The following is a 57671-nucleotide window of genomic DNA, read 5'->3' on the forward strand; positions in this document are numbered from 1 at the left end:
TGTTCGACATTCTCGGCGATTCGGTCTATCAGACCGGTACCGAGATCGAATACACGAAGATCATGTTCCTGTCGTCGCTCGGACTGCTGGCGCTGGAAATCGCTGCGGCGTGGATCTTTCCGCCGACAGCGCCCGCGGTGGAGGCGGCCGCGATCGCGGCGACCCGGGTCGTGGCGCGCACCATCTTCGGCCGGGTGCTGGCCGCGATCCTGCGCCACGGCGCGAAGGCCGTGATCACCCGGGTGCTGAAGTTCGCCGCCCAGCACGTGGCGATCGACACCGCGCTCGGTACCCTGCAGGAACTCGGTGTCCAGCAGTGGCAGGTGGATCAGGGCCACCGCAAGGAGATCGACTGGAACCAGGTGAAGGCCGCGGCGGTCAGCTCCGCCGCGGGTGGCCTGGCGGCCGGTCCGTTCGGCAACTTCCTCGGCAAGCGGCTCGGCGACGGAATGTCGCCGTGGCTCAAGGGCGCGATCACCGGTACCGGCGCCGGTCTGGTCGGCGCGGGCGGCGGTATGCTCGGCCAGTTCGCCTACGACGGCTTCACCCAGGGCTGGGACAAGGCCTGGGACAACCTCAAGACCGCGGCCGCCGATCCGCTCATGTGGAGCGCGGGCGCGACCAACGGCGGTATCTCCGGCCTGAACAAGGCAGGCGCCAACGCCGCGTGGTCCAAGATGAACCCCGGCCTGTTCGAGCGCCCGAGCTTCAGTTCCCGGATCCGCGAGGCCATGGGGCCCGGCTACGACCTCGGGACCTTCGGGCAGGACAGCAACACCGCCGGTGGTGACGGTTCGACCAACCGCCCCGGTGCAGACGGTGAGAATCGGGCGGGCGCCGACGACGGTGCGACCGGTGTGGGCGGCGACGACGGCGTGCGCGCCGGTGCGGGCGACGACACCATGGGCAACGAAGGCTCGGGTGAGGCGCGGGCAGGCGCGGGCGACGACAGCCAGTCGATGCGCCCCGCCGGCGGGACCACGCCGGAAGCCGAGGGTGACGGCCCTACGAATACCGGTGCGGGACAGGCGAATCAGGATTCCGGAGACGACGGGCAGACGGCGTCCGATGGCGGCGGTGCCGGGAGCGGACGCCAGGAGTCCAAGCCGGAGGTGCAGACCGGGGACACGCAGGTCGGCGACGGTGGGCGTCAGGACGGTGGCAGTCAGGACAGCGGCGCCCGTGCCGAGGGTGAAGGCCCTGTGGCACAGTCCGATTCGGGGCCCGATACCTCGCGCGCCGGGGAAGCCGAGGCGGACGCCGGCGGTGTGGGCGTCAACGACGGGACCCGCACCGACGCGCAGTCCGGCGGTCAGCCGGTCACCCAGGCCAACGACACCCAGATGGCCAACCGGGACGCCACCGCCCAGGTCGGTGCGGCGCCGGCGACCGGGATGGTCGGTGCAGGCCCGGTGGCCACCGGCGGGCCGACCCCGGGGGCGACCGGCCAGGCGCCCGTCACGGGCCAAGCGGCGACCCCCGCTGCTGGTCAGCCTGCGGCCACCCCGGCGCAAACACCTTCCAGCCCAGCTCAATCCACACCGGGGCAGCAGGCGACGCCCGGTCAGCAGACCTCGCAGGGGCAGGGCGGACAGCCGTCGACCCGCCCCGGCGCGCCGGAGGTTCGGACCGGACTGCCCGAAGGAACCCCGTCGGCTCCGGAAAGTCGTTCCGCCACACCGGAAGTCCTCGGAGACGGCGGCACCGGCGAGTCGCGAGCCGACACCGACGGTGCGGGCGACACCCGCGCCGACGGCGAAAGCCGGGCGGGCGCCGCCGAACCGCGCGGCGGGGCGGGTCTCGCGGACACGCCGCTGCAGGGCCTGCACGCCGCGCCCGGTGAAGCGCCGCCGGTTCGATCGGACGCGGAGGTCACCGCCGACCCGGTCCGCGCCGGGGAATCCGAGGTACGGGCGGATCCGCTCGCCGATGTCGCGCCGGTCGTGCCGATTGTCGGCACCGACGCGGGAGCGAGCCCGGCCCGGCCGGGTACGGACGCGGGCCGCCCCGGACGCGCGGGCTCCGACGACACCACCGCGCGCGATCGGGCCGACAGCGGCGACGACCGCAGGCAGCCGCAGCCGGACGACAACGACAGCGGACCCGTCTACGACGCCAGGCTGCCCAATGGGCAGGGCGTCGTCCACCACCCCGATGGGACCGCGATCGGCGAGGACGCGCGCACGCACCGCGTGAGCCACAACGTCCGCAACGACGGCGCCCACGACGTGGTGGTGCACGGACGCCGCGACGGCTCGGTCACCCCGAGCAACGGCGACGCGGTCCACCCGCAGGACATCGTCGACGCGATCCGCGCCAACCCGAACTACGTGCCGGGCACCCCCATTCGACTGCTGTCCTGCCACGCGGGCAACGGCAACGGCTGGGCCCAGTACATCGCCGACCAGCTCGGCGTCGATGTCACCGCGCCCACCGATCGGGTCGGTGTGCGGAACGAGCCCGACTCCGTTCCGGCGATCGATCGCGGCGGCAAGTGGCGCACCTTCAGCCCGGATTCGGCCACCGCGCCCGACGACATCTCCTCGCTGCGCCCGGATTCAGACCCGAGCGATCCGAGCGACCTCGACACGTTCGACGGTGACGGGCCACCGCTGGATCGCGACCTGGTCGACTTCATGAGCGACGATGACCCGTCGACCCGTCCCTCCGCCATGTCGTTCCTGACTCCCGACGTCGGGACCGTCAACGCGCCGTTCAGCCGGACACCCGGCGTGGACGCGCATCTGCTCGGTGTGCTGGACATATCCGACCCGATGGTGCAGACTGCGGGCGATCCGCCCCGGATCACCCATGTCGATGGGGAACCGATCGACGAGTTCTCCCACCGGCTCAGCGCCGAGCGGGGCCAGGCGTTCGTCGACGCGTCCACGCCGGACGCGGGCCTGGTCGCCGACTACGAGCAGCACAAGGCCCAGCAGAAGGCGCTGGAGACCGCGAAGTCCGAGAAGGGCCGGGCGGTGCGTGACGCCGCGATCGCACTCAGGGAGGCCCAGGCGGCGCACACCCGTGCCGTCGAGGACGCCACAGCGGCCCGAAACCGCGGCGCCGAGGACGCCGACGCGCTCGACCGCGCCGCCCGGGACGCGGCGGACGGGGTGCAGCGTGCGGCCGACGGTGTCGCGGACGCCAAGCGGGAGGCCGCGGCGGCCAAGGATGCCCTCGAGAACTTCCTCGCCGCCGACGCGGCCGAAGCCGAGGCGGGCAATTCGCCTGCCAAACGGCTGGAGAAGGCCGAAGCGGAGCGGCTGCCGGCGAAGCGGCGTGGCCACGTCACCTCGATCACCATCGACCGTCTCACCGGTCGCGTCTACGAGGCGGCCAACGGCACCTCCGACCAGCGCATCCACCCCTCCGAACTGCACCAGACGCTGCACGACAACGTCGCCAGGTACCAGGACCCCATCGACGCCTACACCAACGGACGCGACCCGGCCCACTTCCCACACGCGGACAACCCGCTCGGCCACGCCGAGGTGCGCGGCACCAACGCCGCCCTGCACGACCGGGAACTGCTCAACCGGGATCGCGGGCCGAACGACCAGCTGCCGACCGATTTCGACGGCCTGGCCTCCATCCTCAATTCGCCCTATGTCCCCAGTCGCGGCGTCGAAGCTCCCTGCTGTGCCAACTGCACCAGGGTCGTCCAGGGCACCGAGAGCACCGCGGGCCACATCATCGACGAAGGCAGACCCCGGGTCGACCCGCTGCGCCACGCCGACCTCGAGCAGGCCGCCCGCGACGGCAACCCCGCCGAACCGCGGCTGGTCTCCCCGGAATATCCCGACACCGATTTCATGGGCGACGACGATGCCGCGAGCCCGACTCCCGGCGCTGGTGACCCGGTGCCCCCCGGGATGGTCCGCGGGGATGACGGGCTGCTGCACCGGCCGGGGGACCGGACGGACAGCTACCGCGAACCGGACGGCACCTGGCACCACGTCGATGATCCAGCAGATACCTTCCGGGACAAGCGCTTCCGGCTACAGAACGACACCGGTGGCTTCTACCGAGGCGACGACGACCCGCTCGCCGGAGCCGACTACGAGTACAAGGTGCAGAAGGGCGACACCGATTCGCACACCATGCAGGATCCCGGCCGCGCCGACGAGCTGAAGGAGGCCTCGGACAAGCGGCTCGAGCTGCAGACGCGGCGCGACAAGCAGCGGGTGAAGCTCGACCGTCTCATGGCCGAATTCGGCGTCACCGCCCGTAACGATCTGGCGCCGGACAAGGTGGCGAGCAAGATCGCCGAGCTGTCCGACGCGGTCGACAACGATGCGACGCTGTCCCAGGCCGAGAAGGAGGCCAAGGCGGCGAAGCTGATGGCCCTGGAGTCGACGGCGAACAAGTACTTCACGATGGGCGTGAAGATGGTCGCCCTGTCCAAGCTGCTCGGCGAGACCGCCGGACTCGACTACGCGCTGAGCAGGCCGGGCGCGATCCTGCTCACTCCGTTCGTCGGCGCCTTCGACGGGGCAGGCGTCGTCGACATCGCCTCGATCGTGCCGCCGACCCGTCCCGGTGATCCGCCAACTCTGCTCGTGGTGGAGGCCAAGGGTGTCGGCGCCACCCTCGGGGGCTCGAAACTGGCTCGGGCGGAACAGGGTTCGCCGGAGTACCTGCGGCGAACGCTCGAGATGGATCAGAATCTGCAGCGGATTCTCAACGAGACGCCCGAACAGATGCGCGCGCGGGGGATCGACCCCGACACCGCCGAGGGCCGGGCATTCCGCCGAGCCGTGGCGGAGCTGCTCGCGGCCCGCGAGAACGGCACCCTGAAGGTCGAGTACAAACTGGTGCACGCCTCGGCGAAGGGCGAGGTGAGCGTCACCGACCTACGGCTCGTCCGGGACGGTACCGATGTGCTGGCTGACGTGCCGTTGCCCGTCGACCCGGATACCCTCGACCGCCTGGCCGACGACGACTCGATCGACTACATGGGCGACGAGGACGGCGAGACACGCAACCGCAGACCCGATTTCGCCGAACCCGAACCGCCGCGGCGGGAGGTGCGCGTCGAGCTCGGGGACAACGGGGAAGTCGTCGCGCTGCACGTCCAGCTGGACGACGGGCAGTGGGTGGTCGCGCGCACCGACGGCGACGAGAGTACGCAGCACCCCCCGGCGCGACGCGACGACATTCCGGCCGTGGATACCCGGAATACGCTGCGGCGCTTGGTCGATCAGCTCAATGCGGGGTACGACGGGCTGAACCTGAAGTACCCGTCGGGGTCGGGGCTCGACGGCCGGGGCCAGACCGCTGTTCGAGACGGTGTGGCCGGTGGCGTACACATGGTGACCGATCCGCCCGCGCCGACCCCGGCCCCCGCGCCGCCGCCGGTCGACGGTCCGGTTGTCAGCGCGCCGCCGCCGGGAGCGGGTGATCCGGCGCTGAATGTGGCGCGGATCGGCCGGGAGGGGCTCACCTGGTACCACAACCGCGAGCACATCCCGATCTTCGGTCCGGTGCTGGGCAGGCAGGCGGATGTGGCGGGCGACTACCGGCCCGTGTACTTCCCCGACGGCACCGAGTACCGGCCGTGGATCAGCGACGCCGACCCCGACGCCGTGCGCGAGACCGTCGTCAGCGAGCTGCGCGCGAACCGGATGGAGCCCGACGAGGTCCGCGATGTCCTGAAGGAACTCTTCGATGCCGCGCGGGACCCGCGGCTGCGCCAGGACCTGATCGACGATCTGGAGTTCAACGGCCTCATCGATGCCGACGAAGCCCGCGTCATGGAGGAGACGCCGCCGAACCCGCCCGATCCGGCGCCGGAACAGCAGGGCCCGCCGCCCGAGGGCGAGACGCTCGCGGAGATGGCCGCGCGGCTCGGCATCGAACTCGATGGCGAGGGGCCGGAGGATGTGCGCCGGGCGATCGACCGGCAGAGCCATCGGCTGCTGCGCGAGATCGGTGCGATCGAGGGACTGGCCGACGCGGCCCGGCGGGCCGACGAGGAGCAGAGCCGCCCGTATCGGCGGGCCGATCATCCTGCCGACCCGGCGCCCGCGCCCGACGGCCGTTCGGTCTCCGGTCCGGATCGGCTGCGCGAGGTGGAATCGGACGGATCCCGCGACGACACCGCGGACTACGACGACACCGCCGACTTCGACGACGCGCCGGCACCGGAGCGCAACCACTGGGGCGACACCAGCGCCCCGCGTCCGGTCCCGTTCTCCCGGGAGGTCAGCTTCCTCGACAAGGATCCGCTCGGCCGGTTCTTGCGCGACCTGATCGTCGCCTTCGAAGGTGTCACCGCGCTGCGTGACTACGACCGGGTCGGCAACGGCGCGGACAGGCTGCCCGAATGGGCCAGCTTCTCCGACGACCGGGAGCCGGGCCGCGACGAGGCGCGGGCTCGCGAGTTCTTCGAGCACGCGCTGCGCCGCGACCAGCTGCGCGACGAATTGTCCAGCTGGGCAGCGATGTTCGGCCGCGACCTGAGCGAGCTGTCCGGCGACCGGATGGATTCGACGCTCAACGAGCTGCGCGACTCCGCGCGTGAACGGGCGCGCAACCTCGCGGACTTCATCGCCGCCGCACAGCCGATCCTGCAGGGTGACGGCGCGGAACCGGTCGGCAGGTCGTACGGCGACCAGGTCGCCCGGGTGCCCGACGCCGACGGTGGACCCGACCGGCTGCTCGTGGTCGACGGTGCGCTCGACCGCGAGGAGGCGCTGGCCCGAGCACTGCGGGACAACCCGGAGCTGGCCGCCGACATCGACAACGGGCGGCTGAAGCCGGACTTCCGGGCGGTGCACGCCGACGGGGCGGGCAGGCAGATCCTCGACCCGGTGGCCACCCCCGAGGTGCAGCACATCCGGCGCACCGTGGACGGCGCCGAACTGCAGGTGACGATGATGCGCGGGGAGGACGGGCAGTGGCGGCCGGTGCAGCCCGCGCCCGAACCGCCGCCCGCCCCGCAAGACCGCGCGGACATGGTGCGCGAGATCGTCGACCTGGCCAGGCAACTGAACCTCGGCCCGGCCGCGCTGCACCCGGACAACATCGACGCCACCATCCGCGCGTTGCATCTGGACAACGCCGTGCGGGCCGGGCAAACCGAGGCGCTGGCCGACTACGCCCGCACGATGGCCGATATCGAGACGTTCCACCTGATCGGTGACGCGCGCGGCCAGCTGGCCACCCGACTCGGGATCCCGGAGGGCGAGCTCACGCCGCGCCGGATCGCCGAAGCGCTGACCAATCCGAAGCAGCGCCGCGGTCTCCGTCAGCAGCGGTTCGAGGACCTGCTCGACGGGCAGCAGCGCGACCCGAGCAAGACCGCCGGCTACTCCCAGCAGCTGCGCAATGTCGACGCGGCCGCGGTGAAGGCGGCGCAGGACGCGCTGATCCGGGCGCTGAGCCCGGACAACCCGGACCGGTTGCGGCCGGTTGTCGCCACGATCGACCGCTTCGGCAGGCCGACGTACGGGCCCGCCGACAGCGGGATCGATCCGGCCAAGCTCCGCAAGCTCGTCACGCGACTGAACCGGCTGGGGGCGGGTGACTTCGCGCGGGACGCGCTCGCCGCGTACGCCGACGCGCTGCTGCGAGTCGATCCGTACACCGACCATCCGGCGGGCACCCTGGCCCGCGATCCGCGCACCACCGGTGACCCGCACATCTACGATCTCGACGCGATCCATGGCCTGCGCGCGGCCGCCGACGCTGCCGAACCCGGCGGTGGCCCGGTCGATTTCGCCGCACAGGTCGCCGACAATGTCGCGCGCTCCTATGGCGCCGACGAGCCGGTCGGCCCGAACGATCCACGCCCGCAGCCGAATCGGGATTGGGCCCGATTGGTCGGCGTGGATGTGTCCACTGCCGACGACGCGAAGTTCGTCGAGATCTACGAGGCCTATCGCGACGGCAAGATCGAGAAGCACGAGGGTCTCAGCCCGGAGAAGCTGGCTGCCGAGATCGCCGCTATCCGCGAGGAGATCCGCCTCCGGACCGAGCAGCTCGAGCGGCTGAAGGCCCTGACCGACGAGTTCTACCGGCCGGTCGCCGATCTGCCGGCCGCCGATTCCACCTCGGCCAGGCCGCACGGCGGCGCCGACCCCGACGCGCTGCCGGGTCGGCCGCGTGAGCTGCCCACCGGCCAACCGCCCGCCGATGGTTCGCAGCCGCCTGGGCGGCAACCGGATTCGAGCACCGATCCCGAGGCCGGATTGCCGCCGGAGCGTGGCACCGACCTCGACGACCGGGCCGACGCGAAGCTCGACCAGACCCTGCGCAAGCTCGACGAGGTCGCCGACGAACTGGCCGAACCGATCGCCTCGCTGGACGATCTGGTCGGGCCCGGCCGACCCGTCGACCCGCTGGCACGCATCGACGAGGCCGTCGAGCGTCAGAACCGGCTCGCCGACCAGGCCGATCAGCGTCGGGCCGACCAGGCCGACGCCGCGCTGGACGACTCGCTGCGCGAGCTCGACGCCGTCGACGCCGACCTGGCCGCGCTGCAGTCGTATTTGCGCGCCCAGCGGGAGTTCGATGCCGCGCAGGCCGAGATCGCGGCCCGGTTCGAGGAACTGGCGGCGCAGGACGCCCGGGTCGCCGCGCGGCGTGGCGCCGACACCGACCCCGACTTCGCGGTGCGTGCCGCCGATCTGGCCGCGCTGGAGTCCTACCTCGCGGCCCAGCAGAAGTTCGACGCGTTGCGTGCCGAACTCGCCGAGGCGGCGCAGGTCCGGCCGGAGGACCTCGACGCCGAAGTCCTGGCCGATCGGCAGGCGCTGGAGTCGTATCTGCGGGCGCAGCAGGAATTCGACGCCGCCCGTGCGGAAATGGCGGCCAGGTTCGCGGCCGCGGTGGAGCGGCAGGGTGCGCCGGAGCCGGTCGGGGACGGATCGGTCGGCGACGACGGCGCGCGCCGGGGGACTTCCGACGACGACACCGGCTCGCGTGACGACGACGGTGACGGCGATCCGCCCGCACCGCCGACCGCGCCCGCCGGTCCGCCGTCCAAACCGCCGTCGCGTCCGCCGACGGCCCCGAGCCCGGAACCCGAGGAGCCGTCGCGTCCGCCGATGGCACCGGAAACCCCAGAGCCGTCGAGGAGTTCGTCGCGATTCGACTTCGGCGTCCCGAAACCGCCGGCCGAACTGGCCGTGCCCGGCGAGTCCGCGCCCGTCCGGGCCGACGCCGACCCGGCCGCTCCCGGCGACCAGGCGAACCGCGTCCAGCAGCGCAGCGACTTCCTCGACGATGTGCATCAGTTCCTGCAGGAGCTGAGCGATCTGCCGCCGTCGGCGCACGCGGACGCGCCGCCGCTGACTGCGGAGCGGGTCGAGCAGGTGCGTCGGCTTGCCGAGGCGCTCGGCCTGGGTGAGGCGCTGACCGGTCAGCGTGATCCGCTCGGGGCGTTGGCCGAGATCGCCGATATGGCCAGGGCGCGTGGATTCCTCGACAGTGCGTTGGATCCCGATGCCGAACTCGGGCGTCCCATGCGCTACCCCGACGACTACGAGCCGCTCGACACCGACGAGCTCCAGGACGGTATCGACCAGTCACGGGTCGAGGGCGATCCCGCCGACCGCGCCGCGATCGCGGACGACCTGCGCCGGGCCGGGCTGGCCGACGACTCCCGGCCCTCGCTGGGCACCGAGCCGGAGCCGGACGCGCCGGCGCAACCGCTGCGCCCGTCCGCGATCCTGCCGCCCGAGGACGGCGCGCAACGACCCGGTGGCCCGCGGCTCGAGCCCGCCCAGCAGGCGTTGGACCGGCTGGCGGCCAGGTTCGGGGTCGACCCCACCGATTCCGGTTCCCTCGACGCCGCGCGGTACCGGCAGCTGCTGCGCGCGGGCGCGGTCGAGGCGTTCGCCTCGGCGGTGCGCCACGCCGAAGCGGCGACCGATCCGCAGCAGCGGGCACAGCGGGAGGCCGTCGCCCGACGCTGGGCCGCCCGTCTCGGGCTGCCCGCCGATCCGGGGTTCGCCCGGGCAGCCGACGACATCAACCGGCTGCGCGCCGGGGTGACCCGCGATGCGGGCGATCTCGCCCATCTGGACCACCTGTTGCAGGCCGAACTCGGCGACCGGGTGCTCTCGCTCGACATCGACGGCGAGAAGACACTGGTGCGGCTCGTGGTCGACGGACCGGACAGCTGGCATCTGGAACCCATCGCGCATCCCGAGCCCGCACCGCGCACCCGGACCACCGAGCAGGCGGTCGAGGTGCCGCCGAAGAAGAACTGGCTGCGCAAGCTGTGGGATCGGCTGGTCAATCGTGGCTACTACGGCGAGAATCCGAAGTACCCGTCCGGCTCCAGCCAGGACAGCGCGGGCCAGTCGCTGCTGGGCCACGATGCCGGCCTGCCGCTGACCACGGTGAAGGACGCGACGCCGGACGCGCCCGGTGGCGAGTACGACCAGCTCCAGATCAAATTCAACCCCGTACGCATTCTCAAAGAGGGCGTGTACATGTGGCAGAACCGTGAGCTGGTGCCGATTCTCAAGCACCTGTCCTCGCGGATCGCCGACCAGGCGGGCGAGTTCCTGCCGTTGCGCAATCTCGACGGCACCGAGTACAAGCCGTGGATCTCCGACGCCGATCCGGAGCTGCGCCGTCAGATCGAACAGGATCTGCGCGATGCCGGGCTCGAGCATCTGCTGGAACCGGAAAGCCTGACGCCCGCCGAACTGGCCGCGCGGGAGACCAAGGTGCTGCCGGAATCCGATGAGCCGGTCCAGATCTCGCGGGACGGCGAGGAAGTGCCCGCGGTCGCCGAGCCGCTGCCGCCGTGGTTGCGCGAGGTGGTCGACGCCGTCAACGGCCGTATCTCCGACGCGACCGTCCTGGAGGCGCTGGCGCACGAACTCGGTGTGCGGATCACCGATTTCAGCGAGGAAGGTCTGCGCAAGGCGCTCGCCGAGGCCGAGTACCGGCTGTTGCGCCGCGACGGTGTGATCCAGGCGCTGGAAGCGGCCGCCCGGTTCTTCAACCAGGAGAACACGGATATTCCGTTCCGGCCCGCCAACTTCCACAGCAAGGACCCGCTGGGCGCCTATCTGAAGGAAGTCGTCGCGGCCAGGGGCGACCAGTTCGATTTCACCATGCTGAACTGGCGCGGGGTGAACAACGGCGGCGAGTGGGTCAACCCGTGGGGTGACCTCAGCGACGACGGCGACGGACCGACCGTCCACGCCGAGGACGCGCGCAAGATCTTCGACGACGCGCTGCGCAGGGCCGGGTTGCGAGACGAGCGGTCGACATGGGCGCATCTGGCCGGTGCCGATCTGGACGCGCTGGTGCGCGACCTCGACGGCGAGATCGCGAAGCTGCGCGGGCACCTCGACGACAACATCGCACGGCTGGGTGAATTCACCCGGCGGGTAGCCGATTTCACCGCCGCGGACGCCGGCGACCGACTGGTCGTCGACGCCGAGAACGGCAAGATCGCCATCGTCGATACCGGCGCCGGGCACGAGGCGGCGCTGGCCCGGGCCTTGGCCGAGGCCGACGGGGACTTCATCGACCGGCTCAACCGCGGCGAGGTCGAGATCGAGATCCGCGCGGTCGGGATCGACGAGCACGGCCGCGTGCACCTGCTCGAGATCGACGCACCCGAAGTGCGGCACCTGCGCACCGAGGTGGACGGGCACACCGTCGACGCGACCATGCTGCGCGACGGGGCCGGCCCGTGGCGGATGGTCGATGCCGCGCCACGCGGTGTCGAGGCCGAAGCGAACCTGGCGGTCGTGCCGGAGGAACCGAATCTGCCGGTCCGGGAACCGCGTTCGCAGGCCGAGGTGCGAGCCGACATCGCCGAGGTCGCCGGACGGCTCGGGATCGACGACCCGTCGAACTTGCCGGGGGAGCGGCTGAACAGCCTGCTCGCCGAGCTGGACCGGGCCAATCAGGTGCGGGCCAGGCAGGTGGAGGGCCTGGTCGACTACGCGCGCAGCGCCGACGCGATCGACAACTTCAACGCTCTGCACAACGCGCGTAGCGCGCTCGCACTGCGCTTCGGCGTGCCACCCGAGGCGCTCACGCCGGAGGTGATCGCCGACGGGCTCGCCGATCCCGGCACCCGGGTGGAACTGCACCGTCAGCGCGCCAAGGACCTCACCGAGTACGCGAAACTGCTGCGCGCGTTCGACCCGGCCGCGGTCGATGCCGTGCAGGACGCGCTCGCTCCGCATCTCGGGCTGGCTCGCGGTGGTCTGCCGTTGGACGCGACCGCGCTCGCCGAGGCGCTGTCCAACCGCGCCGCGCGCGGCGACCTCGACGATCTGACCGGCCCGCTCGCCGACTACGTGCGCGCGCTGGCGAAGATCGATCCGTACGCCGACGACCTGGTCTACAACCCGGAGACCGATCCGCGTGCCGTCGGCGACGATCCGCCGGTGCACGACCGCGACGCCCTGGACTTCCTGCGGGAAGTCGGCGCCGATGTTCTCACCGACCGGTCGCCGCTGCCGCCCGCCCCCGAGGACGCGGTTCCCGGTCCCAGCCGCGATCACGCCCGGCTGCTCGGTGTCGATCTGACCGGCGCCGACGACGACCGTGTGGCGCAGGTCTACGAGTGGTTCCGCGACGGTCGCATCGACAAGCACGAACGGCTCACCCTCGAACAGCTCGCGCAGGTACACGCGGAGATCCGCGACGAGATCCGGCAGCGGGCGGCCGATATCGCCCGGTTGCGGGAGCTGCTCACCGAGCCGTTCGTCACCGATCCCGAGCTCGGTGGCGCGGACAAGCCCGCGCTGGACGGGCCCTCCGAGGCGCGCCCGGCGGGGCCACCGACGCCCGGCCTGCCTGCTCCCGCCACCCCGGCCGTGCCCGGATCGTCCGTGCGACCAGGACTGCCCACAGGCTCGGAAGCCGACGGTCACAGTGGCATTCCGCCTGCGGACGACGGTGGCCGGGATTCGCGGGGTGACGACGATCCGGGCGAGCCGCCCGCGCCGCGGCCCGCGCCCGGCGGCCCGCCGTCGAAGCCGCCCGCGCATCCGCCGACCGCGCCGAGCCCGGAACCCGAGGAGCCGGCGAAGAATTCGTCGCCGTTCGACCGGGGCATCCCGACCGCACCCGCGGAACTCGCGGTGCCCGATGCCGCCGGGCTGGATCAGCCGGGTGCCGAAGCACCGGCCGATCCGTCGAGCCGTGCCGAGCAGCGCGACGTCCGGATCGACGATGTGCGCCAGTTCCTGCGCGACCTCGGTGATCTGCCGCCGTCGACCCACGCGGACGCGCCGCCGCTGACTCCGGAGCGGGTCGAGCAGGTGCGTCGGCTTGCCGAGGCGCTCGGCCTGGGTGAGGCGCTGACCGGTCAGCGTGATCCGCTCGGGGCGTTGGCCGAGATCGCCGATATGGCCAGGGCGCGTAGATTCCTCGACCGTGCGTTGGATCCCGATGCCGAGCTCGGTGCGCCGATGCGCTACCCGGACGACTACGCGCCACTGAACCTGGATCAGCTCCAGGACGGTATCGACCAGTGGCGGGTCGAGGGCGATCCCGAGGTCCGCGCCGAGGTCGCCGACGACCTGCGCCGGGCCGGGCTCGACGATGGCTCCCGGCCGTCGCTCGGTACCGAACCGGAACCGAACCCGCAGGCTCAGCCGCTGCATCCCACCGCGATCCTGCCGCCCGCCGACGGCACCCAGCAGCCGGGCGGACCCCGGATGGAGCCCGCGCAGCAGGCACTGGACCGGCTGGCCGCGAGGTTCGGGGTCGACCTCACCGACCCCGGTTCGCTCGACGGGGCTCGATATCGGCAGCTGCTGCGCGCGGGCGCGGTCGAGGCGTTCGCCTCGGCGGTGCGCCACGCCGAGACGGCGACCGATCCGCAGCAGCGGGCGGCTCGCGAGGCCGTCGCGCGTCGCTGGGCGGCCCGGCTCGGGCTGGCGGCCGATCCCGGTCTCGTCCGCGCCGCCGACGACATCACCCGATTGCGCGCCGGCGTCACCCGGGACGCCGCCGATCTCGCGCATCTGGATCGGCTGGCGCGTACCACACTCGACGACCGGATGCTGTCCGTCGATGTCGACGGCGACCAGACACTGGTCCGGCGGGTCGAGGACGGACCGGACGCCTGGCACCTCGAACCCGTCGCGCGGCCCGAGCCGACGCCGCAGGTGCGGCCCGCCGAGACAGCTGTCGAGACACCCAAGAAGCGCTGGCTGCGCAGGCTGTGGGACAGGATCGTCAACCGTGGGTTCTACGGCGAGAACCCGAAGTACCCGTCCGGGTCGACCCAGGACAGCGCCGCCCTGTCGATGCTGGGCCACAGTGCCGGGCTGCCGCTGACCACGGTGAAGGACGCGACCCCGGACGCGCCTGGCGGCGAATACGACCAGCTCCAGCTCAAGTTCAATCCGGTGCGCATCCTCAAAGAGAGCATCGAGATGTGGCGCAAGCGCGAGCTGGTGCCGATCCTCAAGCATCTGTCCGCGCGCATCGCGAACCAGGCGGGTGAATTCCTGCCGTTGCGCAATCTCGACGGCACCGAGTACAAGCCGTGGATCTCCGACGCCGATCCGGAGCTGCGCCGTCGGATCGAACAGGAACTGCGCGATGCCGGGCTCGAGCATCTGCTGGAACCGGAAAGCCTGACACCGGTGGAACAGGCCGCCCGGGAAGCGCCGGAGCGCACCGAAACCGCTGAGCCGCGGCAGTCGACGGGCGAACCCGAGCAGTCGCCCGCGGTCGCCGAGCCGTTGCCGCCGTGGTTGCGGGACGTGGTCGACGCGGTCGACCAGCGCATCGCCGACGCCACCGTGCTCGATGCGCTCGCCCGCGAACTCGGCGTGCGGATCACCGATTTCAGCGAGGAAGGTCTGCGTAAGGCGCTCGCCGAGGCCGAGTACCGGTTGTTGCGTCGCGACGGTGTGATCCAGGCGCTGGAGGCCGCCGCGCGGTTGTTCAACCAGGAGCATGCCGACATCCCGTTCCGGCCCGCCAACTTCTTCAGCAAGGACCCGCTGGGCGCCTATCTGAAGGAAGTCGTGGCGGCCAGGGGTGACCGCTTCGGCTTCGACATGCTGAACTGGCGCGGGGTGAACAACGGCGGCGAATGGGTCGACATCTGGCCCGATCTGAGCGACGACGGTGGTTCGGGGACCGTGCACGCCGAGGACGCGCGCAAGATCTTCGACGACGCGCTGCGCCGTGCGGGCCTGCGGGACGAGCGGTCGACGTGGGCCCATCTGGCGGGCGCCGACTTGGAAGCGCTGGTCCGCAACCTCGACGCCGAGGTCGCCAGGCTGCGTGGGCAACTCGACGACAATGTCGGTGTGCTGGGCGAATTCACCCAGCGGGTGGCCGATTTCGCTGCCGGGGATACCGGTGACCGGTTGGTCGTCGATGCCGAGAACGGCACGATCGCGATCGTCGATACCGGCGCCGGACACGAACGTGCGCTGGCTCGGGCCTTGGCCGAGGCCGACGGGGATTTCCTCGATCGGCTCAATCGCGGCGAGGTCGAGATCCAGGTCAGGATCGTCGGGGTCGACGACCAGGGGCGCGTGCGCGTCCTGGAGGTCGACGCGCCGGAGGTCCGGCACCTGCGGGGCGAAGTCGACGGCCGCACCGTCGACGCGACCATGGTGCGGGACGGGTCGGGTCCGTGGCGGATGATCGAGACACCGCCGCGGCACACCGCGCCGGAGACGAACCTGCCGGTCGTCGCCGATGAGGTGAATCAGCCGGTCCGGGAACCACGTTCGCTGGCCCAGGTGCGCGCGGAGCTCGCCGAGGTGGCGGGCAGGCTGGGCATCGACGATCCCTCGAACCTGTCGCGTGAGCGACTGACCGATCTGCTCACCGAGCTGGAACGGGCCAATCAGGTGCGGGCCAGGCAGCTCGAGGCGGCCGTCGACTACGCGATCAGCGTCGACGCGGTCGACAACTTCAACGCGCTGCACAACGCGCGCAGCGCGCTGGCACTGCGGTTCGGCGTCGACGCGGGCGATCTCGGACCGGAACTGGTCGCCCAACGGCTCGCCGATCCCGGCACCCGGGTGGAACTGCACCGCCAGCGCGCCAAGGACCTCACCGAGTACGCGAAACTGCTGCGCGCGTTCGACCCGGCCGCGGTCGATGCCGCGCGGGACGCGCTCGCTCCGCATCTCGGGTTGCCGCGCGGTGGTCTGCCGCTGGACGCCGCCGCGTTGGCCGAGGCAGTGTCGAACCGCGCGGCCCGGGGTGCGACGGACGATCTCACCGGTCCGCTCGCCGACTACGTCCGGGCGCTGGCGAAGATCGATCCGTACGCCGACGACCTGGTCTACAACCCGGAGACCGATCCGCGTGCCGTCGGCGACGATCCGCCGGTGCACGAGCGCGACGCCCTGGACTTCTTGCGGGAGGTGGGCGCCGCCGATCTCGGCAACCGGTCGCCACTGCCACCCGTGCCCGGCGACGCCGTCCCCGGCCCGAGCCGCGACCACGCCCGCCTGCTCGGCGCCGACCTCACCGACGCCGACGACGCGAAGGTGGCGAAGGTCTACGAGTGGTTCCGGGACGGTCGCATCGACAAGCACGAGCGACTGACCCTGGACAAGCTCGCCGAGGTGCACGAGCAGATCCGCGACGAGATCCGCAGGGCCGCAGCCGATATCGCCCGGTTGCGGGAGCTGCTCACCGAACCGTTCGTCACCGACCCCGAACTCGGCGGGGCGGACCGGCCCGGGCTGCCCGCGCCCGCCGAGGACGCCGCCGGGCCGACTCCCGCTGGATCGCCTGCGCCCGGCCTCACCGCCTCTGGTCCGGCCGTCAACGGCGCGCCGGTGCGTCCAGGACTGTCCGCGGGCCCGGAGAGCGGGCCGCCCGCGGAGAACGCCGATACCGGGCTGCCGGGCGACGCCGGCCCGCGCGAGCCCCGTCGGTCCACCGATCCGGATGATCTCGTGGCCGAGAATGATCCGGCCCGGCCGCCGGTGTCGCGGCCGGTGACCGATCCGGGTGATCCGGGCATCGCGACGGATCACCCTGCGGCTGAGGGTGTTCGCCGTCCGGCGGGCGCTGATTCCGATGAGCCCGGTGCGGATGCCGATCGCGGCGCCGCCGTGCCGGAGCCTGGTGACGGTTCGCGCCGTCGGTCGCCCATCGATCCGGAAGGTGTCGTGGGCGAGGCTGATACCTCTCGGCCGCCGGTGTCGCGGCCGGTGACCGATCCGGGTGATCCTGGCCTTCCGGCTGATCATCAGGCGAGTCAGGGTGTTCGTCGGCCTGCGGTCGGTGAGGCGGACGAATCCGCGGTGGACGCAGGCCGTGGGCCTTCCGCGCCCGGTGACGGTTCGCGTCCTCGGCCGGTGGGCGGTGATCCGGACGCCGATGGTGGCGGTCGGAACAGGTCCGATGATCCGGATGCCGATCGGGACGGTGGGCAGGAGCCGGACAAGGGTTTCGATCCGGGTGGGCAGGCGCCGCCGCGCACTCCGGACGGGGATCGACCGGGGATGGGGCGGCAGCTGCCGGGGTCGGCCTATCGGTCGCACATTCCGCATCCGCCGCACGAGTACGAGGTAGAGCTCGAGGTGCCGCGGTTCGACGCAGTCGCTTGGCCGGTACCCCCACTGGCATCGACACCGGAGCCGCCACGTACGCCGGAGCCGCCGCGTTCGCCGGAGCCGCCGAGTCCGCCCGAGCCGCCGCGTTCGCCGGTGCCGCCGAGTCCACCAGGTCAGGTGGATCCGCCGTGCCCGCCGGAGATTCCCGAGCCGCCGTGCCCGCCGGTGCCGCCGCAGCAGCAGGAACCGGCTCCGCACGAACCGACGGTCCCGTCCTTCCCGATTCCGCCGACCCCGCCGGTCGGTGGTCCCACCATGCCGCCGTTGCCGCCGTGGGGTACCCAACCGCCAGGGCCGGTTCAGCCGTACCCGCCTGGGAGCGGTGAGCCGTATCCGCCGGGTGGCGGTCCGTCGTATCCGCCGGGTGGCGGTCAGCCGTATCCGCCGGGTGGCGGTCTGTCGTACCCGCCCGGTGGCGGTCAGCCGTATCCGCCCGGTGGCGGTCCGTCGTACCCGCCCGGTGGCGGTCAGCCGTATCCGCCCGGTGGCGGTCAGCCGTATCCGCCCGGTGGCGGTCAGCCATACCCGCCCGGTGGCGGTCCGTCGTATCCGCCGGGCAATGGGCAGCTGTATCCGCCGGGCAATGACCAGCCGTCCGCACCGGGAAATGGTCGCGGCAACGGGCAATCCGGTGGGCAGCAGCCGGGCTCCGGCTATCCCTCGGGTGGTGCTCCCGGGTATCCGCCGCCGGCGATGCCGCCGAGCGCAGGGCAGAGCGGTCAGCGCAGGCCGTATCGGCCGGAGTACCAGGCTCCGGTCGAACGGGTCAGGCTGGTCGTGCGCCCGTACGCCAGCGGTGTGCTCGCCGAGTTCGATCCGCAGTCGGGGGCATTGCGGCCCGCCGCGCCGGGGCAGATCGGCGCGGACGGCCTGTACGCCGACCTCGGTGGGGTGACGGTGATCTTCTACCGGCTCGCCGACCGGCTGATGGTGCAGGTCGGCACCCAGGCGATCGATCTCAGCGGCGCCGCGCAGGTGGGCTGGGAACGGTCGGCGCAGCGGATGACGCGATTCACCGTCGCGGTGGGTGGCAGGCCGATGGGTGAGCTGATCTACCGGGCACTCCCACCGGAACTGGACCTCGGACTGCTGATCCGTAACGTAGTTGCCGATCCCGCCAGCCGGATGACAATGTTCAGCGACAGAGCCTGACCGATCGGAGAGGTTTCCCCAGGTGAGTGACGATCCGATCGAATGGAACGATCCGGACGTGGAGATCGATGCGGCGACCGGCAGGTTGTCGTATCGCGGTGAGCCGTACACCGGCGCGGTGACCCACACCCGCCCCGACGGCACCTGGCGCGAGTACTGGAGCTACGACCATGGCGAGCGCGACGGCGACTGGTCGGGCTGGTACCCCGACGGCACGATGCGCTACAACGGCGAGTTCTACCGCAATCGGCCGGTCGGCACCTGGCAGGAGTGGTACCCCGGCGGCGCCCGCCGCCTCGAAGACGTCTACGACATCGAAGGCGTCCTGCAGACCCACTCGGTCTGGGACGAGGCGGGCGCGCTCATCGAATTCGCCGACGAGCGCACCCGCAAGGGCATCGCCGCCGACGCGGTGTCGTCCGACGACCCCGAATTGCGCTGGGACGAGACGGAAAACCGGATGTACTACGGCGGCGTGCCGTTCACCGGCCAGGAATTCCGCCGCCCGGCGCCGAGCGCCCCCATCACCGATCTGGCCACCTACGCCGACGGCTACCGCGACGGGCCGACTCGCGGCTGGTACCTCGACGGCACCCCCCGCTACACCAGCGAATACGCCGATCGGCACGAGGTGGGCCACTGGGTCGAATGGTTCCCCACCGGAGACCGCAAGGAAGAGACCGTCTTCGACGACGACGGCGCGCTGCTCACCCGCACCCGTTGGGACGAGGCGGGTGCGGTGATCGCGCGGTACGGCGAAGACCGGGACTAGACGAAGGAGTGCGCAGTGGCTGACGAGCTGGCCGGTGATCCCGATGTCGGATTCACCCTCACCACGGTGGTGACCGATGACGGCGGGATTCCGGAGCGCGCCGCCGCACTGAGTCATCGGATCGCGAAAACCGTGGCGGCGCTGGGACCGCCGGGCTGGACCACGGTCGAGGCGTCGTTCGCGATGACGGCGGCGGCCGAGGTGTCGATGATCGTCTTCCACGACGAGCAGGGGCGCTTCGCCCGGGTCTTCCCGAGTCCGGAACTGCTGGAGTCGTTGCGCGAGCACCGGCACATCTCCGCCTCGATGGGCGACGGTCCGTGGTGGCGCTACCTGCTCACCCTCACCAACGCCGGCCGGATGGAGGTCGACTACGACTACGGCGACGAGCCGTTCCCGGACGATCAGCTGTTCCCGCCGACGGTGTACCGCACCGACATCGAGATCTATCCGCGCGATCGCCTGCCGATCTGGCTGGCCGCCTACATCCGCCATGGCAATCGGCAGGTGCGCGGCCCGGTGGCCGCGGCCGAGCAGGCGCGCGCGGATATCGCGGCGGGCCGGGGCGCGGCAGGCTCGGCGCCGGACGTGGAGTTCCCCGCGCTCGAGCCGATGGCACGCCGATGGGCGCTGATCGCCGCGGCTTTCGTCGCGGTCGGCTCCAAGTGGGGGCCGCGGGTGACACCGGCGTTCCATGTCTTCGAGGGTTCCAAGTTCAGCGGTTCCACCCTGTGCCTGCTGCCCGGCGACCGCGCCGTGCTCTCCGGCGGGGTGTGGAACGCACCGGAACTCGACGCCGTCTACAACAAAGACCTGCCGATGCCGGACTTCTACCTGGGTGCCCCCGACTGGGTCGCGGCGCCGGTGATCAACCGGCGGGCCGAGAACGGTCTGCTCACCTTCTGCTACTGGTGGGAGGGGGGCCGCTGGTACCGGGGTGCCTCCGCGGGGGCCGACGCGCTCGCCGCCGCGGTGCCGGGGATGTGGGATACCAGAACCGTTGTCGAGGTGCTGACCGGACTGCTCGGCGAGAAGGCGTCGCAGGCGCAGAAGGATGCCGTGCTCGGTCTGGTCGAGTCCGCCGAGCGGGCGGCCGTGGCCAGGGAGTCCTTCACACGGGTCTTTCCCGCCGACGCCTATCACGTCGACGCCGCCTGGTTCGAGCTGAATCTCGCCGGTTTGCTCGGCACGCATTCCGTGGGCCTGGCGCGGTGAGCTGAGCGCTGGTGCTGTTGCGCGGGCGTGGTGGGTGTGGTGTGCTCGCTCACCGAAGAGCCGCTCGGGACGGCTCGGAAGTCGGAGGGAATCGAGTATGACCAACGAACACGCCAAGGCGCAGATGGCGGACATCCTCGAGACGGTGCAGAAGCAGATGCAGGCGATCGCGCAGGTGCAGCAGGACCGCGCGAAGATCATCGCCAGCGCCACCGTGCGCAAGCGGGTGACCGTCACGGTCAACGCCGACTACAAGGTGATCGAAACGAAGTTCACCCCCGACATCGACGATCTCACCTACACCGAGATCGCCAAGGCCGTCACCGAGGCCGCCCAGCAGGCCGCGACCGAGGTCGCGCGCAAGACCCAGGAGATGATGGCGCCGATTCAGCGGGAACGCGCTCGGCTCCCGAAGATCACCGAATTGGTCGACGACATGGATGGATTCGCCATCCCGCAGCCCGTGGAGGCGTCGCTGGAACCGCCCAACTCGCCTGAGCGGGAACGGCTCTCAGCCGACGAGCCGGACGGCGCGCGGGATCGCTCGCGGACCGCCACCGACGCGAGCTGGTGAGATCGGCGGCGGCGGATGGTCGAGCCATCGCCACCAGCGGGATCGGCGCTGTACATGCGGAATTCATCTGTCGGACCGTAGAATCGTTAGCAAGCCGTGCGAATCGGCGGTGTCGTGGTAGCGGTGCCAGGCGGGGCGCGAGGCGGCACCGGTACGGACAGGGAGGGTCGACTTCATGACGGGACCATCGGCGCAGGATCAGTGGGCGGGGCTGCGTTCGGCAGCCTCGGACGGATCGCTGATGCTCGAGCCGTCGGCGCTGCCGAACCTGGTCGAAGCCGCCAACAACGCGCGGTACTGGGTCAATTCCGTCAAATCCGCCGCGGACGGTGTCGCGAACCTGCCCGATTTCTCCTCGCTGGAGTCGGGTAAGCAACTGTCGAAGCAGTTCGAGGGCAAGGCCGGTCAGCTGAAGACCGTGCTCGGCAAACACGAGACCGTTCTCGACAATGTCGCCAACACCTTCCTCGACGCGGCCCGGCATTACAAGGGCGCCGAGGACGGAAGCAAAGTCGATCTGGAATCGCTGCGCACCAAGATCGAACAGGGCCGCAGCGCCAGTACGAAATTGGTGCTGCCGCCCACCGTCGTCCAATATCCGGCGGTCGCGACGGCGGTGAACCTGCCGAAGATCCTGGCCGACGGCAAGACGTTCGATCCGGCGGGCATGAAGGCCGAGACCCCCAACTACAACTACAACGAACTGCAGGCGATCATGTCGTCGCTGTCGACGGTGCCCGGCAGTCTGGCCCACACCGCGTTGTTCTGGGGTGATCTGGCGGATCTGCTCAAAACAGGTTTCGACGATCTGAACGCCAAAGTCGAAGCGAGCAAGAAGAGCTGGACCAGCCCGGGCGGCGCCACCCGCGCCATGGCGGCGATGTCGGCCTATCACGAGGCCAACGGCTTGTTGGTCGAGCAGACCAAACAGGTGGCCGCGGCGCTCGACTACACCGTCGGCTGGATCAACGCCACCTCCAAGGGGCTGGCGACGGCGCTCATGCTGCCCCGCTGCTACTCCGACCCCAACGGTACCCAGGCCCAGGCGGACAAGGAGACCTGCGCCAAGAACGGCCGTCAGGTCATGTGGAACACCTATGTCCCCGGGCTCAACAGCACGACCAGCCATATCCCCACGCTGCCCGAGCCGACCGCGCCGACCACGGGCGACGGGACCGGGAACGGCAATGGGAACGGCAACGGCAACGGCAGTGGAAGTGGAAGTGGAAGTGGAAGCGGGTCCGGCTCGGGTTCGGGCTCCGGCTCGGGTTCCAGCTCGAAATCCGGGGAATCCCTGGCGGCCTTCGATCGGGCGCTCGCCGAGTTGCAGGGACAGAAGTCGGGCAGCGACACCGGTGGCAAGGACAGCACGGGGAGTCAGAACGGGTCCGGCGGCCAGAACGGTGGCAGCGGATCGAGTGGTTCGTCCGGTGCCGATCAGCTGACCTCGGCGCTGCAGTCCGGTCTCGAGCAAGCGAGCTCGGCCGCGCAATCCGCGCTGGAGCAGGCGTCCTCGGCCGCCGAACAGAGTTCCCTGGCGGGGATTCCGGGCTCCGCGGCGCTCAGTTCGCTACAGGATCAGGCCAAGAAGGCGCTCAGCGCCGCGAGCAAAGGCGGGGGCGGCGGCGGTGGTTCGGGCGCCGGCGGCGGTGGCGCGGGAGCCGCACCGCTGTCGCCGAGCTTGGACAGCGCGTCCAAGCTGTTCCCACGCGCCTCGGCCGTCACGGGGGCCGAGGGCTTCCGCGCGGGCGTGGCGTCCTCGGCCGCCGGTTCACCGATGGGCGGCATGCCCATGGCGCCGATGGGTGGCGCCGGCGCGGGCGGCCAGGGCCAGCAGAAGGAACACAAGCGGGCCGACTACCTCGACTCGACCGACCACTTGGACGAGGCCATCGGTGACGCGCCGATCGTGGCGAGGCCGGTGGTGGAACAGTGACGCCCACCTGGGAATTCACCGGTGACGAGTTCGACGCGCTGTGGACGGGCATCGAAGAGGAGTACATGCCCGACCCGTTCATCCACACCGGCGCACCGGGCGACGCGGACGAGGCCGAATTCGTGCGCAAGGACGCGTGGGCGCGAATCAGGCGGCGGTGGGGACACGAGCTCGACGAGATCATCGATGTGCTCACGCACCCCGACATCCGGATCGCGGTGCGTGGCTACGGCGGTGGCGAGAAGCTGATCGATCCCGCCTATTCGGTGCGCATGCTCGCGGTGCGCAAGGGCGAACTGGGCTACCTGGTACGGCAGCGGCCCGGCGAAACCCTCTACCACGCCGAGGGATTCGTCGTCACGCGGCACAGCGCCCTGTCGCTGGGCGAGGTGATCGCCGATCACCTGCCCGAGGCCGAGGCGGGCCGTGGCCGCGACATCCGCCTCGACGAACCGGGCGATGATCAATTCGACCGCACCTATGGTCGCTCGCTGGTGCAGCACTACGACGACGACTCCGCGGTGCAGACACAGACCTTTCAGCAGGCGCCGCTGGATCGTGACGGCTTCATCGACATCGAGCAGGGCTGGTCGCGATTCGGTCCGCGCGGGATACTCCGATTGCGGCTGGGCTGGCGCGATCTGACCGACGACGGTCGCTATGTGATCGTCCCCGGCACGCCGCCGGTGGCCGTCGGTGCCGATCGCCGACGGGTGGTATCGCTGATCAACAGCCAGATCGCCGAAGTTGTCAGAGCCATCAGGGATGATCGGGCCTAGTGCGGATGGGAGGGGCATCGATGGACGAGTTTCCGACCGAGTTCAGCGCGTCGTCGCTGACGGGGGCGATCACGGTACGGACCACCGAGCAGGGGCTGCCGGTGGGAATCACCGTCGACGCGGATCAGCTGCGCCGCGATCCCGCCGACCTGGCGGCCGAGATCCTGCGGTTGTGCCAGAAGTCGGCCAAGCGGGCCGGACTGGCACGGCGTAATCAGCTGGCGGAGGCCGGGTTCGATCCGGTGCTGCTGGCCGCGACGGGATTGCCGACCGAGGCCGAGGTCGCGGCGGCGGAGATCGTCGAGGAACAGGAGTACGACACCGAGCCGGACAGCTGGCTACGGTCGGTCTAGCGAGCGAGAGGGGAGGACACGGCGATGGTCGAAACCATGGATGAGCTGATCGCGAAGGTGCAGGGCCAGCTCTATCGGCTGCAGGACCTGACCGAGGCGACCAATGGCATCAGGGCGCAGGAAACCTCGCCCGACGGGGCGGTGACGGTGACCGTCGACGGCAGCGGCGCGCTGGTCGGGCTGGAACTCTCCGCGGCGGTCGGCCGATTGTCACCGGCCGATTTCGAGCAGGTCCTGGTGCGGACCGCGCAGGCCGCCGCACACCGTGCGTTCGGTGAGCGCGCCGAGCTGGTGACCGCGTACAACCAAACGGGCATGTGAGATTCAACTGGCTTTAACCGCCGATTTGTGTGGCGCGGGTTTCCGACGGGTAGATAAGGTAACGAAACACCATGGGCTGTTTCGAGATTGGACGATAGCCATGAATCACGTTGCGGTAGTTCCCGACGCAGTTCGTGCGTACGCGGGTGCCTCGGCCACCATGGCGGCGGGGGTCGCCCAGGCGGGCGCGGTCGACCAGGCCGCCACGATGGCCGCCGCGGTGCCCGTGTTCGGCCTGATCGGCCAGGAATTCCTGCTGTCCTTCGCCTACGCGCAGGCCAACCATCTGACCTCGGTGGCGCAGCTCGCCGCGGTGCACGCGGGTACCGCGCTGACCGCCGCGCAGGCTGCTGCGACCTATGAGGGCGCCGACGGTGCGGCCAAGCTGGGCATCGCAGCGGTCGATCAGTAGCCATGACCTATCCCGGGGGAAGCACGGCCGATGCGGCGGCATCGGTCGACCCGACCGTGCTCGAGCTGCTGCGCGGTAGTTCCCTGGCCCCGATGCTGGACCAGCCGGTGAGCCAGGTGCTCAGCTCGATGGGTCTGCCGCAGTTGCCGCAGTTGCCGGAGTTCATCCAGCTGCCGGAAATGCCCGCGCTGCCGACGATCGACCTGTCCGCGCTGATGCGGCCGCTCACCGATCTGGCCTCCGCTTTCGGCACCGGCGCGCTCGGCGGCACGAACTCCACGTCCGGCACGTCGTCGAATCCCACCGACGCGCTGTCGAATATCACCTCGGTGCTCGAGACAGCGATGTCACTGGGGTCGACCGCGTTGCAGACGGTGATGCAGCTGTGGCAGAGCGCCGCGGCGACCGAGGCGACGAACAAGGCGACCGCGGCGCAGTCCGACGGTGCCAACCTCGCGACGCAGAGCGTGCAGGAGAAGGCGGTGCTCACCCACGCGGCGGGCAACGTCGCCGTGGGTGGTGCCAAGCTGGCCGCGGTGATCGCACGCTATTCGGCCACTGTGGCCCTCGCCCCGCTCTACGCGGCGACGCCGGGCGGGCAGGCGGTGCTGATCGCGGCCACCATGGAGGCCATGGCCGAGGGTCTGGCCATCACGGCCGAGACCAAGGCCGAGATGGTGGCGCGGAGCGGCGAGATGGCGCAGGCGGGCGAGAAGGTCCCGGTGACCAATGCGCCGTCCGGTGTCGACGCGAGCAGCGAGTCGCTGAGTCAGCTGATGAGCCTGATCAGCCCGTTGATCAGCACGGCGAGCACCGCGGTGTCGTCGCTGGGTTCGCTGGCCGAGCAGGTGAGTTCGCTGTCGACGAGCACCACCGGCACGACCGAAGACGCGGCGACCACCGGCGCCGAGATCGCCGATGCCGACACCGAGACGGCCGAGGGCCTGTCCGGCGCCGGCGGCGGAGGCGGCGCGATCGGTGGCATCGGCGCGGTCGGAGGCGCGGCGGCGGCATCGTCGCCGTTGAGTCCCTGGCAGGGCGGTCGCGGTGGCGGGCTGTCCACTGTGGGCGCCACCGGTGCGATCGGCGGCACGGGCGCGGGCTCCGGTGGCGCGAGCACGACCACCGCATCGGCGAGCGGCTCGGCACCGGGCTATATGCCGATGGGCGCCGGCGCGGGCGCGGGCATGCCGATGGCACGCGCGATCGATGGTGGCGGCAACGAGGCCGTGCACTCGCAGTTGGTGACCGGCAATCACGGCGACGAAGTCGTCGGCCAGATCGCGGGGGTGGCGACCCCGGTGGTCGGTGCCGCCGAACCGGTGACCACCGAAGCGCCGCCGGACAAAGAACTCTCACTGTGACGCGGCACGACCACGACAGGAGTGGCAGATGAGTAACACCTTCGAATTCGATTCGGCCGCGGCGAGCAAGGCCGCGGCAGCACTGGACGGCATCGCCGACCGGCTCACCACCGAGCTGTCCGCGGTCGCCCCGACCCTGCGGGTGGTGCCCGCGGGCGCGGACGAGGTGTCCACGCGCGCCGCGACCACCGCCAGCGGTGTCGCCGACGACTACCTGACCGGTGCCGAGGCCGGCGCGCACGAGATGAACAAGCTCGCCGCCACCCTGCGGGCCCAGGTCTCCGAGTTCGATCAGATGGAAACCGACAACACCACCGGCTTCAACGGGCCTGCGGCGTAAAGGCATCCATCACCGATGATCGAACCACCGCAGCCCGGCTTCACCGGAGTGGTGTGGGAGGCGCGTGAGCCGCACAAGCTCGCCACCGACCTCACCACCGGTGCCGGACCGATGCCGATGGCCGACGCGGCCGCCGCCTGGACGCGGCTGGCCGCGGCCTTCGGCGCGGCCGTGCTCGACTACGAGCAGGTGCTGCAGACCCTGCGTGGCTCCTGGAAGTCGGGGAGCAGCGAGCAGGTGTGGGAACGGATCTCGACTCTGCGGGAGTGGCTGATCGACACCGCGGCCGCCGCGACCGCCAATGCCGCACGGCTGCAAGCTCAGGTCCTCGCCTACGAGGTGGCCGCGCTGGCGATGCCGAACACCGCCGACATCGCGGCCATCACCGCGATGCAGCAGGCGCTGGAACAGGTCGGCACCGCGCTGGGCGCGCCGATCAAGGCCATCGCGGCCCAGACCGACACCGAGGCGGACGTGGCGAAAGCCGTCGCCTCCCGGGTGATGCGCAGCTACGAGGCGGCCAGCGAACCGCTGGCGACGCCCTGGTTGCACGCGCCGCCGCCGCCGATCGCACCGGAATCCGCACTGGCGGGCGAACAGTCGGCGAAGGCGGGAACTCCCGGGGCGCCGGGCGCCGCGGCGGTGCCGGGGCTCGGCGCACTCGGCCTCGGTGCCTTGCCGCCGATGCCCGCTCCGGTGCAAACCGCGTATCGCGCACCAGTTTTCGTGCAGTCCGCCGCGGCGGCTACCACCACCCCCCAGCCGACGCCGGTCGCCACTCCGACCGGACAGGCCGCGCCGGTTGTGCCCGGCGCGATGGGCGCGGGCGCGGGTGGACAGGACTCGGCGTCCCGCTTCCCGCGCGCCGGCCTCGCGTACGAGGAATCGGACCAGCTGGTCGCCGAAGGCGAAATCCAGGCTGCCCCCGCTGTGCTCGGCGTCGCCGAACGCCCCGCGCCCCCGACCGGGAGCGCGTCCACGGCGACCACGGAGGGTCGGCCATGACCACCCTCACCAATGATTCGTTGCTGGCCGTCGCCGATCGGCTCGGTGTCCAGACCCTGCCTCTCGTCCTGGCGGTCGGTCCGCAGCAGGACAGCTTCGACGCCTGGCGCGCCGCCAGGGACGCCGCGGTCGCCGAGCTCACGGCTACCGGTGTCTTCGACGGCTACGGTGACGTCGAGCCCGACCTGGCGGACGCGCTGCACACCCTCGCCCAGCCCGATGCCGAACTCGTGGCCCGCAGCTACGGCGACGGCGACCGGCGCCGAATCTGCTTGGCCCGCCGTGGCGCGAGCCACGCCAGCGCGGTCCGGGTCGGCGCCGGTTTCGAGATCGGCACCTGTGCGATCGACGGTTCCGACCGCGAACTGGCCCGCCTGCTGCTCGCCGCGCTACCGCAGTGCGCGCCCGCGGAGGTGGCAGGCGTGAGCGTCGCGGCCGATGATCTGGCGGCGCGCTTGGACGCCGCGGAGACAACTTCCCAGTACGTGGACGCGATGTACGCGCTCGGCATCGACGCGCACCAGGCGACCGTCCTCGGCGCGGCCTTCGGCACCTGCCATGGCTACACCGAGATCGTCGCCGCCGTCCACCATGACGGGCTGACCACCCGAGCCCCTGGCGCGGTCGCGGTGTACGACACCGCGCGCGGCCGGATCGTCGTCGCGCCGATGACGGCGCCCGACGGGCAGGTGTGGTCGACCATAACGCCGGGCACCGACCATCGCCTCACCCAGGCCGTCGGTGCGCTCCTCGAGGGGCTTCCCGGTGGGGGGTGGCGGCCCGACTAAGCCATCTCTCGTTTCAACCATCAAGTAGGAAAGGTTCGGCACATGCCCCCTCAGGGACCAGTAGGTGTAGAAGCCGGCGGCGTAGACGGCGTCGTCTCCAAGCTCGAAGGCACGATCAACAACCTGCGTACGTCGGTCGGTCAGATCGACGACGCGGCCCAGGCCGTGCTCCGCGGCTGGAAGGGTGACGCCTCCGACGAGTTCGTGAAGGTCGCCCAGGCCTGGCACGACGAGGCCGATGCTCTGAACAAGAAGTTCGACCGGCTCACCGAGGCCGTCAACACCGGTAAGTCCACCCTCGTGAACATGGACGGCGCAGGCCTGTCCGGCGGTGGTTCCACCAGCGGTGGCGGCAGCTACACCAACCTCTGACCGCGAATCAGAAACGAACAGGAACTGAGCTCATGACCATTCTTTACGATCCCGCGGCGATGAACGAGCTGTTCAGCGACCTGCAGACCTACGGCGGGAAGATGAAGGGCGAGATCGACGAACTCGAGGGCGCCGCGACGGACTTCCGGGCGAACCTGCAGGGTGACAACGCGATCTCGAACTTCGATACCGCGCACAAGAACGTCACCACCGAGCTGACCGACACCCTCGACAAGCTCGACAAGCTCGCCGCCCAGGTCGAGTCCGCGCTCAACCGCGCGCTCGAGGCCGACGGCAAGGTCGGCGACGGTTTCGCCGACTTCTGAGCTGGTGGAGCGCTTGCGCGCTCCGGCGCGGTCCCCTGAGGACCCGACGACAAACGGGGCGTGACTCTGCCCGAAGGCACGAGTCACGCCCCGTTCTGCCGATTCAGCGGGCTGCCAGGGATTCTCCGATGTAGTGCATCTCGTCGGGGGTGGTGACCATCGAGACCGTGGCGCTTCCGGTGCTTGTCCGCACGGTGATCCGGTTCGGAGCGTAGGGATCCTGGACGAGAGTGACGTCGGGGGCGATCGCCTCCGGATCCCGCTCGGTGGTGCGGATCTCGACGATGGTGGCGCCACCGAGGTGGCTGGTCGGGGCGATGCCGTCGAAGACCAGCACCGTGGTGGTCGGGTAGGGGGCCGCGGGAACCGGCGGCGGCCCGGGCGGCGTCTGCGGCGTCGCGCCCGCCGCGCGCGGGGCGATCGAGAGCAGCTGTGGGGTCGCGAGGTTGGCGACCATCGACTGCCACGCCTGCGGCCGAGCGGTGTGCACGACGGCATGGGCGCCGAGCGCGGTGGCACGCAGGATGACCTGCTGGGCCAGGTCCAGGTTTCCGATCACGTCGACGTGGCGGGTACCCGCGCCGATCAACGGGACCGCGATGCCCTGACCGCGTTCGTCGGCACCGATCAACTGGCCACAGCCGGTGGTCGGCACGGAGATGTCGGTGAGCGCGGTGAGGGTGCCGCGGTAGCCGTCGCGACCACCGAAGTCCTCGGCCGCGCCGATGGGCAACGTGTCCAGCAGGATTCGGCGCTGGCTGCCCGGCAGCTCGCGCAGTCCGGCGACCGGCGCCTGCTCGTAGGGGGCCACCGAATCGAACCGGACCACGGCGTTGAGGACGACGGTCCCGGCCTTGTCGTACGCGCGTCCGATGCGCCGGGCGCCGGGATGCAGACGCAGCGTCACCGTGGTCGACAGCGAGGGCAGCGACCAGATCTCGGCCAGCCCGTTGGTGCCGATCATCGGCGCGGTGAGCTGGTAGTGGGTCAGGTGCCTGCCGAATTCGGATTCGAGGCCGTGCGCCGACTCGGTCAGGTGCAGCGGGTCGAAACCGTGGGTCAGCTCGCGTACCGCGCTGTTCATCTCGGTGGCGGTGAGGACCGCGGCGTCGATACCGTGGGTGGCGAGACGATTGGCGACCCGGCGAGTAGCGATGATCATGGTGCGCAGCGCACCGGTCGCGCCCCCGCCACGCTTGTCGACCGCCGCCGCGTTGGCCACCGGGTCCAGCCGCAGCACGAGCCAGCAGGTGCGGTGCGCGATGGCGGGCAGCGGGCCGAGGATCCGGTCGTACAGGTGCGCGGCCGCGCCGGTGCCCGCGGTGCGCGCGCCGGTGGCGATCACGTCGATGCTCACCAGCTCCACGTCGAATTGGTCCAGGCAGCGCGCGACCTCGGTCAGCGGCAGCAGCTGGTCGGCGCTGAGGGTGCCGCGCTGGAGCAGGGTGAGCGAGTCCGGCGGCGGATCGATCCGGAGCATGGTCAGCAGCAGATCGCCGTCCCAGCGCACGCCACAGCCGCCGCCCTCGGGCAGCGGCACATCGAACGCGGGTGCCCGGTCCAGGGTGTCGGTGCGGCCGCGCGCACGGCGCGCGAGCCAGCCGCCGAACCGCACCGCGAGCGTGCGCCGGCGGATCGGGACGAGCCCGATCAGCAGCACGGCCACCGACCCACCGATCGCCCCGTAGCCCGAATTCGACGTCGCGAGGACCACCCAGGCCACGATCGCCGCCAGCACCGCGACCGATACACACGCGCGCAGCGGATACATCCGGAACAGCCAGAATTCCGGGTCACGCAGTGTGTCGTAGGCATTGTCGCCGGCGGTTTGCCCGGCGTTCATACTGTTGTTCAAAATCGTTGTCCCTGCTTGGCATCCGTCGAATCATGGTGAAGGACAATTCCGGATTTACGGTACCGTGTCCGACGAGATGGTGATCAACGCAGCAATGGAGTCCCTGTGCCGGCACAGCTGACAACCAAGGCCCAGGTCAACGGTTATCGTTTCCTGCTGCGCAGGCTCGACCACGCGCTGGTCCGCCGCGACGTGCGCATGCTGCACGATCCGATGCGGTCGCAGAGCCGGTCGATGATGGTCGGCGCGGTTCTCGGACTGATCATCGTGGCAGGCGCGGCCATTCTCGGCTTTCTCAAACCGCAGGGCGCGATCGGTGACGCGCTGATCGTCAGCGGTAAGCAGAGCGGCGCCATGTATGTGGTCGTCGAGGCCAAGGAGGGCGAGAAGACGCTCCATCCGGTGCTCAATCTCGCCTCGGCCCGGCTGATCGCCGGCGACGCCCAGACGCCGAAGTCGGTGAAGGACGACAAGCTCGGTTCGATGCCACGCGGTCCGCTGCTCGGCATCCCGGGTGCCCCGGCCGCCATGCCGGGATCCAAGCAGGGCGACAGCTCGAACTGGACGTTGTGCGAGACCACTCAGCTCTCGGCATCCGGGAGCGCGTCCGGTGCCACCGGCGGGCTCACCACCGCCATCGTCGGCAAGCCGGAAACCGGTGACCGGATCGGCGCCGCCGGCGCCGACGACGCGCTGCTGATGCGCCGCGACGACAAGACCTACCTGGTGTACCAGGGCACCAGGGCCGAACTCGACCCGAACAACTCGGTGATCGCGCGCACCCTCGGGCTCACCGGCAAGCAGGTCCGCCCGATCGGCAGCGCGGTCCTCGGCGCGACCACCCAGGCGCCCCCGCTGGCTGTGCCGACCATCGAGCGCGCGGGCGAGCCGGGCCCGGGCAAACTGTCGAATGTGCCGATCGGCGGCATCATCTCGGTGACCGGGGTGCAGGCCGCCGGTCAGGAAACGATGTACGTGGTGCTGGCGGACGGGGTACAGCGGGTCTCGGAATTCACCGCGGACCTGCTGCGCAACGCCGATTCGCGGGGCATGCGGGAGATCGCCGAGCTGGCACCGGACGTGCTCGACCGGATGCCGGTGCTGCACACCCTGCCGGTCGACGGTTTCCCCGAGCGCAAGCCGCGCATCCTGGCGGCCGAGGACGCTCCGGTCGCTTGCGTGCACTGGGCCAAGAACCCGGGCATCGCGACCGCGCAGGGCACCTCGGTGGACGGTCCGGCCGAACGCGCCACGGTGACTCTGCTCGCCGGAACGAAGCTGCCGCTGGCCGCTTCGGCCAAGCCCGTGACCCTCGCGACCGCCGACGGCTCGGGGGACCGGATGGACGCGGTCTACCTGCCGCCGAGTACCGGCGAATTCGTGCAGGTCACCGGGACAGAGCCAGGGAGCCTGCGCCGGGAATCGCTGTTCTACGTGGCCGACAACGGAATTCGCTACGGCATTCCCGACGCGGCCACCGCCGCGGTGCTCGGGCTCGGCGACAAGCCGCGACTCGCGCCGTGGTCGATCATCGGTCAGCTGGTCCCCGGCCCGACGCTATCCGCGAAAGACGCTCTGACCAGCTACGATTCCTTGCCTTCCGCGAGCAAGTAGCGAACGCGGCGGGGGSCCGGKGCGCAGTGCACCGGGCCCCGCCGTATTCGGGCTCAGCTCAGATTCGGCACCTGACCCACATTGAGCGTGGCGACGATCCCCTTCAACGCGGTGCGCATGTCGGTCTCCTCGATCCGCATGAGCACGTCGTCGTCGACCTCGGCCAGGTCGAGGCCGTCGGTGTTGGCCAGCCGGAACTCGCGTTCCTCCTCGGCCGCCTCGATCACGTTGCGGATGAAGCGGCCGTTGCCCGCCAGGTCGACACCGCGGCGCGGCTGTCCGCTCTGGTCGGTGCTCTCCAGGTCGTAGAGGAACCGGCAGGTCTCGATCAGGGTTTCCAGTGCTTCCGGCGCCAGCTGTGAATCGCGTCCGCTCGCGACGATTTCACCGATCTGGCCCAGTTCTTCGGCTGTGTACGAGGGGAATTGGAGGCGCTTGGCGAATCGCGACGCCAGACCGTCGTTGGCGGCCAGTAGCCGGTCGATCTCGCCGTCGTAGCCCGCGATGATCACCACGAGCCGATCGCGGTCGTTCTCCATGCGCGCCAGCAGCGTGTCCACGGCCTCGCGTCCGAACGCGTCACCGCCGGAAAGACCGGTCTGGATCAGCGTGTACGCCTCGTCGATGAACAGCACGCCGTCCATGGCGCTGTCGATCAGCTTCTCGGACTTGATGGCCGTGCCACCGAGGTTCTGGCTCACGAAGTCGACGCGCTTGGCCTCGACCACCTTGTCGGTCTTCAGCAGTCCGACACCACAGTAGATCTTGGCGACCACACGCGCGATGGTGGTCTTGCCGGTGCCGGGCGGACCGGTGAAGGCCAGATGCTGGCCACGGGACTGGCTCGACAGACCCTTGCCCGCGCGGATCTTGGCCAGCTGCGCGGACGACTGCAGCTTGGCGACCTGGTTCTTCACCGACGCCAAACCGACCTGCTTGTCCAACTGCGCACGCGCCTCGGCGAGTACGGTTTTCGCGCGGTCCTCGGCAGCGGCTTCGTTCATCGCGGCCAGCGAGAGGGCCGAGGTGGGATCCCACTTGTCGGTGCGGGCGTCGATCACCTCGCGGCTGGTGACCACGATCCGGAAGGTGCGATCGCGCATGGCGTTGGTGTTGGCGGCGAAGTCGGGCAGCTGCGAATAGACCTGCTCGAACAGCTTCTGGGCCTCGGCCTCGTTGCCCGATTCCCGCAGGCACAGGCCCCGGTTGTACATCGCGGTGAACTTGGCCGACGGGATCGGGCCCGCCTCGGCCTGTTCCATCCGCCGGATGGCCTCGCCGAAGAGACCGAGCTGCGCGCACGCCGTACCGACCATCACGTTGGCGCCGGTGGCCAAGTACGGGTCCTTCCAGTCCGCCGAGCCGGCGAGCACGGTCATCACATCGGGCCAGCGCTGGGTGTTGTAGTGCAGGATGCCGCGGATGTAGGCGCTGATCCGGTCGTCGATCTGCTTGTCCGGATCGTCGGCACGGGTGGCGCGCAACTCGGCCAGCTTGTCGAGCACCTGCTCGGCCTGGTCGTAGTCCTTGTCGGCGATCAGCTGGGCCGCCCACGCGAGCCAGATCTCGGTGAGCCCGGCCAGCGGGTAGTCGATGTAGAGGCCGGGGAGGAACCGGCCCGCCATCGCCCGCGGCGCGAGGCCGAGCCTGCGCTGCTCGCGCCCGAGCGAATCGAGGCTGGTGCGATGCAGATTGAACAGCACCTCCTTGGTCACTTCGCCTGCGGCGGCGCGGCCGAGCCACGCGTCGCACATCGACGAATCCCATTCCGTCGCGCGCTGGAAGGCCAGCTTCGCGTACTCTTCGTCGCGCGCGGACTCCTGACCGTCGATGGACAGACCGAGCGAGAGGACGCCCGCGTCGAAGGCGCGCTGAGCCTGGCGAATGTCTGGCATGTGGTGTCGGACCCCGAAATCTTCGTCTGGTGGACAGCTGCTGTTCAATCCGGCGGCGGGACTTCGATCGCGCCGGTTTGCCCTGTCCGTTAGATTAGGTAACGCTGCCGTGTGGTCGCAACGGAAGTAGTCAGCTACGACTGAGAGTTCATCACTGGTGTCGACGTTGTTAGGCAATGAGCCCGAACTATGCCGAGTTTCAGTGATCGGGGGTGATACGCAGCTCGACATCGGCCTACCCGCCACGGTTCCGATCGCCGGATTCATCGGCGACCTGGTGGCCCTGATCCGTTCACGTGATCCCCGCCTGCCGGACGGGGACGAGGACTCCGCCCCGGTCCGCGCCCAGCACTGGACATTGGCCCGGCTCGGGCAGGACCCCCTCGCGCCGAGTCGCACCCTGACCGAGGCCGAGGTCTACGACGGCGAGCTGCTGGTACTGAGCCCGGTGACCCGCAAGGAGTCGCCCGCGCTCTTCGACGACGTGATCGACGCCGTATCCCGGCTCACCGCAGGCGAGTTCCGCGGCTGGTCCGGCACGGCGGCACGGTGGGCCGGACTGGTGATCGCGACGATCGCGATCGTCGCCGCGCTCGTGCTGCTCGCGGTCTCGCGCGCCGACAGCGATCCGCTCGTTCCGGCGTTCGCACTGCTCGGCACCGGTATCGCCGCGTCGGCGGCCGCCGGTATCGCCGCCCGCAAGTTCGCGGATTCGCTGACCGGCAACTGGCTTTCGCTCGACGCCCTGCTATTGCTGTTCGGCGGTGGCGCGCTGATCGTGCCCGGTCAGCTCGGCGCGGGGCAGGTGCTGCTCGGCAGCGTCGTGCTGCTGGTCGCGGCCATCGCGGGCTACCGGATCACCGGAATCGGCGCCGGGCTGTTCGCCGCCGCGATCACCCTGAGCGTGTTCGGCGCGGTGGCGGGCACCGTCTACCTGCTGTGGCATCCGGGGCTGGCCAAGCTGTTCGCGGGGGTGTTGGTCGCGGCGGTGATCCTGCTGTCGTCGGTGCCGCGGCTGGCCGCGGTGACAGCCCGGTTGCCGATTCCGCCGGTGCCGACAGCCGGTGGGGCGATCGACCCCGCCGACCACGAACAGCGGCCGACGATCGAGGGTGTCGGCGCCGTCGGCGCGATCGCGCTGCCCTCGGCGGCGGGTCTCGGTGAACGTGCCCGTGTCGCCAATCAGATCCAGACCGGGCTGGTCATCGCCTGCGCGGTCGCCGCGCTGGTCGGCGCCGTCGGTGCGGCCGATCCGCTCGGGCCGTTCCACTCCGGTGGCGTCGCGCTCGCCGCGGTCGCCGCGGTCGTGCTCTGCCTGCGTGGGCGCTCCTACGCCGACCTGGTGCAGGCGGCCACCTTGATCACCGCGGGCGCGCTCATCATGATCGCGCTGCTGACAGGTCTCGGACTCGGGCACGATTCGCTGGAATTCGTCGCGGTCGCACTGCTGTTGCTGACCGCGGGCAGTGTGATCGGGTTCGGCGTGATCGGCCCGCATCTCGAGGTGACCCCGGTGACCAGGCGGATGATCGAAATCTTCGAGTATCTGCTGATCATCACGATGGTCCCGCTCGCGCTGTGGGTCATGGACGTGTACTCGACCGCTCGCAACATATGACCCGCGCACCCTTGCGGCGCGCGGTGCTCCGGCTGACCTGCGCGGCGACCGTGCTCGGCGCCGTGGCGGGTTTCCCGGCGCCCGCAGGCGCGATCGCCCCGCCCCGGATCGATCAGGGCGCGCTCGACGCGGCGCTCGCGCTCAGCGGCAAGCCGGCCCCGCTCGAGCCGACCGAACAGCGCGAACTGTGCGCCGAACCCGTGCTGCGCGGGAGCGCGCCGAGTGAGCCACCGATGGCGCAGCGGGTGCTCGACCTGCCCTCGGCCTGGCAGTTCAGCCGCGGCGCCGGTCAGAAGGTCGCGGTGATCGACACCGGCGTCAACCGGCATCCGCGGCTACCCGCGCTGCAGGCGGGCGGTGACTACGTGAGCGATTCCGACGGCACTGTCGACTGCGACGGGCACGGCACGCTGGTGGCGGGCATCATCGCCGCGCGGCCCGCACCCGAGGACGCGTTCGTCGGGGTCGCTCCCGAGGCGGAGATCCTCACCATCCGCCAGCTCAGCCTCGCCTACGAAGCCAAGGATCGTGGCGCGGACAAGTCGCAGGGGTCGTTGCGCAGCGACGGATACGGCAGCGTGCTCACCCTCGCCGGCGCCGTCGTCCGCGCGGTCGACATGGGCGCGACCGTGATCAACATTTCCGAAGTTGCGTGCACCGCGGCCGGTTCCAACACCGCCGACGGCGCGCTCGGCGCTGCCGTGAAGTACGCCTACGACCGCAATGTGGTGGTCGTCGCGGCCGCGGGCAATGTGGAGCAGGGCGGACCGTGTCAGAACCAGAACGAAGGTTCGGGCTGGAGTTCGGTGACCACCGTCGCCTCGCCGGCCTGGTTCGCCCCGTACGTGCTCGCGGTCGGCTCGGTCGACGCCGACGGCAAACCCTCGGCGCTGTCGCTGCGTGGTCCGTGGATCGGGGCCGCCGCGATCGGGCGCAACATCGTGTCGCTGGACAGCAAACCGGGCGGCGCGGGCCTGGTCGACGGAGTCCAGACGATGGACGGCGTGCAGCCGGTCGACGGAACCAGTTTCGCCGCACCGTATGTCGCCGGGCTGGCCGCGCTGATCCGGTCGCGCTATCCGGAACTGTCCGCGCAGCAGGTGATCGAACGGATCACTCGCACCGCGCACGCGCCGGGCCGCGGGCGCGACGACGCCATCGGGGCCGGCCTGATCGATCCGCTGGCCGCGCTCACCGCGCCGCTGGCCACCGAGCCACCGAGCGAGGGCGCCGATGTCGGGCACGCGATCGCGGCGCCCTACGTGGCGCCCGAGCCGGATCCGCGACCGCGCCGGGTCGCGATCATCGGTTCGCTGACCCTGTTGGCCGCGTTGGGAATCGGCGCCGCGTTCGGCTTTCCGTTCCGCAGGCGCGGTGCCGACCTCAACCAGGAATTCGAGTAGTAGAGGGATCGATGGCTACCGAAGGTTTCGTTCGTCGCCCCCGGATCGCGCCGCCGCGCGCACCGGGCGGTGAAGTCGCGCTCACCCCGCCGCCGGAGATCCAGCGCGCCATCCCGTCGCCGCTGATGATGAAGCTGATGCCGGTCATCATGGTGGTCGCGGTCGTCGGCATGATCGCGATGATGGTCTCGATGGGCCGCAATCTGCTGGCCAATCCGATGATGATGATGTTCCCGATGATGATGCTCATGTCGATGGTCGGCATGATGGCCGGCATGCGCGGGGGCGGCCCCAAGCGCGCCGTCGAGCTCAACGAGGAACGCAAGGACTACTTCCGGTACCTCGATCAGGTGCGCAAGGACGTGCGCATTACCGGCAGCAAACAGCTGGAGACGCTCGGCTGGAGTCATCCCGAACCGGCCGACCTGCCCGCACTGATCGGCAGCAGGCGGATGTGGGAGCGCCGCCCCAACGACCCGGATTTCGGGCACGTGCGGGTCGGCGTCGGCAGCCATCGCCTCGCCACCAAGCTGGCGCGTCCGGAGACCGGTCCGCTGGAAGACCTCGAGCCGGTCTCGACCGTGGCGCTGCGCCGGTTCGTGCGCACCCATTCGGTCGTGCACGAGTTGCCGACCGCGGTGTCGATGCGCGCGTTCCCCGCCATCAATATCGGCGGCGACCTCGACGAAGGCCGTGAACTGGTGCGCGCCATGCTGATGGAGCTGACCACCTTCCACGGACCGGACAACCTCGTCGTCGCGATCGTCTGCGCCGACCCGGACGGGCACTGGGCCTGGGCGAAATGGCTGCCGCACGTGCAGCATCCGTCGGTGCGCGACGGACTCGGCTCCGCCCGGATGATCTACACCTCGCTCGGCGAGCTCGAATCCGCGTTGCAGACCGAACTGATGGAACGCGGCCGGTTCATGCGCAACCCGCAGCCGACCCAGGGCCGGCTGCACGTGGTCGTGGTGATCGATGACGGCTACATCAGCGGAAACGAGCGCATCATCAGCGAATCCGGGCTCGACTCGGTGACCGTGCTCGACCTGACCGCACCCGAGAACGGTCTCGCGGCGCGGCGTGGTCTGCAGCTGGTCGTCGGCGACGGTGCGGTGTCGGCGCGCAGCGCCGCAGGCGTGGAGCGCTTCGCCACCGCCGACGAGGTCAGCGTGGCCGAGGCCGCGGCATTCGCCCGCGCCCTGGCGCGGTACCGGGTGGCGACAGCCGCGCAGATCGTCAGCCTGGGCGAGGGGACCACCAGCGACCCCGGCCTGATGGCGCTGCTGCGCATTCCCGATGCGGCCCAGATCGATCCGGCCAGGGTGTGGCGGCCACGCACCGCGCGCGAGCGGCTGCGGGTGCCGATCGGCATCACACCGGACGGCACGCCGGTCGAGATCGACATCAAGGAATCCGCGGAGAACGGCATGGGCCCGCATGGGCTGTGCATCGGCGCGACCGGCTCCGGCAAGTCGGAATTCCTGCGCACGCTGGTGCTCTCACTGGTCACCACGCATTCGCCGGACGCGCTCAACCTGGTGCTCGTCGACTTCAAGGGCGGCGCGACTTTCCTCGGGCTCGACTCGTTGCCGCACGTCGCGGCCGTGATCACCAACCTGGAAGACGAACTCTCCCTGGTCGACCGCATGAAGGACGCGCTCGCCGGTGAGATGAACCGCCGCCAGGAGCTGCTGCGCTCGGCGGGCAACTACGCCAACGTCAACGACTACGAGAAGGCCAGGGCGGCGGGCGTTCCGCTCGATCCGCTACCCGCGCTGTTCGTGGTCGTCGACGAGTTCTCCGAATTGCTCTCGCAGAAGCCGGACTTCGCCGAGCTGTTCGTCATGATCGGCCGGCTCGGGCGCTCGCTGCACGTCCATCTGCTGCTGGCCTCGCAGCGCCTGGAGGAGAACAAGCTGCGCGGCCTGGAGTCGCATCTGTCCTACCGGATCGGTTTGCGTACCTTCTCGGCCAACGAGTCGCGCGCGGTGCTCGGCATCACCGACGCCTATCACCTGCCCAGTGTGCCCGGCGCCGGCTATCTGAAAAGCGATGCGTCCGAGCCGCTCCGATTCAACGCGAGCTATGTCTCGGGTCCGTATGTGGCGCCCGTCGGCACCGTCGTCGACGACGACGGCGCGCCGATGGGCGGCCAGCGACCGGTGGTGTTCACCGCCGCGCCGGTCGAGGTCACCGATGCCACGCCGGAGCCGATCGAGACCGACGACGATCCGATCCTGCGCGGCAGGCTGGAACTGCCGCCGCCACCGCCGAGCGTTCCGGTCGCCGAGGAGGGGATTCCGGACTCGCTGCTCGACGTCGTCGTCAAGCGGCTGACCGGCCACGGCCGCCCGGCCCACGAGGTCTGGCTGCCGCCGCTGGAGGAATCGCCGACCGCGGACATGCTGCTGCCCGACCCGGATTGGCGCTCGCCGGTGAACCGGCACGGTCAGCTGTGGATGCCGATCGGCGTGATCGACAAGCCCTACGAACAGCGGCGCGACGTGCTGACCATCAATCTGGCCGGCGCGCAGGGCAATGTCGCCGTGGTCGGTGGCCCGCAGTCGGGCAAGTCGACGACGCTGCGCACCATCATCATGGCCGCGGCCGCCACCCACACGCCCGAACAGGTGCAGTTCTACTGCCTGGACTTCGGTGGCGGCAGTATGGCCGGCCTGGTCGGCGTCCCGCACGTCGGTTCGGTGGCGGGCCGGCTCGACGGTGACCGGGTGCGGCGCACCATCGCCGAGCTCACCACCCTGATGCGGCAGCGCGAGGAACGGTTCGCCGAACTGGGCATCGAGTCGATGACCGAGTTCCGCAGGCGCAAGTTCTCGGCGCTGGAAGCCAGACAGATCAACGGCACCACCGCGCCACCCGGGGACCCGATGTCCGCCGACCAGTTCGGCGACGTCTTCCTGGTGATCGACGGATGGGGCGCCATCCGTGAGGAATTCGATCTGCTGGAACCGCAGATCAACGCCATCGCCACCCAGGGTCTCTCGTTCGGCGTCCACCTGATGATCGGCGCGTCCCGCTGGGCGGAGATCCGCCCGGTGGTCAAGGACCAGATCGGCACCCGGCTCGAGCTGCGCCTCGGTGACCCGGGTGATTCCGAGATGAATCGCCGCACCGCGCACCAGGTTCCGGTCGGCAGGCCGGGCCGCGGTCTCACCGCCGAACAACTGCACATGCTGATCGCGTTGCCCCGCTTGGATTCCGACTCCGATCCCGCGAGCATCGCCGACGGCGTCACCAGGGCACGCGAGGAGCTGATCGCGCTCTACCCCGGCCGGCGCGCGCCCGAAGTGCGCATGCTGCCGCTGAGCTTCCCGCGCGAGCAGGTCATCGCCGCCGCCAGGGACCAGGGCGTCGTACTGGATCGCACCAAGGTCGTCGTCGGTCTCGGCGAGTCCGAATTGCAGCCCCTGGTACTCGATTTCGGGGTCGAGCCCCACTTCATGGCCTTCGCCGACGTGGAATGCGGCAAGACCACGTTGCTGCGCAACATCGTGATGAGCATCGCCGAACAGTCCACCGCCGCCGAGGCGAGGGTGATCCTGATCGACTACCGGCGCACGATGCTCGGCGTGCTCGAGGGTGACCAGCTGGCAGGCTATTCGACCTCGTCGCAGACCTGTGGGCCGATGATCCAGGAGGTCGCCGCCTACCTGGCCAAGCGGATCCCCGGCTCCGACATCACCCAGCAGCAGCTGCGCGAACGCAGCTGGTGGTCGGGCCCGGAGATCTATGTCGTCGTCGACGACTACGACATGGTGGTCACCGGTTCGGGCAATCCGTTCGCGCCGCTGCTCGAGTACCTGCCCCAGGCCCGTGACATCGGCCTGCATCTCGTCGTCACCCGCCGGATCGGTGGCGCCTCGCGTGCGCTCTACGACCCGGTGCTCGGTGCGATGAAGAACCTGTCGGTCCAGACCCTGATCATGAGCGGGTCAAGGGACGAGGGAAAGCTGGTCGGTGACGTGCGCCCGAGCAAGATGCCGCCCGGTCGCGGCACGCTGGTCTCGCGCAGTCAGGGCATCGAGTTGGTCCACATCGCCGACCTGCCGCCGGTGTAGCGGGTCAGCCGGGCAGTCGGCCGATCGGCAGCGCCTGGGTACCGGCCCGGTGGTGGGTCTGCCGGGAGATCGGCGGGCCGCACCAGCTGTCGGTCCGTCGCTCGAACAGGGCGCAGGACGGGCCGTCCGCGCGCGGCCCCGCGATGCGCGCCAGCGTGAAGCCTGCCCGGCGGTAGTACTCGTGGAGTTGGTGGTTGGACGTCCAGGCGTCGAGCCGGACCCAGTCGCGGTGCTTCTGATCGGCCAGCCGGGCGGCGTGCGCGAGCATCCGATGCCCGACCTGTCTGCCCGCGAACCGCAGGTCCACGATCATGAAATGCACGATCACCGCCTCGGCCAGCTCCCACGGCGACCACAGGCCCGGATCGGCCCGCTGGTTGACGGTGATCGTGCCCGCCGGTTCCCCGTCGACCTCGGCGATCCACGTCTCGCCCGCGTCCAGCGCCCGGCCGACCGCGCCGGCGAAGATCTCGATGGGACGGCCCCGGCCCGCGACCGTCCACTGGTCGGAACCGCGCGCGGTGAGCCAGGCGGTGCGTTGCACCCGCAGGCGGCAGATCAGCGGCAGGTCGCCCAGGGCGGCCGGGCGCATCCCCACGGTCATGGCAATGCGACGGCAGGTCCGGGTGCGATGCCGAGGGTGTGGGCGATGACGGCGGTGCCCGCCGCGTCGCCGAGTTGGTAGGCCAGCCGGTTGCGGCCCGCCAGGGAACGATGCCGGGTCGCCCGGGTGACCCGTTCGTGGTTGGCGCCGATGCGCAGGTGGTCGAGCAGGACGGTGCCGGTGGCGACGCCGAGCACGGCCGCCTCCTCGGCGGTGGCGGGCCGGGCGGCGAGGGTGTCGCGGTGGGCGGTCTCGCCGTAACCACGGTCGGCCAGCCGACGGGTGGTGCCCTCGGGAATGTCGTGGGGGGAATCGATGCCGGCGGCTTCGGCGAGATCGCGTGGGTAGAAACTCACCTCCCACGACCACGGTTCGTTGTCGAGGTATTGCACCACGGTGCGGGCCAGCACCCAGGAGTCGACAGCGACTCCGAGCCATTGCGCGACCTGGTCGTCGGCGGGCTCCATCCTGGTGCTGAACTCCTTGGCGGGCTCGCGGTTGGCGGCGCGCGCGATCTCTTCGAAGATGTCGTGCGCCGAGCGCGGCCGGTCCGGGCGGATGTGGTCGGTGACCACCGATTCCAGTACTTCCTGGTTTCGGACGATGGTGCCGCGGGAAGTAGCTGTGTAGACAAGGTTTTCGGCGACGAGCACTTGGATCGCGTTGCGCGAGGTGGTGATCGAGACCTGCATCTGCTCGGCCAGTTCGGCATGACTGGGCAGTCGATCGCCCGGCTTCCACGTGCCCGCGCGGATCTCCTCGCGGAGGAGGTCTGCGATCCGGAGGTAGGTCGGACCGTCCGCCATCATGCTCCTCGGTAGGTCGTGCAGGTAACGAAGTGTACTCGTCTGCGTTACCTACGGCCGAGTAATGCTTGACAGGAAGCTTGCGAGGTTTATTGTAATGAACGTCCTGATCCGGTGCTGTGCGGCGACGACGGCGAGGCAACGTGGCTGGTGCGGAGAGTTCTACGGTCGTAATGGCTTTCCCCGACACATTGCGGTGTGTCGATCCCGCCGGGCCGCCGGCGACTACCGGCCTCCTGCCGCTCTCCGACCTTCTCGTCCGGGCGTGTCGCGGACATCGGGTGGTGGGGGGACCACTGCTGTGGTTCGCGCGTGATCTCGCGGTCCTGCACGAGAAGCGCATCGTCGGGCGCGGCGGATTCGTCGACACCGATCCGGTGGTCCTGCGTGAGATCGATTGCCGCCGAGCCGAACTGGTCCTCGCGATCGACGACTGGGTGCATCGCGGCGTCCCGCAGCACCGCCTGGGCGCGACCCTGCACACCGAGACGATCGGCGCGGTCATCGACCGGCTGGCCGAGTCCTCGGTGCGGGCGCACCACGCCCTGATGACCATGCCCGCCAACGACGAGATGCTGCACTGCGCGTGGCACCACCTGGCCGAACTGGCCGACGCCTACGACGACCTGGTCCGCGACGTGATCGCCGGTCGCCGCAGGCTGCCGGAGTGGTGACCGGTCGGCCCGCGGCGTCTCTCAGCCGAAGCGGTGGTGGTCTACCCCGAACTCGTCGGCGACGGTCGCCGCCAGTTCCACGTACGCCCGCTTGGTCGTCTTGTGCAGCCGGTGCAGATCGATCTCGGCGCCCTCCGACAGGTGCTCGTCGAACGGGATGATGTGCACGGCCCGGCAGCGCGAGAGGAAGTACTCGCGCAATTGCTGGACACCGACATTCGGTGAACCCTCACGCGGCAGGTTGATCACCACGACCGCGTTGCGGACCAGGTGGTCGTGCCCGTGCAGCGACAGCCAGTCCAGCGTCGCCGCGGCACTGCGCGCGCCGTCGATCGCCGCCGACGAGATCAGCACCAATGAGTGCGCCAGATCGAGCACGCCGCTCATCGCCGAGTGCATCAGGCCGGTGCCGCAGTCGGTGAGAATGATGTTGTAGAACCGCTGCAGGATCCGGGCCACGGCCCGGTACTCCTCGTCGTTGAACGACTCCGACGCGGCCGGATCCCGTTCGCTGGCAAGCACTTCCAGCCTGCTCGAACTCTGCGAGGTGTGGCGGCGGACATCGGAGTAGCGCTCGATCGACGGATCGAGCAGCAGGTCGCGCACGGTCGAGCGGGTCTGCAAGGCCACGCGCTGCGACAGGGTGCCGAAGTCGGGGTTGGCGTCGACCGCGATCACCCGGTCGCCGCGGATCGAGGCGAAGATCGAACCGAGGCCGGTGGTGGTCGTCGTCTTGCCGACACCGCCCTTGAGCGAGAGCACCGCGATCCGGTAGTCACCGCGCACCGGCTGCCGGATGCGGGCGACCAGTTCCTGCAGGCGCCGCTCCTCGGCGGACATCCCCGGATTGATCGCACCACCCGAAACATGGTGCACCGCTTTACGCCAGCCACTGCCCGGCGCCTTCTTGACCCGCTTGACCGGCACGTTGTCGAGCGACGGCGGCTGGTAGCCGTGCTGGGCGTGCGCGCCCCAGCCGGGCTGCTGGTACTGGCCGGGTTGCTGGTACTGGCCCGGTGCCTGCTGGTACGGCGGCACGGTCGGGCCGCCCTGGAACTGCTGGGGCGCGACGTCACCCGGCTGCTGGTACGGCTGGACTCCGTCGGGGCGCTGGAACTGCGGCGCGGGGGTGCCATCGGGCAGGTACTGCGGTGCCGGGGAACCATCGGGCAGCAATTGCGGTGCCGCGCCGTCCGGCCGCTGGTACGGCGGGACCTGGGCCGCATCGGGCTGCTGGTAGTGCCGGGTCGCCTCGGCCTGCGTGCCGTCGGGACGCAGGTGCGGTGTGGCGGCGCCATCGGGCTGCGGTACGGGCGCGCCGTCCGGACGGTGATACGACTCGGGCAGGTGGTGCGCGGGATCACTCGGCTGGTACCGGCCAGGGGCCTGCTGATACGGAGAGACCGGGTTCGGTGGCTGCGCGAATTCGCCGGAGCGGAAACCGGTTTGCGGTGCCTGCGGCTGCTGTCCGGCCTGCCAGGTGGGCGGCGCGTAGTCGCCGGGGGCTTGATTCCGAGCGGCCTGAATCCGCGGGTCGTCGCCGCGGAACATCCCGGTCTGCGCGTCCGGCGTCGACGGGGTACCCGTGCCGGGCGACGGATCGCCGGGAATCGCCTTGTACTGCGACGAATGGTAAGTCGGCGTCTGCGAGACGTAGTGCGACTGCTCGGGGCCCGGCGCCTGCGGCGGAGCGATCGACTCGCCGGGACGATACGGGGACCCCGCGCCGCTGGGCGGCGTGGATTCGCCTGCGCTGTAAGCGGACCGGGACTCGGGGGCACTCGACGGCGTACCGGCGGTGAGATCACCCGGCAGGCTCATGCGAGTGGTGGCGTCGGCCGGCGCGGCTGTGGTGGGCGCGGCATCGTCAGGTGACGGTGCAGTGCGCGGGGTGGCCTCCGCCGATGTCGCTGGACGCGTCGGTGTGTCGGAGGTCGACGGGTTGTCCAGGCGCGCAGGCGGTTCCGGCAGGGGTGGCGGAATCCGTGAGGCGTCAGGTGACAGTGCGTCGGCGGGGTGCGTGGTACCCGTGGCGGATCGGTCGTCCAGGTGCGCGGGCGGTTCCGGCAGGCGCGGGGGAGTCCGCGTGGTATCCGGTGCCGCCGATGCCCTGTCACCGCTCGTCGGGGCTGCGGACTCCGGCTGATCGAGGCTGTGCCGACCGCGGGTGCTGCCTGCCTGTTCGCTGGACTCGGACGGGGCGAGTTCGCCCGACTTCGCCGGTGCGGCATCGGCCGGGTCCGGCAGTGGCCGGGCAACGGGCGCAGATGCCTGGTCGGGCGTGCGCGCGAGGTGCGCTTCCGGCGACGGCGGGCGCACGTCGGCGACCGCGTCATCGGGCGTCGGCCACCCGCCCACCGAGGCGGCACCGGTCGACGGAGCACCGGTAGCGGCATTCGTCACCGGGCCGAGCAGCGGGTCAGCGCTACCGGTCGACGGCGCGGGCGATTCGACGGCGGACGTCGGCATCGGGCCGAGGATCGGGTCGGACGGGGCAGAGGTGGAGGGCTCGCCCGGTGCGGTCAGGCGCGGTGGCGCTTCGGTCGGCCGGGTGCGCGTGGGCGGATCCGGCAGCGGCGGGGGCGGCGGCAGGTCGGGGAGCTGGCGCTGTTGCTGGCCGGGGCCCAGGGGGGTGAACCCGTTCGACGGTGGCGCGGGCGTGCGTGTGGGCAGGGCAGGGCCGGAATGGTCGTCCGCCGATGCGGTCGGGTCGGCGTAGGAGGCGGCGGAGCTCTCGTGCGGGCCGGTCGGGCCGACCTGCGGCGCGGCGGCCGGGCCACCGTGCGACGGCGGGCTCTGCGGAAAGGAGGTGCCCGTGGGCATCGACGGGTCGCCGGTGGGCGCGGGTGCGGGCGGTGCCACCGGGGCGCTGTCGTTGTACGGTGCCCGCTCCTGCGGCCACGGCGGCGGCGAACCAGCGCCGACGGTCGGTCCACCCGGCCATCCGGCGCTCGGCTGATCGCCGGGAATCAGTGGGTTGGCGGTCTCGGCGGTCCACTCCGACTGCCGCCTGGGCGGCTGTTCGGCGGGTGGCCGCTGCGTGATGGGCTCGGGGGCGGGATCGGGCCGGTGCTGCTCGGGCTGCTGGTCCTCGCCCTTGCGCCGGCGGCCGCGCTTGTCCTTCTTGGCATCGTCGTTCCCGCCACGGCCCATGAAGCGGCGGCGTTTGGGTGCCTCGTCGATCAGGTCGTCCTGGGGGAGGTTCTCGACCGGAGCCTCGTAGCCGACCTGGGTGACTTCGCTCTCCGACAGCCACGGCGGCAACATGGGGAGGCTGTCGTTGTTACGACTCACCGGCGCGTTCCGCTCACCAGGGTCCCCCGATCTGCTCGACCCACATCTCCGACGCCGGTGAGTTTACGCGACAACCCCGGCGCGGTGGTGGGCGGTCCGGGCGGCCGACCCCGCCGGACCGGCGGCCGGTTCGGGGCGTTTTTGCCTCTGGAGTGCAGTACCGGTAAGCTTGAGCGGCGGTGCACCTATGCGCCGACTGTTCGCATGCCAGCGAGCAGCTACGAGGCAATCCAACTCAGGTTAGAAGCATAACCGGGATCGCGGAGGATATGGCGAAGAAAGACGGGGCCATCGAGGTCGAGGGTCGAGTTGTCGAGCCGCTGCCCAATGCGATGTTCCGGATCGAGCTCGAGAACGGTCACAAGGTTCTCGCGCACATCAGCGGAAAGATGCGGCAGCACTACATTCGTATCCTTCCGGAAGACCGTGTGGTCGTCGAGCTGTCGCCGTACGACCTCTCTCGCGGCCGGATTGTCTACCGCTACAAGTGAGACCCGCTCGACGCCGCGAGCCTGACGGCACGCGGCGTCGCATGGTGTTCCGGCCCTGGTCGGAGCGCGCTACAAGACTTCCCCAGTCGTCGGCTGGGGAAAAACTGTGTTCACAGACCCTTGTGGACCAAGAAAAGATTGGACGGACGTGAAGGTTCAGCCGAGCGTCAAGAAGATCTGCGAGAAGTGCAAGGTGATCCGCCGCCACGGCCGGGTCATGGTGATCTGCGACAACCTGCGCCACAAGCAGCGTCAGGGCTGATCCAGCCTCACCGCCGGGCACCGATCGTCTGATCGGACTGACCGAAAAGAAGAACTCCCAGCTCCAGCACGCACGCAGGCTGTGCGCGCCAACCACCGGTACGGAGGCCGGTGCCCCCACCTGAAAGACGGGGGGACGGACAGGGAGCAGACCTCCGCAACCATTAAGGAACCTGCCACATGGCACGTCTGATGGGCGTCGATCTCCCGCGCGAAAAGCGCATGGAGATCGCGTTGACCTACATTTTCGGAATCGGGCGCACCCGCGCCACCGAGATCCTGGCTCAGACCGGCGTCAGCCCGGACCTGCGCTCGAAGGATCTCAGCGACGACGACCTGACCAAGCTCCGCGACTACATCGAGGCGTCGGAGTTCAAGGTCGAAGGTGACCTGCGCCGCGAGGTCCAGGCCGATATTCGCCGCAAGATCGAGATCGGCTGCTACCAGGGCATCCGCCACCGTCGTGGCCTGCCCGTTCGTGGTCAGCGCACCAAGACCAACGCGCGTACGCGCAAGGGTCCGAAGAAGACCGTCGCCGGCAAGAAGAAGTAGGGATAGCGTATGCCTCCGAAGAGCCGGGCCGCTGGCCCGAAGAAGACTCAGAAGTCGCGTCGCCGGGATAAGAAGAACATCCCGCACGGCCACGCGCACATCAAGAGCACGTTCAACAACACCATCGTCTCGATCACCGACCCCGAGGGCAATGTCATCTCGTGGGCGTCGTCGGGCCACGTCGGCTTCAAGGGTTCGCGTAAGAGCACCCCGTTCGCCGCGCAGCTCGCCGCCGAGAACGCTGCCCGCAAGGCGCAGGAGAACGGTGTCAAGAAGGTCGACGTGTTCGTGAAGGGCCCGGGTTCGGGCCGCGAGACCGCGATCCGTTCGCTCCAGGCCGCAGGCCTCGAGGTCGGCTCGATCTCCGACGTCACCCCCCAGCCCCACAACGGCTGCCGGCCGCCCAAGCGTCGTCGCGTCTAGCGGGAAAGGAAACAGCTAAAAAATGGCACGTTATACAGGCCCCATCACCCGCAAGTCGCGTCGTCTGCGCGTCGACCTCGTCGGAGGCGACCAGGCGTTCGAGCGTCGTCCTTACCCGCCCGGCCAGCACGGCCGCGCGCGGATCAAGGAATCCGAGTACCTCATGCAGCTGCAGGAGAAGCAGAAGGCTCGCTTCTCCTACGGCGTCATGGAGAAGCAGTTCCGTCGCTACTACGAAGAGGCCAACCGCCTCAAGGGCAAGACCGGCGACAACCTGCTGCGTCTGCTCGAGTCGCGTCTGGACAACGTCGTGTACCGCGCCGGTCTGGCGCGCACCCGTCGTCAGGCTCGTCAGCTCGTCAGCCACGGCCACTTCGTGGTCAACGGCGTCAAGGTGAACGTCCCGAGCTACCAGGTCTCCCAGTACGACATCATCGATGTCAAGGAGAAGTCGCTGCCGACCCTGCCGTTCCAGGTCGCGCGTGAGACCGTCGGCGAGCGTCCGGTTCCCGGTTGGCTGCAGGTCGTCCCCGGCCGCCTGCGCATCCTGGTGCACCAGCTGCCCGAGCGCGCGCAGATCGATGTGCCGCTGCAGGAACAGCTCATCGTCGAGTACTACTCGAAGTAAGCGCTTTTGGTGGGGGTCGCGCACACGGCGACCCCCGCACTCACTGACGAGGCATCAAATAGCGGATGCCCTGAACAGGAAGTAGATCCTCATGCTGATTTCCCAGCGTCCGACACTGACCGAAGAGGTTGTGGCGGAGAACCGCTCGAAGTTCACCATCGAACCCCTCGAGCCGGGCTTCGGTTACACCCTCGGCAACTCGCTGCGTCGTACCCTGCTGTCCTCCATCCCGGGGGCCGCGGTCACGAGCATCCGCATCGACGGTGTCCTGCACGAGTTCACCACCGTTCCCGGTGTGAAGGAAGACGTCACCGACATCATCCTGAACCTCAAGGGTCTGGTCGTGTCCTCCGAAGAGGACGAGCCGGTCACCATGTACGTGCGTAAGCAGGGCCCCGGCACCGTCACCGCTGGTGACATCGTGCCGCCCGCCGGCGTCGTCGTGCACAACCCGGACATGCACATCGCCACCCTGAACGACAAGGGCAAGCTCGAGATCGAGCTCGTCGTCGAGCGGGGTCGCGGTTACGTGCCCGCCGTGCAGAACAAGGCGACCGGTGCGGAAATCGGCCGGATCCCGGTGGATTCGATCTACTCCCCGGTGCTCAAGGTGACCTACAAGGTCGAGGCCACCCGTGTCGAGCAGCGCACCGACTTCGACCGTCTCATCCTCGACGTGGAGACCAAGAACTCCATCACGGCGCGGGACGCGCTGGCTTCGGCCGGCAAGACCCTGGTCGAGCTCTTCGGCCTGGCCCGTGAGCTCAACGTCGAAGCCGAGGGCATCGAGATCGGCCCCAGCCCGGCCGAGGCGGATCACATCGCCTCGTTCGGTCTGCCGATCGAGGACCTGGACCTCACCGTCCGGTCCTACAACTGCCTCAAGCGCGAGGGTGTGCACACCGTGGGCGAGCTCGTCGCCCGCACCGAGTCGGATCTGCTCGACATCCGTAACTTCGGCCAGAAGTCCATCGACGAGGTGAAGGTCAAGCTCCACGCGCTGGGCCTCTCGCTCAAGGACAGCCCGGCGTCGTTCGACCCGTCCTCCGTGGTGGGTTACGACGCGAGCACCGGAACGTGGAGCGACAGCGGCACGTTCAGTGACACCGACGGCGGCGAGCAGGACTACGCCGAGACCGAACAGCTCTAGGTCGCCAGGGGGGCACCCCCGGTGAACCTTTCCCAAGGAGAATCCAATGCCTAAGCCCAAGAAGGGTGCTCGCTTCGGCGGGTCGGCGTCGCACCAGAAGGCGATCTTCGCCAACCTGGCCACGGCGCTTTTCGAGCACGGTCGTATCACGACCACCGAGTCGAAGGCCAAGGCGGTTCGCCCCTACGCCGAGAAGCTCATCACCAAGGCGAAGGGCGGCACTCTCGCCGACCGTCGCGAGGTCATGAAGGTCATCCGCAACAAGGACATCGTGCACGCGCTGTTCGCGGAGATCGGCCCCTCGTTCGAGGGTCGCGAGGGTGGCTACACCCGCATCACCAAGGCGCTGCCGCGCAAGGGTGACAACGCGCCGATGGCCGTCATCGAGCTGGTCCGCGAGAAGACCGTGACCAACGAGGCCGATCGGGCTCGTCGCGTCGCCGCTTCGCAGAAGGCCGAGGCCGCCCCGGCCGCCGAGGCCGAGGAGACCGTCGTCGAGGAGACCGTGGCCGACGCCCCGGCCGCCGACGAGGCCACCGAGGACAAGAAGGACGCCTGATTCTCTTCGAGTCCGGCCGAGCCCGTCACCCTTCGTGGGTGACGGGCTCGTTCTTTTGCCAAAGACAGGTGCGGAGGAAGCGATGGACGACACCGAGCGGGAAGCGATCCGGGTGCGGCTCGGGATCAGCTACGACGGCACCGATTTCACCGGCTGGGCGCGTCAGCCGGGACTGCGCACGGTGCAGGGCACGCTCGAGGAGTCGCTGTCGAAGGTGTTCCGCGAACCGATTCAGCTCACCGTCGCCGGGCGCACCGACGCCGGGGTGCACGCCGAGGGCCAGGTCGCGCATTTCGACACCACCGGCGAACTCGACGCCGACAAACTGCTGTACCGGATGGCGCGGTTCCTGCCCAAGGACGTGCGCATCACCGAGGTCTCGCCCGCGCCGCCGCACTTCGACGCCCGCTTCTCCGCGACCCGTCGCCACTACGTCTACCGGTTGACCACCGCCCGCTACGGCGCCGAGCCGTTGCAGGCCCGCAGCGTTGTCGCCGCCAAGCCCGGTCTCGACCTCGACGCCATGCGCGCGGCGTCCCGGCAGCTGCTCGGGCTGCACGACTTCGCCGCCTTCTGCCGCCGCCGCGAGGGCGCGACGACGGTGCGTGAGCTGCAGCGGTTCGACTGGGAGCGCGACGGCGAGCTGCTGAACGCGCGGGTCAGCGCGGATGCCTTCTGCTGGTCGATGGTGCGCAGCCTGGTCGGCGCCGTGCTGGCCGTCGGCGAGGGCCGCCGCACGCCCGAGTGGGTGGCGAGCCTGCTGACCGAGACGGAGCGATCGAGCTCGGTGACCGTCGCGCCCGCGCACGGCCTGAGCCTGGTGCGCGTCGACTACCCGGCCGATGCCGACCTCGCCGCGCGCAACGCCCAGACCAGGGAAACCAGGACGCTGCCCGCCGCGGGCGGGTGCTGCGGGGAGTAGCCGCCGCGCGGTTGCTGTCGCCACCGGGCGCACGGCGATACGATGGCAGACTCGACGTCAGCGAGAAAGCCGGGCAGATGGCAGACGATTCTGGTGGACGTGCCCGTACGGTCAGGCGGATTGCCGTGGCCTTGCTGGTCTGTGCGACCGGCGTGCTCACCCTCGTGACGGTGCTCGCCGGCTACGCGCGCGCCGAGCTCCTCGATACCGATCACTACGTCGAGACCATGGCCCCGCTGGCCCACGATCCGGTGATCCAGGACGCCGTCGCCGGTGCGCTGACCCAGGCGGTCATGACACGCGTCGACGTGCGCGGTGCCGCCACCGAACTGGTCGACGCGCTCGACGACCGTCGTGACCTCAGACCGCGCGTCGAGGCGGCGCTGCGCAGTGTGCCGACCCTGCTGGCCACGCAGTCCGAGGCGCTGGTGCGCGACGCGGCGGACACGCTGGTGCGCAGCGACTCCTTCGCCCGCCTGTGGGAGTCGGCGAACCGGCAGGCCCATCGCGCTCTCGTCGCGTCGCTCACCGGGGTGGACGACGGTGTGCTGCGGGTGAGTACCGACGGCGTCGTCTCGCTGTCGCTGGAACCGATGCTGCGCGAGGTGGAGACGCGGCTCGCGGATCGTGGCTTCGACCTGGCCCGCCTCGATGTCGATCCGCAGGGCGAGTTCGTCCTGATCGAATCCGCCGACCTGGCGAAAGCCCAACGGGCCGTGCGGCTGCTCGACCGGGGCGCGATCGTGCTCGGCGTCGCCGCGCTGGGCTGCGTGATCGGCGCGGTGCTGGTGGCGGGCAGCGGTTCTCGGCGACGGGCGCTGCTCGCGGTGGCCCTGAGCATGCTGGTGTCGATGGTGGTGCTCAGCGCCGCCCTGCTGATCATGCGCACGGTCTATCTCGACCACGTACACAACGTCTCGCAGGAGGTGGCGAGGACGGTCTACGACACACTCGCCCAGCCGCTGCGGGTGACCACGCGGGTGGTCGCACTGGTCGCCACGTTCACGGCGCTCGGCGCCTTCCTGGCCGGGCCGTCGACCCTCGCCACCAAGATGCGCGACACCCTCGACGGCGCGATCGCGCGGACGCGGCGCGGGGAGGGCGGCCGGGCCTCCCGCTTCGCCGCCGCGTATCTCGGCCCACTGCGGGCCGCGGTGTTGGTCGTCGCCGCGACGGTGTTCGTCCTGTGGGACTACCCGACGCCGTGGGTGACCGCGCTCATCGCCCTGGCGGCGGTGGTGGCCTTGCTGGTGCTGCAGATCCTCGCCCGCCCCCACCGTCGTGTGGCGTGAGCGGCGGTGGGACAACCACCGATTCCGGATAGCGTGCACCATCCCGGGTGACAACCGTTCGGGCGGAGGTGTCGAGGCAACGGCCGGCAGGCCACCGAGCCGGCTGGGCACGGCGTGCCGCTGGTCGCCTCGGCGCCGGTGACGGCGGCAGGGTCGACTGCCCGGCCCGGCCGGGGCGAAAGCGATGGTGCGGCAACGGGTTCTGGCGCCGTTGTCTACGATGCGGATGGAGCGTGCCAAGACGTTGCTGCGGATGGAGCCGGCGGGGCCGCTCGTTGCGGTGGCGGCCGCGGCGGGTTCGCCGCGGAGTGGCGGTTCTGCCGGGCGTTCCGGGCGGCAACCGTGGTGACTTCGGCGGAGTTCCGGGCGAAGCCGCAGGCCGCGCACTTCGTTAGCTAGTCGAACGGTGATGTTCGTCAAATTTCCTGACAGCGGGTCGGCGCCGGTGGAACGATCGGGCGATGCAGGGGTTCGAGGGTTTTCCCGAAGTCTGCTCGACCGAGCCGACGGCGACGCCGGACGCGTTCGGATTCTGGGCGGACCTGGTCGGGAGTGCGCTCACCGAGGTCTCGATCGCGCCCACGGTCGACGGCGAGTTCGCGGGCCGGATCCGCTCGGCGGACTTCGGTGACGTGGCCGTGGGGACAGTGCGGGTGCAGGGGCACGAGCTGCGCCGCACCCGGCGGCACATCGCCAGGGCCGGCGAATTCCATGTCATCGGCAGCGTCGTGCTCGGCGGCCGGGCGGAGGTGGAGCACGCGGGACATCGCGTCGTGCTGACGCCGGGGTCGATGATCTTCTACGACACCTCCCGTCCGATCCGGTGGCGGTCGGACGCCCCGATCGAGGATCTGACGATCCGGGTGCCCCGCCAGCGGGTCGTCGACTTCCTGGGGATCAGAGCCGAGGCGCTGCCCGCCGGGATGATGCTGGGCGCCGGTGGGGTCGGCGCGACGCTCGCCCGGTTCTTCCAGCGGGTGGCCGAACTGCACTATTCCGATCCGGCCGCCGCCGGGATGCTGGCCGCCAGCGGGATCGATCTCGTCGGGGCGGCCGCGGTGATCGCCGCGGGTGGGCGCCCCGGTCACGCGCAGGCGGAGGCGATGAGCAGTCAGCGCGTGCTGGACTACGTGCGCGCCAACTTCACCGATCCCGGCCTGACGGTCGATCGGATCGCCGATGCCTGCCGGGTGTCGCGCCGCACGCTGTATCGCATCGTGGCGGAGTTCGAGGGTGGGCTCGGCGCGGTGCTGCGCGGGCTGCGGGTGGAGCGGGCCCGAAAGTTGCTGGAGGCCGGGGACATCGGCTCGATCGCGACGGTCGCCGCGGCCTCCGGCTTCGCCACCGAACGGCAGTTCTACCGAGTGTTCCGGGAGGTCACAGGAATGACACCGGGCGAATACCGGATGGTTGCCCGGGCGCGAGTGGCGTTGCGCTGAGCGTGACCCGGCGACGCGCGGGGGTCGGTGATCAGCATCACAAGGTGGCGGCGGTCATGCGGCGGGGCGGGCCAAATCTCCTGTAAAGGCCGGGGTCGGTTGAAGATTTGAGTTTAGTTGATATTTCCATTTCGAATCACTCGTTGGCAACGACCCGCTGAATCTGGCAGGCTCGGACACCGGGCGACGGGTGATTCGTTGTTGCGCCCACGGTTTGCTGGTCGGTTCGCAGGAAAGCGAGGTGGTTGGCGTGGAGTCGTCTGAGCCTCTCGTCGAACTGAGACTGGACGACAGTCCGGAGATGGCCGCGGGTGAGGCTTTCGCGGAGTGGGAATCCCTGCTGTCGGAGAGCTATGTGCCACTGGCGGTGGATCCCGAACGCGACGAGGTGTTCCACGGCCGCATTGTGCGCGGCAGCCTGCCCGGCTTCGAATTGTCGACCGTCGGCGCCAGTGGCCAGCGTATTCGGCGTACCAAGAGCGGCATCGCGCGTACCGACGGGGAGTTCCTGTTCGTCAGCATCCTCACCGAGGGATTCGGCAGGCTGCACCAGGACGGGCGGATCGCGGTGCTGCGTCCGGGCGACATGGTCTTCTACGACACCACCCGCCCCTATCACTGGGACATCGACGGCTCCTGGTCGCAGGTGGTGGCCCGCGTCCCGCTGTCGGTCCTCGGCGAACACATCCCCACCGGGCGCGACGCGCTGCCCACGGCGACGACGGTGCACGCCGAGAGTCCGGCAGGCGTCGTCGCCGGGTTCTTCCGCGATCTGGCCCGCATCCAGCAGAGCGCGCCCGAGCAGGCGGTCGTCCTGGCGGACAACGGGGTCAAGCTGCTGGCGTCGGCGGTCACGCTCGCCGGTGGCGCGCTGCCGACCGGGCAGTCGGCCCAGGCGCTGTCGCGGGAGCAGGTGCTGTCGTTCATGCGGTCCAGGTGCACCGATCCGGCCCTGACCGTCGACGAGATCGCGCGCGCGTGCCTGGTGTCGCGGCGCAGCCTGTACCGCCTCTTCGACGAGACCGGCGACGGCCTGAGCACGGTGCTGCGGCGCATGCGGGTCGAGTGCGCGCAGGTGCTGCTGCTGCGCGATGCCGGCCGGTCGACATCCTCGATCGCGCTCGCCTCCGGCTTCGCCTCCGAGCGGCACTTCTTCCGCGCGTTCCGGGTGGAGACCGGGATGACGCCGGGGGAGTATCGCCTGGTCACCGGGCAGGTGCCCGCGAGCGGCGAGCCTCGCCGCCACACCGCGTGACCCCGCGTTTTCTGGGCGTTATGTCCGTATTCCCGTGGCATACTGTGCGCACGCAGGGCCGAGTGACGGAGGGGGCTGAGCGGTCATGAGCCAACGAACGACGGTGACCGTCCGGGCCGGCGACGGGCTGCCCCAGCGCGCGGTGGTCGAGCGGTGGGAATCGCTGATGAGCCAGACCTACATTCCGCTCGCCGTCGCGCCGCACCGCACGGAGGGTTTTCGGGGCCGGATCGCGGCGACGGCGTACGACGATCTGCTGGTCACCTCGGTGCAGGCCGGCGCGCAGACCGTGCGCCGGACGCTGCGGCAGGTCGAGGCCGCCGCCGACCGCCACATCCTGGCCAGCATCTACCTGGGCGGACGTGGGGTGCTGCACCAGGACGGCCGGTCCGCCCACGTCGACGCGGGCAGCATGGTCATCTACGACAGCGCCCGGCCCTATCGCTGGGAGGTCGACGAGGACTTCGACAAGGTTGTCGTCCAGGTGCCGATCGACGCGCTGGCCGCGGTCGGCGCACCCCTGGCCACCATCCCGTCGGCCATCGCGCTCGGGCCCGAACATCCCGCCGCCGCGGTCGGCGCGTACTTCCGCGGGCTGGCGGGCATGCAGCACGGCGACCCGGTGGTGGCCGCCGAGCTCGCGCGCCATGGCGTCGGACTGCTGGCCTCGGCGCTGCAACTCGCGGCGGGGTCGGTGCCGCGGGGCCCGTCGGCCGCCGAATCGATCCGGGCCGGAATCCTCGCTTTCATGCGGCGCCGGTTCGCCGACGCCGATCTCACCGTCGATACCGTCGCGCAGCGATTCGCGATCTCGCGCCGCACCCTGTACCGGCTGTTCGAAGGCGACGAAAGCCCGGCCCGGCGATTGCTCCGACTGCGCCTCGAACACGCGTGCGAATTATTGCGCGACGGGCACATGCGGCCGATCGAAGAGGTGGCCGCGGCCGCCGGATTCGCCGCCGAGCGTCACTTCTACCGGGTGTTCCACGCGGAATTCGGAATGGCGCCGGGGGAATACCGTGCGGGATATGCGATGTGTGCCGGGCTGTAATCGAAAAGAATTCTTTTCCATCGGTGATATCCTCTTCCCAGTCGAGGGGGGTACTCGACGAGTCTCTACGTCGTGTGAATGCGAATACGACGAGGTGTCACGATGACAGTCGATGTTCCGGCAGCAGTTGATCAGTCGCGTCTTCCCGGGGTGCTCGCGGTCGGCACCGGCGGGGCCGACGAGCAGTTCCAGCAGTGGGAAGCCATGCTGACGCAGACCTACGTGCCACTGGCCGCCCGCCCGGCGGGCGCGGAATCGTTCCACGGCCGCATCGCCCACCATGCCTATCCGGACTTCGGGCTGTCCCGGCTGGCCTCGACTCGTCAGCAGGTCACCAGGACGCGGTCGCTGATCGCGCGGGCCGCCGAGGAGTACCTGCTGATCAGCATCCATACCCGGGGTTCGGCCGTGCTGAGTCAGCACGGCCGCAGCACCAGGGTCGGGGTGGGGGAGATGGTGTTCTACGAGTCGAACGCGCCGTACGAATGGCGGGTCGGCGAGGACATCGAGCAGGTCATCGTGCAGATCCCGATGGAAGCCGTGCGCCTGCGTCCGGG

38 protein-coding genes (2 of these 38 only partly in view) are annotated in these 57671 nt (G+C 70.2%); 33 read left to right on the forward strand and 5 right to left on the reverse strand.

The window, feature by feature from the left end:
• The 15 genes from Q7X29_RS06665 to Q7X29_RS06735 all read left to right on the forward strand — a co-directional run.
• On the forward strand, window positions 1–18689 hold the 3' portion of the coding sequence (locus Q7X29_RS06665; protein WP_449411936.1) for a WXG100-like domain-containing protein. Its footprint begins 262 nt before the window's first position; only the last 18689 of its 18951 coding nucleotides appear in the window; its start codon lies beyond the left edge, outside the window; the stop codon is at window positions 18687–18689.
• Window positions 18690–18711: 22 nt separating this feature from the next.
• Window positions 18712–19461: a toxin-antitoxin system YwqK family antitoxin gene (locus Q7X29_RS06670; protein ID WP_316573543.1), complete on the forward strand. Its 750-nt coding sequence runs from the start codon at window positions 18712–18714 to the stop codon at window positions 19459–19461.
• A 15-nt stretch (window positions 19462–19476) separates the two neighbouring features.
• Window positions 19477–20676: a hypothetical protein gene (locus Q7X29_RS06675; RefSeq protein ID WP_316573544.1), complete on the forward strand. Its 1200-nt coding sequence runs from the start codon at window positions 19477–19479 to the stop codon at window positions 20674–20676.
• 97 nt (window positions 20677–20773) lie between these two features.
• Window positions 20774–21250 carry a YbaB/EbfC family nucleoid-associated protein gene (locus tag Q7X29_RS06680; protein WP_218717547.1) on the forward strand — a complete coding sequence of 159 codons (477 nt, stop codon included), beginning with the start codon at window positions 20774–20776 and terminating at the stop codon, window positions 21248–21250.
• 175 nt (window positions 21251–21425) lie between these two features.
• A complete protein-coding gene (locus tag Q7X29_RS06685) occupies window positions 21426–23186 on the forward strand; it encodes a hypothetical protein (protein ID WP_316573545.1) in 1761 nt (586 codons plus the stop codon).
• Window positions 23183–23965 carry an ESX secretion-associated protein EspG gene (locus Q7X29_RS06690; RefSeq protein ID WP_218717549.1) on the forward strand — a complete coding sequence of 261 codons (783 nt, stop codon included), beginning with the start codon at window positions 23183–23185 and terminating at the stop codon, window positions 23963–23965. The genes Q7X29_RS06685 and Q7X29_RS06690 overlap by 4 nt, the downstream gene beginning before the upstream one ends.
• Before the next feature lie 20 nt (window positions 23966–23985).
• The gene (locus Q7X29_RS06695; protein ID WP_218717550.1) at window positions 23986–24318 is read left to right on the forward strand and encodes a hypothetical protein; all 333 of its coding nucleotides are present in this window, start codon (window positions 23986–23988) and stop codon (window positions 24316–24318) included.
• A 24-nt stretch (window positions 24319–24342) separates the two neighbouring features.
• A complete protein-coding gene (locus Q7X29_RS06700) occupies window positions 24343–24639 on the forward strand; it encodes a YbaB/EbfC family nucleoid-associated protein (RefSeq protein ID WP_218717551.1) in 297 nt (98 codons plus the stop codon).
• 100 nt (window positions 24640–24739) lie between these two features.
• Window positions 24740–25051: a type VII secretion target gene (locus tag Q7X29_RS06705; protein WP_218717552.1), complete on the forward strand. Its 312-nt coding sequence runs from the start codon at window positions 24740–24742 to the stop codon at window positions 25049–25051.
• 2 nt (window positions 25052–25053) lie between these two features.
• The gene (locus Q7X29_RS06710; RefSeq protein WP_316573546.1) at window positions 25054–26415 is read left to right on the forward strand and encodes a hypothetical protein; all 1362 of its coding nucleotides are present in this window, start codon (window positions 25054–25056) and stop codon (window positions 26413–26415) included.
• 28 nt (window positions 26416–26443) lie between these two features.
• Window positions 26444–26755, forward strand: coding sequence for a PE family protein (locus tag Q7X29_RS06715; RefSeq protein WP_218717554.1), 312 nt, complete (start codon window positions 26444–26446; stop codon window positions 26753–26755).
• A gap of 15 nt (window positions 26756–26770) precedes the next feature.
• Window positions 26771–27760 (forward strand): PPE domain-containing protein, encoded by a 990-nt coding sequence (locus Q7X29_RS06720; RefSeq protein WP_316573547.1) that lies wholly within the window; start codon window positions 26771–26773, stop codon window positions 27758–27760.
• Window positions 27757–28548, forward strand: a complete 792-nt coding sequence (locus Q7X29_RS06725) for an ESX secretion-associated protein EspG (protein ID WP_316573548.1) — start codon at window positions 27757–27759, stop codon at window positions 28546–28548. The genes Q7X29_RS06720 and Q7X29_RS06725 overlap by 4 nt, the downstream gene beginning before the upstream one ends.
• A 42-nt stretch (window positions 28549–28590) precedes the next feature.
• On the forward strand, window positions 28591–28920 hold the full coding sequence (locus Q7X29_RS06730) for a WXG100 family type VII secretion target (RefSeq protein ID WP_218717557.1): 330 nt from the start codon (window positions 28591–28593) through the stop codon (window positions 28918–28920).
• Between the two features lie 32 nt (window positions 28921–28952).
• Window positions 28953–29246, forward strand: a complete 294-nt coding sequence (locus Q7X29_RS06735; RefSeq protein WP_255587458.1) for a WXG100 family type VII secretion target — start codon at window positions 28953–28955, stop codon at window positions 29244–29246.
• Window positions 29247–29349: 103 nt separating this feature from the next.
• Here Q7X29_RS06735 and eccE read toward each other — a convergent pair whose 3' ends face one another.
• A complete protein-coding gene (gene eccE / locus Q7X29_RS06740) occupies window positions 29350–31089 on the reverse strand; it encodes a type VII secretion protein EccE (protein ID WP_316573549.1) in 1740 nt (579 codons plus the stop codon).
• 117 nt (window positions 31090–31206) lie between these two features.
• On the opposite strand from eccE, the gene eccB reads away from it, so the two are divergent.
• A complete protein-coding gene (gene eccB / locus Q7X29_RS06745; protein ID WP_316573550.1) occupies window positions 31207–32715 on the forward strand; it encodes a type VII secretion protein EccB in 1509 nt (502 codons plus the stop codon).
• Window positions 32716–32768: 53 nt separating this feature from the next.
• On the opposite strand, the gene eccA is transcribed toward eccB, so the two are convergent.
• A complete protein-coding gene (gene eccA / locus Q7X29_RS06750) occupies window positions 32769–34610 on the reverse strand; it encodes a type VII secretion AAA-ATPase EccA (protein ID WP_218717560.1) in 1842 nt (613 codons plus the stop codon).
• A gap of 157 nt (window positions 34611–34767) precedes the next feature.
• Here eccA and eccD point away from each other — a divergent pair, with 157 nt between their 5' ends.
• Genes eccD through eccCa form a run of 3 tightly spaced genes read left to right on the forward strand, consistent with a single transcriptional unit; the run spans window position 34768 to window position 41713 of the window.
• The gene (gene eccD, locus Q7X29_RS06755; RefSeq protein WP_308248426.1) at window positions 34768–36228 is read left to right on the forward strand and encodes a type VII secretion integral membrane protein EccD; all 1461 of its coding nucleotides are present in this window, start codon (window positions 34768–34770) and stop codon (window positions 36226–36228) included.
• Window positions 36225–37631 (forward strand): type VII secretion-associated serine protease mycosin, encoded by a 1407-nt coding sequence (gene mycP / locus Q7X29_RS06760; protein ID WP_316573551.1) that lies wholly within the window; start codon window positions 36225–36227, stop codon window positions 37629–37631. The genes eccD and mycP overlap by 4 nt, the downstream gene beginning before the upstream one ends.
• Window positions 37632–37642: 11 nt before the next feature.
• Window positions 37643–41713 (forward strand): type VII secretion protein EccCa, encoded by a 4071-nt coding sequence (eccCa, locus tag Q7X29_RS06765; RefSeq protein WP_316573552.1) that lies wholly within the window; start codon window positions 37643–37645, stop codon window positions 41711–41713.
• A 4-nt stretch (window positions 41714–41717) separates the two neighbouring features.
• Here the strand turns inward: eccCa and Q7X29_RS06770 are convergent, their stop codons facing one another.
• Window positions 41718–42317 (reverse strand): GNAT family N-acetyltransferase, encoded by a 600-nt coding sequence (locus tag Q7X29_RS06770; protein WP_218717563.1) that lies wholly within the window; start codon window positions 42315–42317, stop codon window positions 41718–41720.
• Window positions 42314–43123: a GntR family transcriptional regulator gene (locus Q7X29_RS06775; RefSeq protein ID WP_255587460.1), complete on the reverse strand. Its 810-nt coding sequence runs from the start codon at window positions 43121–43123 to the stop codon at window positions 42314–42316. The genes Q7X29_RS06770 and Q7X29_RS06775 overlap by 4 nt, the downstream gene beginning before the upstream one ends.
• Before the next feature lie 281 nt (window positions 43124–43404).
• On the opposite strand from Q7X29_RS06775, the gene Q7X29_RS06780 reads away from it, so the two are divergent.
• Complete coding sequence (locus Q7X29_RS06780) at window positions 43405–43797, forward strand: DUF4254 domain-containing protein (RefSeq protein WP_218717565.1); 393 nt, start codon at window positions 43405–43407, stop codon at window positions 43795–43797.
• Between the two features lie 21 nt (window positions 43798–43818).
• Here the strand turns inward: Q7X29_RS06780 and Q7X29_RS06785 are convergent, their stop codons facing one another.
• On the reverse strand, window positions 43819–47091 hold the full coding sequence (locus Q7X29_RS06785) for a nucleotide-binding protein (RefSeq protein WP_316573553.1): 3273 nt from the start codon (window positions 47089–47091) through the stop codon (window positions 43819–43821).
• A 269-nt stretch (window positions 47092–47360) separates the two neighbouring features.
• Here Q7X29_RS06785 and infA point away from each other — a divergent pair, with 269 nt between their 5' ends.
• The 13 genes from infA to Q7X29_RS06850 form a co-directional block, all read left to right on the forward strand.
• On the forward strand, window positions 47361–47582 hold the full coding sequence (gene infA / locus Q7X29_RS06790; RefSeq protein WP_003418601.1) for a translation initiation factor IF-1: 222 nt from the start codon (window positions 47361–47363) through the stop codon (window positions 47580–47582).
• 148 nt (window positions 47583–47730) lie between these two features.
• Window positions 47731–47844, forward strand: a complete 114-nt coding sequence (gene rpmJ, locus Q7X29_RS06795; RefSeq protein ID WP_011207363.1) for a 50S ribosomal protein L36 — start codon at window positions 47731–47733, stop codon at window positions 47842–47844.
• Window positions 47845–48023: 179 nt separating this feature from the next.
• Window positions 48024–48395, forward strand: a complete 372-nt coding sequence (gene rpsM, locus Q7X29_RS06800) for a 30S ribosomal protein S13 (protein ID WP_019045109.1) — start codon at window positions 48024–48026, stop codon at window positions 48393–48395.
• A gap of 9 nt (window positions 48396–48404) precedes the next feature.
• Window positions 48405–48818, forward strand: coding sequence for a 30S ribosomal protein S11 (rpsK, locus tag Q7X29_RS06805; protein ID WP_019045110.1), 414 nt, complete (start codon window positions 48405–48407; stop codon window positions 48816–48818).
• 22 nt (window positions 48819–48840) lie between these two features.
• The gene (rpsD, locus tag Q7X29_RS06810) at window positions 48841–49446 is read left to right on the forward strand and encodes a 30S ribosomal protein S4 (protein ID WP_218717566.1); all 606 of its coding nucleotides are present in this window, start codon (window positions 48841–48843) and stop codon (window positions 49444–49446) included.
• A 91-nt stretch (window positions 49447–49537) separates the two neighbouring features.
• On the forward strand, window positions 49538–50596 hold the full coding sequence (locus Q7X29_RS06815; protein ID WP_022567324.1) for a DNA-directed RNA polymerase subunit alpha: 1059 nt from the start codon (window positions 49538–49540) through the stop codon (window positions 50594–50596).
• A 46-nt stretch (window positions 50597–50642) separates the two neighbouring features.
• On the forward strand, window positions 50643–51155 hold the full coding sequence (gene rplQ / locus Q7X29_RS06820) for a 50S ribosomal protein L17 (protein WP_019045113.1): 513 nt from the start codon (window positions 50643–50645) through the stop codon (window positions 51153–51155).
• Between the two features lie 82 nt (window positions 51156–51237).
• Entirely contained in the window at window positions 51238–52077 is an 840-nt protein-coding gene (gene truA / locus Q7X29_RS06825; protein WP_316573554.1) for a tRNA pseudouridine(38-40) synthase TruA, read from the forward strand.
• Between the two features lie 125 nt (window positions 52078–52202).
• Complete coding sequence (locus tag Q7X29_RS06830) at window positions 52203–53369, forward strand: hypothetical protein (RefSeq protein WP_316573555.1); 1167 nt, start codon at window positions 52203–52205, stop codon at window positions 53367–53369.
• A 461-nt stretch (window positions 53370–53830) separates the two neighbouring features.
• Window positions 53831–54808, forward strand: coding sequence for an AraC-like ligand-binding domain-containing protein (locus tag Q7X29_RS06835; protein ID WP_316573556.1), 978 nt, complete (start codon window positions 53831–53833; stop codon window positions 54806–54808).
• Window positions 54809–55109: 301 nt separating this feature from the next.
• Window positions 55110–56063, forward strand: coding sequence for a helix-turn-helix domain-containing protein (locus tag Q7X29_RS06840; RefSeq protein WP_218717570.1), 954 nt, complete (start codon window positions 55110–55112; stop codon window positions 56061–56063).
• 85 nt (window positions 56064–56148) lie between these two features.
• Window positions 56149–57114 (forward strand): AraC family transcriptional regulator, encoded by a 966-nt coding sequence (locus Q7X29_RS06845; RefSeq protein WP_316573557.1) that lies wholly within the window; start codon window positions 56149–56151, stop codon window positions 57112–57114.
• 102 nt (window positions 57115–57216) lie between these two features.
• Window positions 57217–57671, forward strand: partial view of an AraC-like ligand-binding domain-containing protein gene (locus Q7X29_RS06850; RefSeq protein WP_316573558.1) — the 5' portion only. Its footprint extends 550 nt past the window's final position; only the first 455 of its 1005 coding nucleotides appear in the window; the start codon lies at window positions 57217–57219; its stop codon lies beyond the right edge, outside the window.

Source organism: Nocardia canadensis, from assembly GCF_032656385.1.
Taxonomy (GTDB): domain Bacteria; phylum Actinomycetota; class Actinomycetes; order Mycobacteriales; family Mycobacteriaceae; genus Nocardia; species Nocardia canadensis.

Excerpts from the sequence above, each read along its gene's own strand:
- Q7X29_RS06680 (WP_218717547.1), top strand. The coding sequence starts at position 20,774 with ATGACCAACGAACACGCCAAGGCGCAGATGGCGGACATCCTCGAGACG.
- Q7X29_RS06685 (WP_316573545.1), top strand. The coding sequence starts at position 21,426 with ATGACGGGACCATCGGCGCAGGATCAGTGGGCGGGGCTGCGTTCGGCA.
- Q7X29_RS06695 (WP_218717550.1), top strand. The coding sequence starts at position 23,986 with ATGGACGAGTTTCCGACCGAGTTCAGCGCGTCGTCGCTGACGGGGGCG.
- Q7X29_RS06700 (WP_218717551.1), top strand. The coding sequence starts at position 24,343 with ATGGTCGAAACCATGGATGAGCTGATCGCGAAGGTGCAGGGCCAGCTC.
- Q7X29_RS06705 (WP_218717552.1), top strand. The coding sequence starts at position 24,740 with ATGAATCACGTTGCGGTAGTTCCCGACGCAGTTCGTGCGTACGCGGGT.
- Q7X29_RS06710 (WP_316573546.1), top strand. The coding sequence starts at position 25,054 with ATGACCTATCCCGGGGGAAGCACGGCCGATGCGGCGGCATCGGTCGAC.
- Q7X29_RS06715 (WP_218717554.1), top strand. The coding sequence starts at position 26,444 with ATGAGTAACACCTTCGAATTCGATTCGGCCGCGGCGAGCAAGGCCGCG.
- Q7X29_RS06720 (WP_316573547.1), top strand. The coding sequence starts at position 26,771 with ATGATCGAACCACCGCAGCCCGGCTTCACCGGAGTGGTGTGGGAGGCG.
- Q7X29_RS06725 (WP_316573548.1), top strand. The coding sequence starts at position 27,757 with ATGACCACCCTCACCAATGATTCGTTGCTGGCCGTCGCCGATCGGCTC.
- Q7X29_RS06730 (WP_218717557.1), top strand. The coding sequence starts at position 28,591 with ATGCCCCCTCAGGGACCAGTAGGTGTAGAAGCCGGCGGCGTAGACGGC.
- Q7X29_RS06735 (WP_255587458.1), top strand. The coding sequence starts at position 28,953 with ATGACCATTCTTTACGATCCCGCGGCGATGAACGAGCTGTTCAGCGAC.
- eccE (WP_316573549.1), bottom strand. The coding sequence starts at position 31,089 with ATGAACGCCGGGCAAACCGCCGGCGACAATGCCTACGACACACTGCGT.
- eccA (WP_218717560.1), bottom strand. The coding sequence starts at position 34,610 with ATGCCAGACATTCGCCAGGCTCAGCGCGCCTTCGACGCGGGCGTCCTC.
- mycP (WP_316573551.1), top strand. The coding sequence starts at position 36,225 with ATGACCCGCGCACCCTTGCGGCGCGCGGTGCTCCGGCTGACCTGCGCG.
- eccCa (WP_316573552.1), top strand. The coding sequence starts at position 37,643 with ATGGCTACCGAAGGTTTCGTTCGTCGCCCCCGGATCGCGCCGCCGCGC.
- Q7X29_RS06770 (WP_218717563.1), bottom strand. The coding sequence starts at position 42,317 with ATGACCGTGGGGATGCGCCCGGCCGCCCTGGGCGACCTGCCGCTGATC.
- Q7X29_RS06775 (WP_255587460.1), bottom strand. The coding sequence starts at position 43,123 with ATGGCGGACGGTCCGACCTACCTCCGGATCGCAGACCTCCTCCGCGAG.
- infA (WP_003418601.1), top strand. The coding sequence starts at position 47,361 with ATGGCGAAGAAAGACGGGGCCATCGAGGTCGAGGGTCGAGTTGTCGAG.
- rpsM (WP_019045109.1), top strand. The coding sequence starts at position 48,024 with ATGGCACGTCTGATGGGCGTCGATCTCCCGCGCGAAAAGCGCATGGAG.
- rpsK (WP_019045110.1), top strand. The coding sequence starts at position 48,405 with ATGCCTCCGAAGAGCCGGGCCGCTGGCCCGAAGAAGACTCAGAAGTCG.
- rpsD (WP_218717566.1), top strand. The coding sequence starts at position 48,841 with ATGGCACGTTATACAGGCCCCATCACCCGCAAGTCGCGTCGTCTGCGC.
- Q7X29_RS06815 (WP_022567324.1), top strand. The coding sequence starts at position 49,538 with ATGCTGATTTCCCAGCGTCCGACACTGACCGAAGAGGTTGTGGCGGAG.
- rplQ (WP_019045113.1), top strand. The coding sequence starts at position 50,643 with ATGCCTAAGCCCAAGAAGGGTGCTCGCTTCGGCGGGTCGGCGTCGCAC.
- truA (WP_316573554.1), top strand. The coding sequence starts at position 51,238 with ATGGACGACACCGAGCGGGAAGCGATCCGGGTGCGGCTCGGGATCAGC.
- Q7X29_RS06835 (WP_316573556.1), top strand. The coding sequence starts at position 53,831 with ATGCAGGGGTTCGAGGGTTTTCCCGAAGTCTGCTCGACCGAGCCGACG.
- Q7X29_RS06840 (WP_218717570.1), top strand. The coding sequence starts at position 55,110 with ATGGCCGCGGGTGAGGCTTTCGCGGAGTGGGAATCCCTGCTGTCGGAG.
- Q7X29_RS06845 (WP_316573557.1), top strand. The coding sequence starts at position 56,149 with ATGAGCCAACGAACGACGGTGACCGTCCGGGCCGGCGACGGGCTGCCC.